This window comes from Bacillus cereus group sp. Bc061 (genome assembly GCF_027715825.1).
GTDB classification, from domain to species: domain Bacteria; phylum Bacillota; class Bacilli; order Bacillales; family Bacillaceae_G; genus Bacillus_A; species Bacillus_A paranthracis.
In genome coordinates this window covers 115,343-173,013 of sequence record NZ_JAQFTZ010000003.1, presented here as the reverse complement: position 1 = coordinate 173,013, position 57,671 = coordinate 115,343, and the positions used below count along the sequence as shown (strand labels likewise).

Here is a 57,671-nt window from a genome sequence, read left to right as displayed (position 1 = left end):
TATAAAGCTCGGCTAATAACAAGTTTCTGTATTTCGCTCGTTCCTTCATATATTTGCGTGATTTTCGCATCACGGAAAAATCTTTCTACTGGATAGTCCTTCGTATAACCGTATCCCCCAAATACTTGCACCGCTTCAATCGCAACTTCAACAGCTGTTTTAGAAGCGAATAATTTCGCAATAGATGCTTCCTTACCACATGGTAATCCTTGCGCTCTTAGCGATGCCGCCCTATATACGAGTAATCGCGCCGCTTCTACACTAGTTGCCATATCTGCAAGTTTGAAGCCAATCCCTTGCTGCGCCGCAATTGGCTTTCCGAATTGCTCACGTTCTTTCGCATAATCAATCGCACATGCAAGCGCCGCTTCAGCAATCCCTAATGCTTGCGCCCCAATCCCAATTCTTCCAACATCTAAATTCGCCATTGCTACCTTAAATCCTTGTCCTTCTTCACCAAGTAAATTCTCAGCCGGTACCTTCATATCCTCGAACGTAAGTTGTACAGTGCGAGAACCGAGCAGTCCCATTTTATGCTCATCTTTACCGATAATTAAGCCTGGTGTATCTTTCTCTACTATGAATGCAGAAATCCCACTCTTTCCTGCCTCTGGATTTGTAGAAGCGAATACAATATATGTACTTGCTTCACCACCATTTGTAATGAACACCTTCGATCCATTAATAATGTAATGATCGCCTTTCTTCACAGCTCTTGATTTCAAACTTCCTGCATCCGATCCTGCATTTGGTTCTGTTAATGCAAATGCACCTAAATATTCACCAGTCGCAAGTTTAGAAACGTATTTCTCTTTCTGTTCTTCTGTTCCGAAATATAAAATCGGGTTCATTCCAACTGACGTATGTACAGCTAAAATTACACCAACCGTTGCGCTTACCTTTGAAATTTCTTCAATTGCTAAAATGTAAGAAATAAAATCCATTTCTGCCCCGCCGTATTTTGCAGGCGCTGGAATTCCCATTAATCCAAGCTCACCCATCTTCTGCAAAATCTCTTTTGGAAACACCCCTTGTTCCATACTAGGAACAAAGGGAGCAATTTCCTTCTGTGCAAAATCTCGAACCATTTTTCTCATCATTTGTTGCTCTTCATTAAAACGAAAGTTCATATACTCCGCCTCCATTTGCTATAAATCCTTTTAATAATTTGGTAAGACCACTATTTTGTAACAAAGGGGGATTTATTCGTAAACGTAGAAACCACGACCTGTTTTACGTCCTAACCATCCTGCATTTACGTACTTACGCAGTAATGGACATGGGCGGTATTTACTATCACCTAAACCTTCATGCAACACTTCCATAATATATAAACACGTGTCTAAACCGATAAAATCAGCGAGCGTTAAAGGACCCATCGGGTGATTCATACCAAGTTTCATTACTTCATCAATCGCTTCTTTCGTCGCTACACCTTCATATAACGTATAAATTGCTTCGTTAATCATCGGTAATAAAATACGATTCGATACAAATCCTGGGAAATCATTTACTTCAACTGGTACTTTGCCAATTTTCTTCGTAATATCTTCAATTGTTTTGTATACCGCATCATCTGTAGCCAAACCACGAATAATTTCAACAAGTTTCATAACCGGAACCGGATTCATAAAGTGCATACCGATTACTTTTTCCGGACGTTTCGTTACCGCGGCAATTTCTGTAATTGGCAAAGATGACGTATTTGTCGCTAAAATTGCGTGTTCTGGAGCAATTTCATCTAAATTCGCAAAGATTTTCTTTTTAATATCCATTTTCTCGACAGCTGCTTCGATAATAAGATCTGCTTCCTTCACACAATCTAAATCAAGCGTTACTGCAAGACGGTTTAATGTCGCTTCCTTTTCTTCTTCCTTCATGCGCCCCTTTTCTACTTGGCGTGCTAAGTTTTTCGTAATAATAGCCAATCCTCTATCTAATTGCTCCTGTTTTAAATCTTGTACCTTCACATCGTATCCTGCCATTGCACATACTTGCGCAATTCCTGATCCCATTTGTCCTGCACCAATTACAACAATTTTTTGTACACCCATTTCTTCTTCCCCCTTAATTTTTAATAAACTATATATCTTCTAATCTTAATTAGTGAACTTCAATCATCACTGCATCGCCTTGACCGCCACCACTACAAATCGAAGCAATTCCAATTCCACCGCCGCGTTGCTTAAGTGCATGGATTAGTGTAACGATAATGCGCGCTCCGCTTGCTCCAATCGGATGTCCCATTGCTACTGCACCGCCATTTACATTCAATTTTTCTGGGTCAATTCCTGCGATTTCTGTACTTGCAATTGCTACTGCTGCAAATGCTTCATTAATCTCGAATAAATCGATGTCTTCAATTGTCTTACCTGTTTTTTCAAGCAATGCGTTAATTGCATAACCTGGCGTTCTCGGGAAATCTTTAGACTCCACTGCAATTGCTGTATGTGCCAAAATTGTCGCTAACGGCTTTCTTCCTTCTTGCTTCGCTCTGTCTTCGCTCATTAATACAAGTGCAGCACCACCATCGTTTAAGCCTGGTGCATTACCAGCTGTCACTGTCGCTGTTTTATCAAATACAGGTTTTAATTTTGCTAACTTTTCAATTGTTGTATCCGCGCGTGGCGCCTCATCCTTTGCAACGACAATAGGATCGCCTTTTCTTTGCGGAATCGTTACTGGCACGATTTCCTCTTCAAAACGTCCTTCATTATGTGCTGAAACCGCACGCTGGTGGCTACGATATGCCCATTCATCTTGCGCTTCGCGAGAAATTCCATCTTCCTTCGCAACTTCTCCGCCATAAACACCCATGTGTATACCTGAAAATGCGCATGTTAAACCGTCAGCAACGTTTAAATCAACGACTTCGTTGTTGCCCATTCTATATCCCCATCTTGCTCCTCGTAAAATGTAAGGACTGTTACTCATCGACTCCATACCACCAGCTACAATCAATGATTGATCGCCAGTACGAATAATTTGATCCGCTAACGTAACCGCACGAAGCCCCGATGCACAAACTTTATTCACTGTTTCCGTCTGCACTTCCCAAGGGATTCCAGCAGCCCTCGCCGCTTGGCGCGACGGAATTTGCCCCTGCCCACCTTGAATAACCGTTCCGAATATAACTTCCTCAACATCACTAGCAGAAACATTTGCTCTTTCAAGCGCCGCTTTAATTGCAATCCCTCCAAGTTCTGTTGCTTTTACATCTTTTAAAGATCCTCCAAATTTTCCAACTGGTGTTCTTGCAGCACTTAAAATAACTGTTTTACTCATGTTTCTTTCCCCCATTTCATTTTTTAACACTGAGCGCTCGCTCGGTATCCCTACGTTGAGAAGAGGTGCAATCATTGCACCTCTTTCTAAAGTTGTATGCATTCCTACAAACTAGATTGCTTCTTTCTTCTGTCCAATCACTGAGCGTTCTAAAATCTCTGTTACATCGAGAGTTTGAACTTTCTCTTCAACTTCTTTCGCTTTCGTCCCATCACTAATCATCGTTAAGCAATACGGACATCCTGTACCGATAATGGATGGCTGTACAGCTAATGCTTGTTCTGTACGAGCAACGTTAATGCGTGAACCTGTTGTTTCCTCCATCCACATTAAGCCACCACCTGCTCCACAGCACATTCCCGTTTCACGGTTACGTGCCATTTCTACAAGATTCACACCAGGAATCGCTTTCAAAATGTCACGCGGGGCTTCGTATACTTCGTTGTATCTTCCTAAGTAGCAGGAATCATGGTACGTAACTGTTTCCTCAATAGCGTGAACCGGTTTTAAGCGTCCTTCTTTCACCCACTGAGCTAACAGTTCTGTATGATGATAGACTTCTGCTTGCAAGCCAAAGTCCGGATACTCATTTTTAAATGTGTTATAAGCATGAGGGTCAATCGTAACGATTTTCTTCACTCCTGCTTTTTCAAATTCCTCGATATTTTTTGTCGCCATCTCTTGGAAGACAAATTCATTTCCAAGACGGCGCGGTGTATCTCCAGAGTTCTTTTCCTTATTACCGAGTATCGCAAATGAAATGCCTGCTTCGTTCATCAACTTCGCAAACGATATCGCAATCTTCTGACTACGATTATCATATGATCCCATTGAACCAACCCAGAATAAATATTCGAACTCCTCGCCAGCTTTCGATTTTTCTTTTACAGTTGGAACCGTTACTTCATCATCACCTTGGCGCCAAGTTTCACGCTCTTTACGGTTTAGACCCCACGGATTCCCTTGACGCTCGATGTTTGTCATCGCACGCTGTGCTTCCGCATCCATCTTTCCTTCTGTTAAAACCAGATAGCGGCGTAAATCAATAATTTTATCAACGTGCTCATTCATAACTGGACACTGATCCTCACAGTTACGACACGTTGTACAAGCCCAAATCTCTTCTTCTGTAATAACATCTCCAATTAAACTTGGATCGTAAGCGAGTGTTGCAGCCGCTGATTCTTGTTGCCCTTTCCCAGCTGCCATCATCGCTAACTGATTTCCTTGTGTATTATTAAAAGCAACTACTGGAACCCAAGGCGCTTTTGATGTTACTGCCGCTCCTTTATCAGTTAAATGATCGCGAAGTTTTAAAATTAAATCCATCGGCGATAACATTTTACCTGTTCCTGTTGCCGGACACATATTTGTACAACGACCACACTCTACGCAAGCGTATAAGTCAATAAGCTGATTTTGTCTAAAATCTTCGATTTTACCAACACCAAATGTTTCTTGTGTTTCATCTTCAAAGTCAATCTTTTCAAGTTTCCCTGGATTTGAAAGACGGCCGAAGAAAACGTTAGCTGGTCCCGCAATTAAATGCGCGTGTTTCGATTGTGGAACATAAACTAAAAATGTTAACAAAATTAGTAAATGCACCCACCAAGAGAAATAGAACACAGAAATGGCTACGGTTTCATTTATCCCTGAGAAAACGTAAGCGATTGCAGAAGCGATTGGCTCACTCCATGAAAGCTCCTCGCCATGCCATATAATTCCCATCCCATTACCAAGTAGCACAGAAATCATTAAGCCACCGATAAAGATAAGAACAAGGCCTGATTTGAAATTACGTTTTAAACGAACTAGCTTCTCAACATAACGTCGATGAAAAGCCCAAAAGACTGCAATTAAAATAACAAGTGTGACAATTTCCTGGAAGAATGTAAATGCAGGGTATAGTGGTCCAAGTGGAAGATGTGATCCTGGTGCGAGTCCTTTCCAAACGAAGTCAATTGCTCCAAATTGGACAAGAATAAATCCGTAAAAGAACATAACGTGAATAATGCCGCTCTTTTTATCTTTCAGCAGCTTTTTCTGACCGAAAACATTGACCTTAAGGAGATCCCAACGCTCTTTAAAACGACGGTCAAATTCAATCTTTTTTCCTAACTGTATGTAGGCCATCCTCGTTCGTATAAGATACACAAACAAATATCCCGCATAAGCAATAACAGCAATGGCAGCTAGCCAATTCATGATCAGTAAGCTATTCATTTTTATGCTACCCCTCTCTTTGTAAGCCCTCTTTCTTTTTTAGAATCTTCAAAAACATATAATTTTCTGAATTTTATCCCCTACCTTCATTATATAATGAGTGAGCATTCAGTCAACAGTTTTTTGTTATACAACAACATATTTTTTAATAAAGCTGTTTATTTCGGTGAAACTATAAAGTGAAACTTTAATCATTAGAAGTTATTTACTCCCTACTAATTATTAGCCCACAAATAACCGAATAAAATGAATGTTTGATTTATAAAAAACAAATGGTGAAAAGACCGTGAAGGAGGGAATTTACTCATGTTCTTCTTATCTCTCTTATTAATAGGTATTGCTCTCTGGATTGTAATTGATCTTTCTTATGGGAGAATTGTTCATTTAAGGCGTGTACGTTCTCGTTCTTTCCCTTTACGTCAAAGTGATTTTCACCTTTATACATACGGAAAAGATTTGTATGACGCTCTATTTACTGATATAAAACAGGCGAAACACCATGTGCACGTTTTGTTTTTCATTGTAAAAAACGATACAATCAGCCGGGAATTTTTAAAGTTACTTATTGATAAGGCAAAGGAAGGAATTGAAGTAAGACTTCTACTCGATCGATTGGGGGGCCATCATTTATCAAACGAGGCCGTTCGCTCCCTACAAAAACATGGTGTCTCTTTTTCATTTTGTCACAAAGTAAAGTTTCCTTTTCCTTTCTTTTCTGCAAATCAAAGAAACCATAGAAAAATTACAGTTATCGACGGGAAAATTGGTTACATTGGGGGATTTAATATTGGTGAAGAGTATTTGGGACATAATGAGCGGTTAGGATTATGGAGGGACTATCATTTACGTCTTACAGGCGAAGGAGTACAAGATTTACAAAAGCAATTTTTACATGACTGGTTTGATGATACAAACCAAAATTTATTGGACGCTTCTCTTTATTTTCCGAAACAGCAACCCGGTACTATCGAACATCAATTTATTCCAACTGATGGTGCCTATTTACAACATACTTTTTTACATTTAATTGAAGGTGCAAAAAAGGAACTCTTTATCGGTACACCCTATTTCATTCCTGGAAGAAAAATTATGAACGCATTATTAGAAGCACGAAAACGCGGGGTTCAAATCACGATTCTCGTTCCAGAAAAAGCGGATCACCCCCTTGTTCGAGAAGCAAAATTCCCATATTGCCGAAAGTTAATACAAGCTGGCTGTAATATTTACGCATTTCAACAAGGTTTTTTTCACGCTAAAGTTATTATAGTTGATGACTATATCTGTGATATCGGAACTGCAAACTTTGATATGAGAAGTTTATATATTAACCATGAAATCAACTGCCTTTTATATGATGAACATTTTATACAAACAGTAAAAAATAAATTCCACGAAGATCTAGAAAATGCGTCATTACTTTCCTTGAAAGATGTTAGTCCGAATTCTCTCATTAATAGAGGCAAAGAATGGATAGGAACAATACTTGCTTTCTTCCTATAGGAAAGATAATGCATAAAGGAGATGTATTCATTATGATTATGCGTTTCGGATATGTCTCACATGCAATGGCACTCTGGGACTGTTCTCCGGCTAAAACGATGACATTTACAAGCTTTCAAAAGCTTAGTAAACAAGAACGAGAAGATAAATTATACGATGTTACGCGGCAGAATCTTGAGCATACAATACGTATTCTTCATTACAATATAGCGCATGAAATTCCATTATATCGCTTATCTTCTTCCATCGTCCCACTTGCAACACATCCCGAAGTCGAGTTTGATTACATCGGATTGTTCACACCGCTTTGGCGTACAATTGGGGCATTAATTAAAGAACATAATTTACGAGTAAGTTTTCATCCGAATCAATTTACACTATTTACAAGCGACAAACCACACATTACGACTAACGCTATTACAGATATGACCTATCATTATAAAGTATTAGATGCAATAGGCATTGCAGATTCTTCTTATATTAACATCCATGTAGGTGGTGCCTACGGAAATAAAGAAAAAGCGGTTGAACGTTTCCATGACAACATAAAAAAACTTCCTGCACATATAAAGAGGCAAATGACACTTGAAAATGATGATAAAACATATACAACTGCTGAAACTTTATCTATTTGCCAAAAAGAAAAGATCCCATTCGTATTTGATTATCACCATCACATGGCAAATCTTTGCGAAGAACCGTTAGAAGAGTTACTTCCTGCAATTTTTGAAACTTGGTCACATACAAATATCGTTCCTAAAGTTCACATTTCCTCTCCTAAATCAAAAAAAGAATTTAGGGCTCACGCGGAATATATTGATTTAGAGTTTATTAAACCTTTCTTACACGTTGCAAAAAAAATCAATCATAATTTCGATATTATGATTGAAAGTAAACAGAAAGATTTAGCGATGCTGCAATTCATACATGAATTATCCTCTATAAGAGGGGTAAAAAGAATAAGTAGCTCAACATTACAATGGTAAATTGTAATGTTGAGCTATTTTTTTCAAAAAAAGTAATTTTTTTAGTAAAAAACACCCTATTTTATATGCTATGATTGGAATTAGCATTTTCCACCTGTGATTCAACTTTATTGAAACGGAGTCATAATATGATTAATCAAAAAAAATACGTACACTTTGTCACGATGTACATAATTATATTTTCTCTTTGGATATTTCTTATCCCTAAGGACTTAAATATAAAAGAAATTGGAATTCTCTTCTTATTTTTTTTCGCTACACTCTTTTCTTGCTATTGCCTATATAAAGCAATTAAGAAAATGAAGCGCGGTGACAAATTATTTTGGGTTTTAGTACTATGCACTTGCCTATGTGGATTGACAATGGAGATAACTCTATTTCTTCATTCACTTTCTATATATGACCAAGTCATATTCTCGTATAAGGCATTGCCCTTTTTTATCGTACAATATATTTTGCTCTTTTCTGGCTTTGCTATAAAGTTCATAAAACATTACTCTATTAGAGGACTAGCTCAATTTTCATTCGATAGCATCTTTATCGTTATTATGAATATTTATTTTACCTTAACTTTTATTTTGGACATTTCAAGCTTTCGTATGTTAACAACAGATACCTGGGTTTTAATTGGATATTTTATTGCACAATCATTAGTAATCTACGCCGTAATTAGTCTATATAGAAGAGAAGAATATTCTTCTAGCAGAATTTCATTAATTATTGGCTTTACTATTATACTCGTGTACGGATATATACACCTGTTTCAATTAAACGCAGGGATAAAACCTTCTTCTGAAGTCTCTTACTTAATACATACTGCTTCGATTTTATTAATTGGTTTGTCATCCATACTATATATTTTAGATAAACCAATACAGCATGAAACGAAAACAAAATATTATCGGTTTGATTATGTGCGCTTTATATTACCTTATTTTAGTATAATCATTACTTTTTCTTTTATTATCTTTCAACCTTGGGATGATAAGTTCATGTTGATCGGTCTAGTATTATCTCTTATCTTATTATTCTTACGACAACTTTATATGTGGAAAGATAATCAGGCACTAATCGATACATACGAGCAGTTGACTACACAACTAGAAGATAAAGTAGAAGAAGGTGCATCTGCTTTATCAAAAAGTGAACAACGTTATAAATCTTTATTCGAAGATCACCCGGATGCTGTTTTCTCTTTAAATATGTATGGTATTTTCCAGCAGTCTAATACAGCTTGCGAAAGCTTATTTACTGCCTACTATTGTGAAGTAGAAAGCTATTCCCTTTTACACTTTATTGACTCAAAAGACCATGATTTACTAAAGAAAGCTTTACAACTAACGAAAGAAGGTAGACCACAAACTTTAGAAGTTCGCACAAAGGAAAAAGAAGGTTACTACTATTACCTTCACATTACACTCATCCCTACTTTCATAAACAAGGAAGTTGTCGGGATGTTTGGCATAGCACGTGATATTACAACTTTATATGAAAAACAAAAACAAGTAGAACATTTAGCCTTTCATGATGCACTTACCGGATTACCAAATCGCCGTAAGTTTGAAAAAGATTTAAAAAACATTTTAAATACCGCTCAGGCTAGCGCAAATGATGTTGCCGTCATATTTCTTGATTTAGATCGATTCAAAAAAATTAACGATAGACTCGGTCATGACGTCGGAGACTTGTTATTAATTGAAGTAGCAAAACGATTACGCAGTTGCCTACGTTCAAAAGATGTCGTTGCTCGCCAAGGCGGAGATGAGTTTACAATTCTATTACCAGATATGTACTCAGAAAAAAGTGCGGCCTTTATAGCTGAACAGATTTTAAATATTTTAAACAAACCATTCTTCATTAAAGATGAAGAACTGTCTATTACACCAAGTATCGGAATTGCAATGTACCCTGATTGTGGAACTGATGTAACAGCATTAATGAAAAATGCTGATATGGCTATGTATCGCGCGAAAGCAAATGGAAAAAACCGATTTGTTTTCTTCTCAAAAGAAATGAGTATCGCTCAAAATGAGAGTAACTTCTTAGAAGGAGAACTTTCAAAAGCATTACAACAAAATGAATTTTTCCTTGAATACCAGCCACAAGTAAGCACAAAAACAAAACAAGTTATTGGTTTTGAAGCATTAATTCGTTGGAAACATCCAAAGCTCGGTATCGTATCCCCAGCCCAATTTATCCCTCTAGCAGAGGAAACTGGATTCATTATTGAACTTGGAAATTGGATTTTACGTACTGCTTGCTTAGAAGCGAAAAGATGGCATAATCAAGGTTTCTCTCACTTAAAAGTCGGTGTAAATTTATCTGTAGTTCAATTTAATCATGCAGATTTAATCCCAACTATTTCAAAAGTTTTAGAAGAAACAGAGTTACAACCAGAAGCACTAGATATCGAAATTACAGAAAGTATCGCCATTAACCAAAATCAATCTGTAGTTGCAAAACTAGAACAACTTCAAAATCTCGGTATTCAAATTTCAATTGATGACTTTGGAACTGGTTATAGTTCTTTAGCTTATTTAACAAAATATCCAATTAACACATTAAAAATTGCTCGAGAATTTATTTGCGGAATTACAACTAGTCCTTTAGAGGAAGCGATTATTTCTTCCATTATTACACTATCAAAAGAACTAAATTTAGAAGTTATCGCAGAAGGTGTAGAAACCGAAGAACAATGGAAGTTTTTATATGAGCAAAACTGTGACCACATTCAAGGATTCTTTATTAGCAAGCCCGTTTCTAGTAAAGACGTTTGGAGGTTACTCCACAAAAAAACAACCGTCTAAGTAAGACGGTTGTTTTTTTAATATTCAAAAGGTAGGTCCGAAGCTAATTGTACCTCTTGATCATTATGAGAAATTACTTGGCTTTTCTCTAAAGCTGTATCTGTTAATGAAATACCCCATGCCATTGCTAACGTTAATAAACTACCAATAAGTAATTTTTTCATATTCCATCACCCACATTTTTTCTTTTAATATATCATGAAAGTTTATCCATGCCGTATGCAATTATGCATATCCATTTTTTAGGGTTATTCATTCATTGATTTTATTTACGATTGCCTCTTTATATGCATGCATTTCTAATATATCAAAAAAGAAACTTGCTTTCTTATATGTATCTTCAATCTCTGCCTCATCATACTCCAACCTTTCTAGACATTCACCTCTTTGATAGTACAGCTGCCCAATTAATGCCATACTATTAATTCGGCAAGATATTTCAATCGCCTTATTCACTTGATATAAGGCTTGTTCATATTGATTATCTAAGTATAGTGCTTTTGCATGATTATATCTTACCTTCACGTCGAATTCTTCATTATCATGCAATGACTCTAATTGTTTCAATATACCTTCAAATAACTCAATACTCTTCTTAAAATAGCCATTTTCAGCATAAATATTTGCGATTGCATTTTCTATATAGAGGTTTTGGTATACATCTATTCCAGCTAGTTGTTGGTTTAACAATTTTTTCAATTCTAAAATACAATATTCGTAATCAATTTTCTTCAACATGTAAGCTGCTACATGATATTGCCATTGAAGAAACTGCTGGAATTCGGGATGATATTCTTCCTTTTTCAGCTCATTCCATACTCTATTATAAATCTCTTTATATTTTTTTTGCTTACATAGCGTAATGACTTGATCTTTAAACTGCTTTTTTCTCTCAATATCTGAATAAATGAGTACCTCATAAAAATGAATAATGGGAACTTGTAACTTTGCTGCAATACCTTGCAATATATCCATACTTGGGTATACTGCGCCTGATTCAATTCGGCTCACTTCCGATTGATGACATATGTTCTCGGATAACTGTTTTTGTGTTAATCCCCGCATTACCCTAATTTTCTTAATTTCACTTCCTAATTTTTCTGCGTGCATACTTACTCACCATCCCATTATAACAATATAATTTGTTAAGTTGTCATACCACTACAATAATGTGAGTTCGACAATTTTTGACATGAAATAATGCATAATATATATAAAATTCGGCAAATTCTTCATACAATTCGTCTCACATATAATAATAGATTAGTAGTTTTATAAATAAATTATAGAAGATTCGTCCGTGCCTTCGTTACATTCGGTCTTCTTTTTCCTTTATTAGCAGTAGCAGAAGTTATTCACACCCAAGAATTAGACAGAAATGAAGTAAAATTTGAAATTACTTAGCCTAATTTAACGCTTAAAAAATTACACAACCTCAAAATGATACGAAAAAAACATACTGAAAAAGTATTTAAAAGGTGAGATAAATGAGGCAGAAGCTCAACAAAAGTGAATGACAACTGAAATGAATATCGATTCCCAACCTACAAATAAAGCAACAAAAGAAAATCAAACCGAAGCTCGCCTTGCACAAACATATAAAAACTATAAAGTATATGGCCAAGATCTCATTGTAAAAGTAGATAAAAATGGAGTAATCACAACTATTAGTGGTAAAGTTGTCCAAAACTTAGATCAACAACCTAATCTTACTATAACAAATTTTTTGTCGAAAAATGAAGTAAAATCTAAATTACACGATATACTTCAAATCCTGAGCGATGCGACTGTGACGAAACTCTCTATTGAAATACTTGTTTATAAGAAAAAAGAAGTTTACCATTCATAGGTAAACTTCTTTTCATATCCATCCCTTTTCTTCCGCAATTGTAATTGCCTCAATTCTATTTTTCGCATCAAGCTTCGTTAATACTTCAGAAATATAATTACGTACTGTACCTGGCGAAAGATAAAGTGCCTTTGCGATTTCATTTGCCGTCTTTCCCTCTTTCGCAAGTAGCAATACTTCTTTTTCACGATCTGATAACGGATTTTGCTCCTGCCATAAGCCGAACATTAAATCTTGAGAAATCTCTCGTTTACCTTTCATTACGTTGCGAATCGATGCAGCTAAATCCTCGCTTGGGCTATCTTTTAATAAATATCCGTGCACACCAGCTTTCATTGCTCGTTCAAAATATCCAGGACGCGCAAATGTCGTTAAAATCATTACCTTGCACGCTGAATTTTCTTTCTTTAACGTTTCCGCAACATCTAATCCACTTTGAATTGGCATTTCAATATCCATAATGCTTACATCAGGCTTTAACGATTCAATTAGTTTTAGCGCCTCTTCCCCGTTTGCAGCCTGCCCAATTACTTCAATATCATCTTCTAGATCGAGTAGGGCTCCTAACGCACCACGAAGCATTCGCTGATCTTCTGCAATAATAATTCGAATCATGCCTTCACCTCATCTTTTCCTGTTCTAATAACAACTGGAACTTTTACTGTTAATAGTGTTCCTGGATTAATCGTACCCAGTTCAACAAATCCATCAATAAGAGCGATTCGCTCCTTCATACCACGAATACCATTCCCATCGTGATTTTGATCCGCTAAACCAATTCCGTTATCTTCTACTATCAAAATCAATTCACCTTGTAATTCTCGTACAGAAACTATGCACCGCGTCGCCTTACTATGCTTTACAACATTCGTAACAGCTTCACGTAAACACATTCCTAAAATATTTTGTTCAATGGGTGATAGCGAACTTGCACTCGTTTCTTGTTTGATCTCTAATTCAATATTAGCAGCTTGTAAGATCGCTTTTATTTGCTCAAGCTCTTCTTCTACCGTAATCATGCGCATATCAGAAATTAATTCCCTTAGCTGTTTTAAAGCAGTTCGAGATGTTTGTGTAATCTCCTTCGCTTCCGTACTTGCGCGCTCTGGATTTTTGACGATTAGCTTTTCAACAAGCTGACTTTTCAACGTAATAAGAGATAGCGTATGCCCGAGCGTGTCATGAAGATCCCTTGCAATACGCTGCCTCTCTTCACGTTTTACTAAGTCCTTAATTTGCTCATTCGCTTCGTTTAATTGATTTCTTAACATCTTTTTCTGGTTAAAATTGCGCATACCAAATGGTGTAAGAAGCATTAAAATAAACATCGGAACGATATTTACTAAACTTGTCGGTGTTAGTTGATTCATATTTATAAATACAAATACTCCAAGCATTACAACTAACAAACATAGTAATATCCGAAATACTTTCTTACTTGGTGCAAACCCCATTGCACTTGCTGTGAAAAAGCCAAAGAATATCATGAAGGGATTATAAAATAAAGCAAATAAAAGCGTAAGTATCATTTGAATACAAGCCCACAAAATGAACGTCTTCTGAACAAAATAAAGTTGACGGTATGTGATCATGAAAACTATCAACATACCGCTTCCTATTACAAGCTTCCATCCCGATACTTGTGTTAAATTATAAATTGGAAATAACAAATAAACGAGCCACATATACGGAAAGAATCCCATATGTTTCGGAAAAATCTCAATCCTCTTCTTCTCTGTCATTTATACCGCTTCCTGTCTTTTTCTTATATATATTGATACTACAACAAATATAAGGAAATAACCTCCTAGTACGGCGATATTTTCCCATCCAATTGATTTTCCAGCTACAATGTCCCACGCACCACTTCCGAAATGATATGTCGGTGTCCATTCACCAATTGTTCTCAATATTTTTGGAAATACTTCAATCGGCATCCATAGCCCACCAATTACAGCTAAGCTCATATTTAAAATATTCGCTAAGCCAGCAGCTGCATCAGCCTTCTTAATAGAACCTATTACTGTTCCTAATGCTAAAAATGGTGTTACCCCTAACAATAACCATAATCCAGCACCAATCCACTGCCCTACCGTTAACTCCACATGATTAATTAATATCCTTGCAATAAAGATAACTAATATTGAAAAAGCATTTACTACTGTTTGAGCAATGATCTTTGCTGTTAAATATGCACCTTCTGGAAGTGGCGTAATTTTTAAAAGATGTGTCCATCCCTGCCCTTTTTCTTGAGAAATTCTTACACCGAAACTAAACAACGCAGTCCCTACAATACTGAAAGTTGCCATTGAAATTAAATAATGCGCCTTCCATGCATCACCGTTTTGCGGTACTTGAATAACGTTTGTGAAAATGTAATAAAACATAACTGGCATTAATAATGAGAAAAAGATAAATAATTTATTACGGAATGTACGTAAAATTTCTATTTTGCATTGCATCCATAGTGCTTTCATGCTATTTCTCCCTTCTGATTTGCGACAAACTGTTCAAATGCTTCATCAAGCCTTCCACGTTCAACGGAAACGTCTGTTACAGGTAAATTCTTTTTATAAATTGCTTGTAAAGTTGCATCGGTATCCTCAGTTGTTAAGATGAAACGCCCTTCATTTGACTGTACTTCTGTTACATTCGGCAACTCCTTTAGTACACTCTTAGGAATTTTTTCTTTCGAATAAAACGAAATCGTTTTTCGAGAAATCGTTGCTTTCATCTCATCTGGTGTACCGTCTGCGATAATCTTTCCATTCGCAAACAGTAAAATACGATTTGCCAATACATCTGCTTCTTCTAAATAGTGCGTCGTTAAAATAATTGTTTTCCCTTCACTTGCTAACTTTCGAATCGTTTCCCAAAACGTTCTTCGAGACGTAATATCCATTCCAACTGTCGGCTCATCTAAAAATAACAAGTCTGGATTTCCTGCAAGTGCGAGTGCAAAGTTTAACCTTCTCTTTTGACCTCCTGATAATTTCTCACATCTTTGCTTTCGCTCCGATTCTAAATTTGATAACTGTAGTAACGTTTCTTTCGCTACCGGATTCGTATAATAGCTACGGAATAACTCAATTGCTTCTTCCACTGTAATGCTATCAATGACACTTACTTCTTGTAACATCGCACCGAGGCTATTACGAACATCTCTATGCTTTGGACTCTTTCCGAATATAGAAACCGTTCCTTCCGTTGGATCCTTTAATCCAAGCATCATCGACATCGTCGTCGTTTTCCCTGCACCATTCGGTCCAAGCAATGCTACGATTTCTCCTTTATTCACATGAAATGAAACGTTATTTACTGCTTTTTTATGTTTAAATGTTTTAGAAACACTATTTACTTCAATAATCTTTTCCATCTCTCCACCCCCGCTGTTTCTTATATTTACATTGTATTCCTTGGAAAACTTAGGAAACAGTATGATGCGTCATGACATCGATATGACAATTGTCATGTATTCTTTATGAGAGGAATCAATCCACCATACTGCAAGCGAGTAGCAGGACGAAAATAAACATGATACAATCGGGTAAGATATATATTCGAGGAAGGACAGTGGTTTTCATGATTATTCGTAATGAACAAGATTTAGAAGGCTTACGAAAAATCGGCCGCATCGTTGCGCTTGCACGTGAAGAAATGAAAAAAGAAGCGAAGCCAGGTATGACAACGAAAGAGCTTGATTTGATTGGCAAAAAAGTATTAGATGAGCATGGTGCTATTTCTGCGCCTGAAAAAGAATATGATTTCCCTGGCGTAACTTGCATCAGTGTAAATGAAGAAGTTGCTCACGGTATTCCAGGTGATCGTGTATTAAAAGAAGGCGACCTTGTAAATGTCGACGTATCTGCAGCACTTGATGGTTATTATGCAGATACAGGTATTTCATTTGTACTTGGAGAAGATGAAGCAAAAGAAAAGCTTTGCCAAGCAGCTGTTGATGCCTTTTGGGCAGCAATGAAAAAGGTGAAAGCTGGTTCAAAACAAAACCAAATTGGTCGTGCCGTTTCAAACTTTGCACATAAAAATGGATACAATGTTATTCAAAATTTAACTGGTCACGGTATTGGTCTTAGCTTACATGAAGCACCAAACCACATTTTAAGCTATTTTGATCCAATGGATAATGCGCTTCTAAAAGACGGTCTTGTTATCGCTGTAGAGCCATTCATTTCTATGAAAGCTGATCACATTATCGAACGTGGCGATGATGGTTGGACATTCGTTACACCTGATAAAAGCCTTGTTGCACAATGTGAACATACAGTTGTCGTAACACGTGGCGAACCGATTATTTTAACAGAAGTATAAAAAAGAACCGCTTCTTACTAAGAAGCGGTTCTTTTTACATACTTTTTTGAAAAGAAGCAATACGGTTGAACTCTTTTTCATTTACGTATATAATTTTTAACGAAGGTTTGATGATTATCTCTTATAGAAGATAATCAAGGGAGTACCTTCTTTTTTTATTTAACAGCATCGATTAAAGTAATGCGTTCTATTTATTATAAGACGCTGTCTTCACTTTAATCTACGAATTGTATACTCCTTTAGATAGTACATATTTTCTTCATTCTGACCAAATTCAAGCTACATGTTATCACTACCTCAATACGAAAGAACTTTTTACAATGAGATACATTATTTTGGTTAGTATGTATCGTAAAACTCACCTTTATAACGATTCTTTACACATTGCAAGAATACAAATCCTTATAAAATAGTTTAAGCATTTCACTGCATATTTTTTGTATGTACCTATTTTATAAAGAACCACATAACAACTCGCATTCTATAAAGGTCTGATATCATTCCTTATCAGCACTTCATTCGACATTTTTTGTCGAAATTTGTATATTAACTCCCTATATTATTAAAATATACATTTGTTTTACGTTACAAGACATCAATATGAACACTTTTTCTATAAGGGTATACGTAGTAAAGGAGGCATCACATAAAGCACATTGATCTATGACAAATAATCTCTTCATAAAGCATTGTTATGCAATAGAAGGATTCATAAAGGAGGCACAATGAAAAAACTTTTCAATATATGTTTAATTGTATTCGTACTATTTTCGCAACTTGCTAGTTTTCCAGACAATCAAGTAAAAGCAGAAACCTTAGCAGGGAATTCATTATTTGACACTGTTGAAATGAAAGATGCAACAAATCATATTATTGACGAAGCATTAAATCCTAAAAACTTAATAAAAGTAGGATCAACCATTCACCTAGAATATGCTTGGTCAATAAAAGATCAACAAACAGACTCAGCAGTGCTCCAAATACCTAACGCATTAAAAGTAAAAAGTGACCAACAGGGAAATCTGATGACAGAGCAACAAATTATTGGTCAATATTTTGTTAAAGCAAACGATAACAAAATGAAACTAGTATTTAACGACCAAGTAAAAGATTCCAAAGGTGCTAACGGAAAAATCAGTATTGATGCAGTATTCAATCCAGATTTAAAATCTGGTGCAAAATCTGTTCAACTCTCTTTCCCTTTAGGTGCAACAGCTAAGCCTATTTCAGTTCCTGTTCAAGTAGATAACCCGGCTTCACCTACTACGGATAAGGATACTGCTCAACAACCTGCAGAAGAGCAAAAAGATGGTGATGCTCAACAACCTGCAAAAGAGCAAAAGAATGGCGATACTCAACAACCTGCGGAAGAGCAAAAGAACGGTGATGCTCAGCAACCTACGGGAGAGCAAAAGAACGACGATGCTCAGCAACCTACGGAAGAGCAAAAAAACGGTGATGCTCAACAACCTACGGAAGAGCAAAAAAACGGTGATGCTCAGCAACCTACGGAAGAGCAAAAGAACGGCAATGCTCAACAACCTACGGAAGAGCAAAAAAATGGTGATAACACAACAGAACAGCCTGTTGATAATCCAGACCCATCACCTAAGCAAATTACAGAAAATATTTTAACAGGTGTCACACTAACGGACAAAGACGGTAAGCCATTCAATGATACGGATAATCGTCCAAGTCCAGATTCTATTACTAAAATTGATTTTACATGGGAAATTTTAGAGTCCCTAAACGTCAAAAAAGGTGATTACTACACTTTCCAACTCCCAGAATACTTTATTGTCCACAATACCATTACAGAAGATTTAATAGATGGTGAAGGACATACGATTGGATCATTCGTTGTTACGCCTGATGGCAAAGTAACGATGACTTTTAACGAATATGTTGAAGATCATCCTAATATAGCTGGAGATTTAAATATTCGTACGGAGTTTAATGAAGTAAAAATTACAGGGACTACCGAAAAACAAATTCCATTCCCTATTAAAGAAAAAGACGTTATTATTGAGCTTGATTTCAAGCCTAAAGTAACAAAATCTATAGATAAAAAAGGTGTACCTGATAGACCAATTAATACGAATCAAATTAATTGGAAAGTAGAAATGAACAAGACAAAAGATAAGCTTACAAATGCCGTCTTTGAAGATGACATTCCAAATGGGGCTAGTCTCAACGAAGATTCTATTAAGGTCTACTATTTGGAAGTAGATATTAACGGGAAAACAACTCGTGGTGCAGAAGTTCCTAAAGAAGAATATGAACTTACTTCATCCTCTAATAAATTAAATATCGCTTTCAAAAAAGAAACGAATAAAGCATATGAAATTGAATATGCAACAAAGATTACAGATGAAAGTGTTACTAGTTTCAAAAACAACGCAAAAGTATCCAGTGATAATCAAGGTAGTGTAGCTGCGAATGCCACTGTAACTGTTTCACGCGGTACACATCTTGAGAAAACTAGTAAGTACAATCCAAAAACACAAACAATCGAATGGACAATCACTTATAACGGTGATCAGAGAGATATTAAAAAAGCTGATGCGCTTTTAAAAGATGTTTTGGATAAATCTCATAAAGTTGATAAAAATTCTATCGTGGTAAAAAATGCTTCTTATGATGATGCAGGAAAACTTGTTACAGGTGACAACGCCACAAACTTTACTGTAAAAGAAACTGATGAGGGATTTGATTTACAGTTTAATGAAGATATTAATAGTGCCTATGTGATTACTTATACATCGAAAGCTACGAATGATGTCATAAAAGATGGCGAAATCGAAAATAAAATTATTGCAGATGGTAAATGGAATCAAACAAACAAAGTTACGTTAAAACAACAAAATATCATAAAGAAACATAATAAAAAAGATACAGATTACAATAAGAAAACAACAACATGGACAATTATTGTAAATGATAACAACTACGTGTTAAACGATGCTGTTATCAAGGATACGTTTGACTATGGTGGCTTAATGTTACAAAAAGATAGTTTCAAAATTACAGACGGCTCGAGAACGCTTGATCCAAATTTTGATTACACACTTGATGTAACAGATAAGGGATTTGAAGTGAAACTAACTGGTGATTATAAGTCTAATATGGATAAAACTTTAACTATCACATACACAACAGACTTTAATTATGAAAATTTATCCAAAGAGAATGATAATAAATCATTCAAAAATACAGCAAATTTATCATGGATAGACATAAATAATAAAAAGAACAACAGTTCATCTGATGATACATTTGATCCTGATTACTACACAAAAGGAAACGGATTTAAATACGGTTCTTACAATGCCCAAACGAAAGAAATTAAATGGGACATAGGGTTTAACTATAATAATAGACCGATTAAGGATCCTTCTATCGTTGATATATTAAGAGATAACCAAAAATTAATACCGGAATCTATTGAAGTTCGACATATGAAATTAACTGGTGGTGCACATGGATTTGAAGTAGGCGATCCTGTTCCTCCTAGCGAATATACGATAGAAAATCCAACAAAAGATAACAACAATACATTAACGGTTCATTTTAAAAACGAAATTAATTCTGCATATTATATTAGCTTTAAAACTTCACTTGCAGGTGAACAAATTAATAAGCGCTACGATAATTATGCCGATTTAAAAGATGGATCGAAAACTGTTACTACTATCCATGGTGCATTTGAGATCAAAAACGGTGGTAGCGGTGTTACGAAAACAGCAAAACAAAATGACAAGTATATTGATTGGAGTGTTTCCATTAATCCGAGTCAATCAACTATTGAAAATGCTGTCGTAACAGACGAACCAACAAACAATCAAATTCTTGATGAAAAGTCCTTCCACCTATACCCAACAACAGTAGCTGTGGATGGCACTTTAACAAAAGACACAACAAATGAATTAAAAGAAGGAACAGACTATAAACTCAAAATAACAACAGACAACGATACAGGAAAACAACAATTTAAAGTTGAATTCCTTCATACCATTGATCAAGCTTATATTTTAGAATACCGCTCACTCATTAATGCAGACCATAATGAACGAGTAAGTAATAAAGCGACGATTACTGGTCATCGCTTAACATTAGAGAAAGTGGAAGATGTTAAGTTTGTTGAAGTTAAAGTATCTTCTGGATCTGGGGGTGGTTCTGCTAATAAAGGACGCGGAAGCCTTCAAATTATAAAGGTTGATGACAAAGATCAAACAGTAAGATTAGCTGGAGCAGAATTTACTTTATATGATCAAACAGGTACAACCGCTATTCGACCAATTACAACAGGTGATGACGGTGTCGCTAAGTTTAACAACTTACGACGTGATAAATATTTAATTAAAGAAACGAAAGCACCTAAAGGTTATGTAATTAGTAACGAATTACGAAAAGGTATACTTGTCGAGCTAGGTTCTGAAGAAATTACAAAATATACTCTTACAAATAAACAGTTTGTTGGGAAAGTAGTACTTACAAAAACTGATGCTACGAGTAGAGAGAGACTTGAACATGCTGTTTTCTCTTTACTGGATCAAAACAAACAGGTTATTCCTGAACATAAAGAATTAATAACAAATGATAAAGGACAAATTACTGTAGATCATTTAAAACCAGGAACTTACTACTTACAAGAAACAAAGGCTCCTGAGCATTATAAATTAGATGATCGACTGATTGAGGTTAAAATCGCGGAAGATCAAACAACAGTAATAAACCGCACTGCAACAAACAGCTTGATTCCAGGTTCGGCCATTTTAACAAAAGTCGATAAAGATGGAAAAACTTTAGCAGGTGCGGAGTTCAGTGTACGGGACCGAAAAAACAAAATAATCCCCGGCTATGGAAAATTAACGACAAATGATCAGGGACAAATCGAAGCAACAAATTTACGTCCTGGAGACTATCAATTTGTTGAAGAAAAGGCTCCTAAAGATTACGACATAGATAAAACACCAATTGAGTTTACAATTGTAAAAAGTCAACAGAAGGCAGTTACTGTTACTGCGACAAATCACCTCATTAAAGGTGGCGTCACTTTAACAAAAACTGATGATATCGATGGTACAGCTCTTGCAGGTGCTATATTTAAAATTGTCGATGCTAACGATGAAAAGAAAGTCATTCGCGAAAATGTAACAACTGGTGCGGGTGGTAAAGTAACTGTTAAAGACTTAGAGCCTGGTACGTATAAATTTATTGAAACAGAAGCTCCTAAGGATTATGTGTTAAATACAAATCCTATCGAGTTTACAATCGATAAAAGCCAACAGTCATTTGCTATTGTTACGGCAACTAACAGTTTAAAAACAGGAGAAGTTGAATTATTAAAAGTTGATGAATTCGGTGATAAAAAACCTCTAAAAGGTGCCGTATTTAAAATTGTTGATGTAAATAATAATGATGTTCGTACTGACCTAACTACAGATGCTGATGGAAAAACAAAAGCTGATAAGCTACGTCCTGGTACGTATAAATTTATTGAAACAGCTGCTCCTGAACATTACGTTTTACGAGCAGAACCTATTGAATTTACAATCGATAGAAGTCAGAAAGAAACTCTACTTGTGAAAGCTGAAAATGCTTTAAAACCAGGAGATGTTGAATTAACGAAAGTTGATGATATCGATGGTACAGCTCTTGAAGGTGCTGTATTTAAAATTGTTGATGCTAATGATGAAAAGAAAGTCATTCGCGAAAATATAAAAACTGGTGCGGATGGTAAAGCTATCGCTACTGGCTTACGCCCTGGCGATTATAAATTTATCGAAATAACAGCACCGAAGTATTACGATAAAAATACAAATCCAATCAAGTTCACAATTACAGAAAGTCAAACAACTTCGGCTACTGTTACTGCTAAAAACAGCTTAACAAAAGGCGGTATTGAATTAACAAAAGTGAATGCTGCAGATGAAAAGGAAACACTTGAAGATGCGGTATTTAAAATTGTTAATAGAGATACAAATGAAGATGTTCGTGCGGAACTTGTTACGAATAGTGAAGGAAAGTTAGTTGTAGACGACTTACGTCCTGGTAACTATAAACTTATCGAAACAAAGGCCCCAACTTATTACGATGTAAATGTAGAACCAATTGAATTTACAATCGAAAAAGGACAACAAAAACTTCTTCCACTTACATTTAAAAATAGTTTAACGAAAGGAAAAGTTAAACTTATTAAAGAAGATGATGTGGAAAGTAGTATCGCTCTTGCTGGAGCAGTGTTCACATTACAAGACGCAACTGGCAAAGAAATTGCGAAAGATTTAAAAACAAATGATTACGGAGTACTAGTTATTCCTGATTTAGCACCAGGAGATTATCAATTTATTGAAACATCAGCTCCTGAACATTATAAATTAGATCAAACACCTATTAAGTTCACAATTAAAAAAGGTAGCAAGGATGATCTTCCAGTCCCTGTCACTGTAACAAATAGTTTACTTACAGGTGGCGTTACTTTAACAAAAGTTGATGACATTGATGGCGTTACTCTTGAAGGCGCAGAATTTATCATTGTTGATGCTCATGATACGAAAAAGGTAGTTCGTAAAGGATTAACTACCGATGAACATGGTAAAGTTTCTGCTTCTGATTTACGTCCAGGTGACTATCAATTTATTGAAGTAAAAGCTCCAAAAGACTATGACTTAAGACAAGATCCTATTCCATTCACTATTGGAAAAAGTCAAAAAGAAAATATTAGCGTTACCGCTACTAACAGCTTAACGAAGGGTGGCGTCATTTTAACCAAAATCGATGACATCGATCGTACAATGCTGAAAGGTGCAATCTTTAAAATTGTTGATATGAATGGTAACGACGTTCGCACAAACCTTGGCACAGATAAAAATGGAAAAATTTCCGTTTCTGATTTACGTCCTGGAGACTATCAGTTCATTGAAACAACGGCTCCTGAGCACTATGTATTAGACGAAACACCGATTCCATTTACAATTGAAAGAAGTCAAACGAAAAAAATTACTGTTACGGGTAAAAACACGTTGAAAAAAGGTAGCGTGGAATTAACAAAGATTGATGATATCGATACAAACACTAAACTTGCTAATGCTGTATTTGATTTATTAGATGCAGACGGACAGCTAGTTGAAAAAGGTTTAAAAACAAATAATGAAGGGAAAATTGTTGTTGAAAACCTACGTCCTGGCACGTATCAATTCGTTGAGACAATCGCTCCTGAACATTACGATTTAAATAAAAAACCGATCAAATTTACAATTAAGAAAAGCCAAACTGAAACGCTTCATGTTACGGCTAAAAACGCTCTAACAAAAGGTGGCGTTGAACTTTCTAAAGTAGATGACATCGATGATACTAAACTTGAAGGTGCTGTATTTAACATTGTTGATATGAACGGTACTGTAATTCATAAAGATCTTGTTACAAATAATAAAGGAAAAATCGAAATCGATGACCTACGTCCGGGTGATTATCAATTCATCGAAGCGAAAGCACCTAAGCATTACGTTTTAGATGAAACGCCAATCCATTTCACTATTGAAAAAGGACAGAAGAAAGCTATTTCTTTAACTGCTAAAAATAGCTTACAACAAGGTAGTATTGAACTACTTAAAGTAGATGATCTAAACGATCAAATGAAACTTTCTGATGCGGTATTTAATTTACTAGACCAAAACGGAAAAGTGCTTAAAACAGATTTAAAAACAAATAATGAAGGAAAGATCGTTGTTGAAAATTTACGTCCTGGTACGTATCAATTTGTCGAAACAACCGCTCCGAAACATTATGATTTAGACAAAAAGCCAATTGTAGTTACAGTTGAAAAAAGCCAAAAAGATATTGCTACTGTTACTATGAAAAATAGTTTAACAAAAGGCGGAGTTAAACTTTCTAAAGTAGATGACGTCGATGGTACTACTCTTGAAGGCGCAGTATTTAACATTGTTGATATGAATGGTACGGTAATTCATAAAGACCTTGTTACAAATAGTAAAGGAAAAATTGAAATTAACGACCTACGTCCAGGTGATTATCAATTCATCGAGACAAAGGCTCCAAAACATTACGATTTAAATAAAGAACCAATTCCTTTCACTATCGAAAAAGGACAAGCTGAACCGATTTCTGTTACTGCTAAAAATAGTTTAACAAAAGGTGCTGTAGAACTTTCTAAAATGGATGATATCGACGGTACAGCTCTTGAAGGTGCGGTATTTAAAATTGTTGATATGAACGGCAATGCCGTTCGCACTGGCATTACGACAGATGCGAAAGGAAAAGTTTCTATTCCTGATTTACATCCGGGAGACTATCAATTTATTGAAACAACAGCTCCTAAGCACTATAAACTAGATGCTACACCGATTAAATTTACAATTGAGAAAAGCCAAGCAGAGAAGTTACAAATCACTGCTAAGAACAGCTTAATTGAAGGTGCTGTAGAGTTAATTAAAGTGGATGATATAAATCCAGATACAAAACTTTCCGATGCAGTATTTAACATCATTGATGCGAAAGGGAAAATTGTTCGCACGAATTTAACTACTGATAAAGACGGGAAAGTTTCTGCTTCTAATTTAAGACCAGGAGATTATCAATTCGTGGAAACGAAAGCTCCGAAACATTATGATTTAAATCAAACACCGATTCCTTTCACTATCGAGAAAAGCCAAACAACTCACGTTTCTGTTACTGCTAAAAATGGCTTAACTAAGGGTGGCGTTGAATTAACGAAAGTTGACTCTTTAGATGTGAAAGAAACACTAGAAGGTGCGGTATTTAAAATTACTGATATGAACGGTAATGATATTCGTACGAATTTAGTTACCAATAAAGACGGAAAAATCATCGCTAAAGACTTACAACCTGGAGACTATCAATTTATTGAAACGAAAGCTCCTGAAGGCTATCAATTAGATGCATCACCAATAAGCTTTACAATTGAAAAAGCCCAAGCTGCACCACTACAAATTACAGTTTCAAATAAAAAGATTGAATCTTCATCAGGTGGAGATAATGAATCAATTACTCCTCCGAATAAAGAAGAGAAACCAGGTAAGGAAACTTCCGAAGAACTAGAAAAAGGAAATCCTGAAACACCTGGTACAGAAACTTCTGAAGAACTAGAAAAGGGAAACCCTGAAGCACACGGTAAAGGAACTTCCGAAGAACTAGAAAAAGGTAACTCTGAAACACAAATAAACAAACAGCAAGATGACCAAAATAAGCGGAAAGAACTTCCAAATACAGGTCACAAAAAAGATTCTACTCAAACAGTAGGTATCTTACTTCTACTAGCTGGTTTGTTAAGTATTTTAGCTACAAAACGCAAAAAATATTATTAATAGTTTTTCACACCCAATCAAGTGAACATTTGATTGGGTGTTTTTTTATACAAAAAAGGACGATACATAGAGTATCGTCCTTTTAACGGGGTGAGGCTGTCCAAAAGTACGGAAAACCTTTGAACAGCCTCGTATTTTCATATGGATGCCTTACATATATCACTGATGATAATTATGAAATGCGGAAACATATTTATCATCACATGATTCAAACACGAGAAAAGAAACCCTACAGTGGATTCTTTTCTCTACATAATCTAAAGTTTGGGTACACTAGATTCATGCAATGTAGGAGCTTTCCAAATAGAAAGCGAACCTTCGTTTAAAATGATAGCATACATATCTCCATCAAAAATATGCAAATATGCATATAGCGTTTTTTATTTCTCAATGTCAGAATATTGAAAAATAATAAAGATAAGGGTAAAATGAAGTCGTTATCCGTCTTCTTTTGTCAGTCAGAGAGAATAGAAGAATAGGAGAGGAAAAAATGAAAAAATCTTTGAAACAAAAAATAGTAAGCTCTTTGCTTGCTGTATCACTCGCTGTTAGCTTAGCTCCGATTGGACAAGCCAAAGCTGATTCCACTTCAGAAATCACACAGACTTCATCTATTACAAAACAAGTTGATGCAAGCCGCGCTATCGAACACATCCGTTTCTTATCCGAAACAATTGGTCCTCGACCTGGCGGGACAAAATCAGAAGAATGGGCTTCTCGCTACGTCGGTATGCAGCTTAAATCAATGGGCTACGAAGTAGAATATCAACCATTCCAAGTGCCGGATCAATACGTTGGATTTATTGAATCACCATTATCCACAAAGCGTAATTGGCAAGCTGGTGCTGCCCCTAACGCACTAATTTCTACAGAATCTGTTACGGCTCCTCTTATCTTTGTTCAAGGTGGGACAAAATTAGAGGATATCCCAAATGAAGTAAATGGAAAAATTGTTCTATTCGAAAGAGGAACAACAGTAGCTGACTATAATAAACAAGTTGAAAATGCCGTTAGCAAAGGAGCAAAAGGTGTTCTTTTATACAGTTTAATTGGTGGACGTGGAAACTACGGACAAACTTTCAATCCCCGCCTAACGAAAAAGCAATCTATCCCTGTCTTCGGTCTTGCTTATGCGCAAGGAAATGCATTTAAAGAAGAAATCGCTAAAAAAGGAACAACAATTCTTTCCCTAAAAGCGAGACATGAATCTAATTTAACATCATTAAACGTCATCGCTAAAAAGAAACCAAAAAACAGTACAGGTAATGAAAAAGCTGTCGTTGTAAGTTCACACTACGATAGTGTCGTTGGAGCACCTGGAGCAAATGATAATGCTTCTGGTACAGGATTAGTATTAGAATTAGCTCGTGCTTTTCAAAATGTAGAAACTGATAAAGAAATTCGTTTTATTGCTTTCGGTTCTGAAGAGACTGGCTTACTTGGCTCCGATTATTACGTTAATAGTTTATCCCAAAAAGAACGCGATCGAATTTTAGGTGTCTTTAACGCAGACATGGTCGCAACAAATTACGATAAAGCAAAGAATTTATATGCTATGACGCCTAACGGTTCTCCAAACCTTGTAACAGATGCAGCCTTGCAAGCAGGTAAACAGTTAAATAATGACCTTGTACTGCAAGGAAAATTCGGCTCTAGTGATCACGTACCATTTGCTGAAGTTGGGATTCCTGCCGCTCTATTTATTTGGATGGGTGTCGATAGTTGGAATCCATTAATCTATCATATCGAAAAGGTATATCACACACCTCAAGATAACGTATTTGAGAACATTTCACCTGAACGTATGAAAATGGCATTAGAGGTTATTGGAACAGGAGTTTATAATACACTTCAAAAACCTGTCGCTCAAACTGAACAAAAAGCTGCTTAGTCATTTAAAAGACCACCGATTTTTATCAGTGGTCTTTTATTGAGAAAAAATATATATGCATAAAAGCATATTTTCTCCTACTCATTATCGTATACAATATTAACTGTAACAAAAATGATTACAACAATTAAGGAGGCTTTTCTACTATGAAAAAAATAATTTTAGCCGGTGCATTAACTTTAGCAGGAATTACTGGTGCTACCGCGTTTATTCCTGAAACAAAGGCCGCTGCCGCTACTCAAGAACAAAGCTTTACAAAATTTTATTCTTTGCAAACTGGAAGTAGTTCTGAACAAGAACCTGTTTTCCTTCAAAAGGGACAAGAGTTAACAATTCAACCTAACAGCAAAACCCCTAGTTACAGTGTTTATGACTCAAATCATAACCTTATTGGACGTTATTCTGATGGCTACGGCCGAATTTTCACTGCAAAAACAGATGGGAATATGTACGTTCAATTTCATGCACCTTATGTTTACTATAGTCCTGTTAGCTTTTCGGTTACGTATACAATCCGATAAAATAAAGGGCCCTTCCCAAGGGCCTTTATTTTGTTTCCCAATTCACTTTTACAAAACCATCTTTCACCATTAAACCACTTATACTAAATACATACTTTTCATTCGCTTTCAATGTAGCTTTAAAAGTACCTTTTTTTGATTCACAGATTTCTTTTAACTCCCTTATACCTTCTCCTTTCCTTTCATACAAGCTAAAGCATAAATTCCCACGTTTTGCATCCGTCTCATAAGAAAATGTTACTTCTGTGTCTTTGGCATACTCAAGTTCAATACCTTTCCCAGCAATATCCCATGATGAGAATTTTGCCTCATAGCTTGTCTCTCCTTGTTGCTCACTCTCTAAATATATATCACCAGCTCTCCACATATCATCTAACGTTTGAAGAAAAGCAAAGCCGCTCAGTAATACAAACATCGCACTTGCAAATATGACAACTAATGTTATCTTTTGTTTTTTCACAGCATTCATCGTATGCTCTCCTTCTATTTCCTTGTTACTTCTTCGTATCATATATAACAAAACTCCAATAAAAAAAGGCAATCACAACATCGTGTGATTGCCTTTTACTAAAAGCGAAAATCGACTAGAATACTCGGTGGCTTCGCGCCTTCCCCCTCCTATTCTGAACGAGCCGCTTCCGCTTTTCTTTATGTCTAGCTCTGCCTCCTAGCCCCTTCCGTCTAAGAACCTTCCCCACGAGAAGATAAAATGCATCTTCTGTGGGAAAGAACCTTAGCCTTCGGGACTAAACAGTCGGCTCCGCTTTTCTTAATTACATTTTTTCTGGCGCAGATACTCCTACGATTGCTAATGCGTTTTGAAGTGTAGTGCGTACTGCTTTCATTAACTCGTAGCGAGCTTTACTTAATTCTAAGTTATCTTGGTTTAATACTTTTTCTGCATTGTAGAAGCTGTGTAATGTTGCTGCTAATTCAAATGCATAGTTTGTAATACGGTGTGGTAAACGTTTTTGTGCTGCATCCGCAACTACTGCCGGGAATTCACCAAGTTTTTTCAGTAACTCTACTTCTTTCTCAGAAGTAACAAGTTTGTAGTTCACGTCTCCGCCTGTAGCTAATCCTAATTCTTCACCTTGACGAAGGATACTGCATACGCGAGCGTGAGCGTATTGTGCATAGTATACTGGGTTTTCGTTAGATTTTGATACAGCTAAGTCCATATCGAAGTCTAAATGAGAATCACCGCTACGCATTGCGAAGAAGTAACGCATTGCGTCCACACCTACTTCTTCCATAAGCTCACGAAGTGTAACTGCTTTACCTGTACGCTTACTCATTTTCATTTTTTCACCATTTTGATACAGTTGTACCATTTGGATGATTTCTACTTCAAGTGTTTCTTTATCGTAACCTAGCGCTTGAATAGCAGCTTTCATACGTGGAATGTAACCGTGGTGGTCAGCACCCCAAATGTTGATTAACTTATCGAAACCACGCTCTAATTTATCACGGTGATACGCGATATCTGGCGTTAAGTACGTGTAAGAACCGTCGTTTTTAATTAATACACGGTTTTTATCATCACCGTAAGTCATTGAGCGGAACCAAGTTGCACCGTCTTCTTCAAAAATCTCGTCACGCTCTTTTAATACAGCAAGAGCTTGATCGATTTTTCCGTTTTTGTATAATGATGTTTCTGAGAACCATACATCAAATTTAACACGGAAACTTTCTAAGTCTTTTTGAAGTTTTGCTAACTCATATTTTAAACCGTACTCACGATAGAATTCATAGCTTTCTTTTTCATCAGCTTTCGCATAACGATCGCCAAACTCTTCTGCTAAACGTTTACCAATTGCAATGATGTCCGCACCATGATATCCGTCTTCTGGCATTTCTTTCTCTAAGCCTAAAGCTTGCATGTAACGAGCTTCAACAGAAAGAGCTAAGTTATGGATTTGGTTACCAGCATCATTAATGTAGTACTCACGAGATACATCATATCCTGCTTTTGCTAATAAGTTACATAACGTGTCACCTACTGCTGCACCACGTGCATGTCCTAAGTGAAGGTCACCTGTTGGATTCGCAGATACGAACTCAACTTGTACTTTTTCACCTTTACCAGTATTCGTTTCACCGTAAGCTTCACCAGCATTAACGATCGTTGGGATTAAGTCTGTTAAGTAGCTATTATCCATGTAGAAGTTAATGAAACCAGGACCTGCGATTTCAATCTTTTCAATAGAAGCTTTTGCTTTATCGAAGTTTGCAACTAATTCTTCTGCAATCATACGAGGTGCTTTTTTCGCAACACGTGCAAGTTGCATTGCCATATTTGTAGAGAAGTCACCATTTGTTTTATCTTTTGGAGATTCTAATACTACATTTGGAATCTGTTCTTCTGTCGCTAATTCTGCCTTTAATACAGCAGCTTGAATTTCTTCTTTAATCAATCCTTTTACTTGTTCTAAAGAATTCATTATTTTGCCTCCTTCAAATTAATCGTAATTGTATATCTGCCAGCTTCTTGTTCACTTAGAAGCAATGCGTACGTTAAGAAGAGTTGTCCTTTTTTCTTTTCATCCGACCATTTAAAAAGAACGTTATCAGTCTTTGTTTGCAATGCAAACGTACCAAGTTCACTCGTATACGTACCAGTTGTCCATTCACCTTTCACATGCGTCTGACGCATCGAAACAGCACCTGAACGCATAATGAGAACTTGTTCATCTTGAATTTTAATAATTGTTTTCACTTCGCCTTGTTCGTTCGGCTCTTGGAATGTTACATATGTACCTTGACCTTTTACATAGTATTGACCATTTGCTTCAAAAGCAACGGTTTCCTTCCTCGCCCCTTCACGGATTTCTGTTACGAAATGAACGTGTACCGGCAAGCCTGCAAGTTGTTTCTCCACGTCTTGCACACCTTTCAAATGTTATAGATATTAAATACTACTTATAATAAATCACTTTTCCTATCATATCAAAAAAAACCTCTGTCTGTCTGCTGAAAAATCAGGAAAACTCCATTTCAAAACATAATTCACTTTCACTTTATTTCATATGATAAAATATTTCTTAAATCTAAATATTCTTTCTTTTAAAGAGGTGAATGAAGTGCTACCAACAAAATTGAAAAAAGGTGATGAAATTAGAGTGATTTCACCATCTTGTAGTTTAAGTATTGTCTCAACTGAAAACAGGAAGCTTGCTGTAAAAAGGTTAACCGAAATGGGCTTTCACGTTACATTTTCAACATATGCTGATGAGATAGACAGATTTGCTTCCTCTTCTATTTCTTCACGCGTTCAAGACCTTCACGAAGCATTTAGAGACCCGAATGTAAAAGCCATTTTGACGACACTTGGCGGATACAATTCTAATGGCTTATTAAAACATCTCGATTACGATTTAATTCGAGAAAACCCGAAATTTTTCTGTGGCTATTCGGATATCACTGCACTAAATAATGCAATTTACACTAAAACAGGACTTGTTACATATTCAGGCCCCCATTTCTCTTCATTTGGAATGGAGAAAGGGCTCGAGTATACAACAGATTACTTTTTAAAATGCGTAACTTCTAATGAGCCGATTGAAGTCCTACCATCTGAAACATGGAGTGATGATTCTTGGTACATTGATCAGGAAAATCGAGAGTTTATTAAGAATGAAGGATACGTTTCGATTCACGAAGGAGAAGCTACGGGAGATATTATCGGTGGTAATATGAGCACATTGAACTTACTGCAAGGTACACCATATATGCCAGACTTAAAGGATAAAATTTTATTTCTTGAAGAGGATAGTTTAACTGGAAGAGCTACTCTTAAAACTTTTGATCGATATTTACATTCTCTTATGCAGCAGCAAGATTTTGAACATATAAAAGGCATCGTTATAGGAAAGATGCAAAAAGGCGCAGAATGCACGATAGAAGACATTCAAGAAATGATTGCTTCAAAGCCTGAACTTGCACATATCCCTATCATTGCAAATGCAAGTTTCGGTCATACAACCCCGATTTTCACTTTCCCAATTGGCGGACGTGCAACAATCATTTCTAGCAAAGAAAAGACATCTATCACTATTTTAACGCACTAAAAAGGGAGCGAATGAGTCGCTCCTTTTATCGTTTTTCTATTTTTTCCAACGCTTTTTGTGGAATTGATTCTTTCGGGATTTCAGCCCACCCTTTTCCTTGCATACCTTTTGCATAAATTTTTATAAATGCCCCCGTATGCAATTCACGGTTCATCATTCTTTTAATAACCTGTAACTTTCCGTCTTCTGTATACCCTTTAAAAGTATACAAGTATTCTCCGTCTTTTTTCTCACCTTTATCTATAACCGCATAATAATCTTGTATTTCTTTATTTGAAAAGAAGTTGTCTACAAAAGCATGTACACCTTCTGTTTTTGTGTTCAAATAATACGCTGTTCCACCTAGAATGATGGCGAATACAACTAAAACTTTAATTACCAATTTCATACATGCGCCTCCTGTTTGCACTTCTTTTTCCCTAGTCATATATCTATACTTGTATTATACGAAAAATGGCATACTATACTCTATCTAAAAGTCTTACACTTTCCTTACATTATTGTAAGGCATTTTCACCTTATAGCAATTTCCCAAGAAAAAATTTTTCCGTTTCATACACTTTTATATTATTATTGAATGATACAAATTTTTATTACAAAAATCAAAGGAGACAGTTTTCAAATGGCTATCTTGCAAGGTTTAGCACTATTACTTGTTGTACTTTGTCTATTTACACTTTTTAGTTACCGTGCTCCTTACGGCATGAAAGCAATGGGTGCTTTAGCTAATGCAGCAATCGCAAGTTTTCTTATTGAAGCATTTCATCGTTATATAGGTGGAGAAATGTTTCATAATGACTTTTTACAATCAGTAGGAGAAGCTTCCGGTAGTATGAGCGGTGTCGCAGCAGCGATTTTAGTCGCATTAGCAATCGGTGTTTCCCCCGTATATGCTGTTTTAATCGGTATCGCTACTAGTGGATTTGGTATTTTACCAGGATTTTTCGCTGGATACGTTTGTGCCTTCGTCGTAAAATTTCTCGAAAAGAAATTACCGGCTGGTGTAGAGTTTTTAGCAATTTTATTTATCGCTGCACCAATCTCACGCGGAATGGCAATGCTTATGGATCCGCTCGTTAACGCAACACTTGGTAAAATTGGTTCTATGATTTCAGTTGCAACTACAGAAAGCCCTATTATCATGGGTATTATGCTTGGTGGATTAATAACAGTTATTTCTACCTCTCCACTGAGTTCTATGGCACTCACTGCAATGCTTGGATTAACAGGTTTACCAATGGCAATTGGTAGTCTTGCCGTAGCAGCCTCAGCCCCAATGAACTTTATTTTCTTTAAACGACTAAAGATTTGTTCAAAGAAAGACACAATTGCTGTAGCAATCGAGCCTTTAACACAAGCCGATGTTGTTTCAGCAAATCCAATTCCAATTTATGCGACAAACTTCGTTGGCGGTGCACTTGCTGGTATTATTACATCTCTGTTCCAGCTCGTTAATAATGCACCAGGAACAGCATCACCAATCCCAGGACTTCTTGTTTTATTCGGATTTAATGACGTTGTAAAAGTAACAATTGCTGCTATATTATGTGGAATCGTTACCACGATTGTTGGATACATCGGATCAATTGTGTTCCGTAAATATCCAATTCGCTCTGCTGATGACATTCGCGGCATTACTTCGGAAGAGAAGGTTGCATAAGAAAAAGAGCTATTCCCGTTGTTTGGGAATAGCTCTTTTTTGTGTGTTGCGTGATAGTAAATACAATTATATCAGCGGTTTTTCAATTATATCGGCGCAACTCGAATTATATCGGCGATTTTTTAAATATATCAGCGTAACTCGAATTATATCAGCGGTTTTTTAAATATATCGACTTACCGACACATAACGACAAAATAAGAGCCCCCTAATCATAGGAGACTCTTATTTTATCTAGCTGCAGCGGCTAGAATAATCGGTGGCTTCGCTTCTTCCTTCGAGGCAAAAAACGCCTCTATGTCTGCAGCTCCATCCCCCTCACATTCTGGGCGAGCCGATTCCGCTTTTACTTTACCCAACCGAGCAGCATTTCCCGCACGAATTTGCTTGCTGCGACTGGTGTTTGATCACTATGGTCGTAGACAGGAGCTACTTCTACTAAGTCTGCTCCAACTACATTTATATTTGAATTTGCAATTGCTACGATGGAATCTAATAATTCTTTAGATGTGATACCACCAGCTTCTAACGTTCCTGTTCCTGGAGCGTGAGCTGGGTCTAATACATCAATGTCGATTGTGACATAGACTGGGCGTCCTGCAAGTTTCGGTAATACTTCTTTTAACGGTTCTAATACGTCAAATTTATATAAGTTCATACCTACTTCTTTCGCCCATTCAAATTCTTCCTTCATTCCAGAACGAATTCCGAAAGAATATACGTTTTCCGGACCAATTAAATCACACACTTTACGAATTGGTGTAGAGTGGGATAAAGGCTCCCCTTCATACGATTCACGTAAATCAGTATGAGCATCCATATGGATGATTGCTAAATCCGGATATTTTTTTGCCATTGCCTTAAAAATTGGCCAAGACACTAAGTGCTCACCGCCGAGACCTAGTGGAAACTTATCGGCATCTAAAAGTTTTGATACATATTCTTCAATCATGTCTAAGCTGCGCTGTGCGTTTCCGAATGGTAATGGGATATCACCCGCATCAAAATATTTTACCTCTTCTAGTTCACGATCTAAATACGGACTATATTCTTCAAGACCGATTGATACTTCACGAATACGTGCAGGGCCAAAACGAGATCCCGGACGGTAACTTACTGTCCAATCCATAGGCATCCCATAAATAACTACCTTCGACTCTTCAAAACTTGGATGACTTTTAATAAATACTTTACCTGAATAAGCTTCATCAAAACGCATATTCTTTTCCTCCTTATGTGGAACTTAAGGTATCCCAACCTTTCATTATTTCTCAAATTTGGAGCGAGTTGCTCCTCTTTCTCGATTTACCGGGTCTTCTATTTCATACAAAGAAGACAATTTTCTTTACAGAAGTGTAAATAGCTAGCATGTTCAAGTCTTCTGGACAAACACCTTAAATGAGCTATTTACACTTTATTTGTTCCGTGCGATTCTCTTACTTAATTAAATCGCCAACAAATTTCGGTAATGCGAATGCTGCATTGTGTAATTCTTTTGTGTAGTATTTCGTTTCGATTTCGTGGAAACGCTCTTCACTTACTTCTAATGGATCATGTTTTTTAGATCCGATCGTGAACGTCCAAAGACCGCTTGGGTAAGTTGGAATGTTCGCTGTGTATAAACGAGTAATTGGGAAAATCTCTTTTACATCTTTAAACACAGTTGTAATTAGTTCTGGCGTAAACCAAGGGTTGTCCGTTTGTGCAACGAAAATACCATCTTCTTTTAACGCTTTTGAAATTCCAGCGTAGAAGCCTTTTGTAAATAGGTTTACTGCTGGTCCTACTGGCTCAGTAGAATCTACCATAATTACGTCATATTCATTTTCGCTTTCTGCGATATGTAGGAAACCGTCTCCTACTTTTACTTCTACACGCTCATTATCTAATGCACCTGCAATTGATGGTAAGTACTGTTTAGAGTACTCAATTACTTTTCCATCGATTTCAACAAGAGTTGCTTTCTTTACGCTTGGGTGTTTTAACACTTCACGAATAACACCGCCATCGCCGCCACCTACAACTAATACGTTTTCAGGGTTTGGATGTGTAAATAAAGGTACGTGCGCTACCATTTCATGATAAACGAACTCATCTTTTTCTGTTGTCATAACCATGCCATCTAAAATAAGCATGTTTCCGAACTCTTCCGTTTCGACCATATCAAGTTTTTGGAATTCTGTTTGCTCCGTATGTAATGTGCGGTTAATACGCGCCGTAATCCCAAAATGTTTTGTTTGTTTTTCAGTGAACCATAGTTCCATCGTACAATCACGCCTTTCAATGCAAATTTATAATAGGGACATCATTAATGTCCCCTAACAAAAATAAAACAAAACATACAAAATGTATAGTTAAAAGTACAAAAATACCGAAAATATATTTTAGTCAGAGCGTTCTAACATATACATATAAAGAAAACCCTTTCTTAAGAAAGGGCTTTTCTCTCTACTTCTACCTGTTTTCGAATCGGAATTAAAATCATTACACAACCAACTAATACAACAATCCCACCTACTAAAAATGGACTTTGCGGTGAAACAGCGTGGCCGATAATCCCTGATAAAATGGGAGCAATTGCGCCACCTAACCAACGAACGAAGTTATAAACACCAGATGTAACAGATCTTTCATAAGGTGAAATATCCATTACATAACTTGTAAATAATGCATTATTTAATCCTGATGCTAATCCTGATAGAACAATTAATACAATTTGTAACCACATAATTTTCACGAAGAATAGTGCAATTAAGAACAGCGCAAATACGAGTAAACTGCCTTTCAACAATGTTTTCGGCTCATATTTCCCTTCTAGCTTATGTGCTAAAATTGCAGAACCATAAGCTAACGCGAGTCCCCATCCACAAAATACAAAACCTAATTGAATAGCAGATAAATGCATAATAAGTGGTGAATATGCTAACACAACGAAAAATCCGTAGTAGTATAACATTCCTGAAATGGCGCCTTGCATAAACGGCTTATACTTCACCAGGTTAAGTAATTCTCCTACGCCTGCCGCTTTACGCTTCACTTTTCGCTCTGGTTCTTTCACAAAGAAGAAAACTAAAATAAATGCTAAGAAAATTAAAATACTCGTCGCAAAAAATGGGTAACGCCAAGAATGTCCACCTAATATCCCGCCTAATAATGGTCCACCTGCCATTCCTAGACCGATAGCTGCTTCATATAACCCTACTGCTTCATGAACTTCTTTACTTAATGCAATCAATAAAGTCATCGCCGTTGCGAAGAACATCGCATTCCCTAATCCCCATCCAGCGCGGAAAAGAGATAACTGAGCAATCGTTTGCGATATACCGCATATAAACGCAAATACAGTCACGATCGCAAGACCGATTGTCATCATTCGTTTATCACCAAATCTCGATGCAAATATTCCAGCTGGTAACATCATAATTGCCATCGTCAAAATATACGCTGTAAATAACATCTCTACTTGCCAATGCGATGCACCAATCTTTTCAGCAATAATTGGCAAAATTGGATCGACTACCCCTATACCTGAAAAGGCAAGGAAAGTAGCCAACACTGTAATCAATCTCCCTAGTTTTTGTTTGCTCTCCATTTTGATTACTCTCCTTTTGTATTCTCTAAAAATGTCACTGCACGATGTAAGCTGTCTTCAAGTTCTCCCTTTACACGCTGCATTTGCTCCATTTTCTCGTCTAGCGTTTGCACTTGTTTTTCAAGCATCTCTTTAATTTCTTGAATCACTTCACGATCACGGGGATTCTCACTATTTCTTCTTTGCTCCATTCTTTCTTTTAACGATAAAAAATGTTGCATTTCTTGAAGCGTAATCCCTAACACTTCTTTCGCTTCCACAATTCTTTTAATTCTAGCGATATCTTCGTCTGTATACAGGCGAATGTTCCCCTCACTACGTTCTGGGGGATGAATTAAACCAATTTCCTCATAATAACGAAGTGTACGTTTTGTTAAACCAACTTGCTTTGTAACTTCATCAATCTTATACATGTTTATTCCTCCCTTCACTCGATTATTACATTTTACGTTAACGTTAACTTTTGTGCAACTGTTAGACTTTTGTAAATGTTTGTCATATTAAATTGTATTTTTTCAAAAGCAGTTTCATAATGAAAGAAAAGAAATGATAAGGAGAATTTCACATGAGTAAACCACTTATTTTCGCTCATCGCGGCGTAAAAGGAACACATCCAGAAAATACGATGATTGCCTTCCAAGAAGCTGAACGCATCGGCGCCCATGGCATTGAACTTGATGTCCACCTATCAAAAGATGGTGAACTTGTCGTAATTCACGATGAAACAGTCGATCGTACAACGAATGATGTAGGTCTTGTCTCTGAAAAAACGGTAAAAGAGTTACAAGCTTTAGATGCCGGCAGCCATAAAGATCCTTCTTTCCATGAAGCAAAAATCCCAACGTTACGCGAAGTATTCATTTGGTTATCTACAACAAAGTTACAGCTCAACATTGAGTTAAAGACAGATGTCATTCACTATCCAAACATTGAAGAAAAAGTTGTTGCTCTCGTTCGAGAATATCATCTTTCTAATCAAATTGTATTCTCTTCATTTAATCACGACTCTGTTTCATTATTAGCAGAAATTGCTCCTGAAATCCCAAGAGCAATTTTATATGATACACCACTTGCTGATCCTATCGCCGAAGCAAAAAATAGAGATGCAACTGGTTTACACCCAAACTTTCAACTACTAACAAAGGAATTTGTTCAACTCGCACAAAAACAAGGGTATGTTTTCCGCCCTTATACAATTAACGAATACAAAGATTTACAAACTATGATTGATTATGGCGTAGATGTCATTATTACCGATTGGCCAGCACGTGCATTTGAGCTCCTTTCTTAATTGAAGGAGCTCTTTATTTTCGAAATTTCATTGTTTAAAATAATCGAAAACCCTCAATACTAATACAATAATGTTTGTATGAATGAGGGGCTGAAAAAGATGGATCAAACTATGAATCCAAAACTTAAAAAATATAAACGTCTTTTCTTCACCGTAATGTTTTCTTCTGTTCTTTTTTTCGTTTTTTCCTTTTTTGTTATTATTATAGTTGCAAAAATTATGGGACCTCCTCCTGTCGCTGTCCCGCAAACAAGTGTCTTTTATGCTAATGATGACACTGTTATAGGACAAAGTAATGAGATGCAAAAACGATACAATGTATCTCTCAATGAAATTTCTCCTTACGTAAAAGAGGCAACACTTTCTATCGAAGATCAAAGATTCTACAAACATCATGGCTTTGATATGAAGCGTATCGCTGGTGCCATTGTTGCTGATTTAAAAGCGATGGCAAAAGTCCAAGGCGCTAGTACGATTACACAACAGTATGCCCGTAACCTATACTTAGATCATGATAAAACGTGGAAACGTAAACTATTAGAAGCAATGTACACAATCCGTCTTGAAGTGAATTATAATAAAAATCATATTTTAGAAGGATATTTAAATACAATTTATTACGGGCATGGTGCTTATGGAATCGAAGCTGCGTCCCGTCTATATTTTGATAAAACAGCAAAAGAATTAACATTAGCGGAAGCTAGTATGCTCGCGGGTATACCAAAAGGACCTAGTGTCTACTCTCCCTTTTTAAAAAAAGATCGTGCGAAAGAACGACAATCTCTTATATTAGATGAAATGGTAGAACAAGGCTATATTACGAAGAAACAAGCAGCTTCAGCAAAGAAAGAATCACTAACTTTCGCTTCATTAGATACGAAAAAAGTCGCAGAGGTTGCGCCTTATTTCCAAGATGCTGTACAAGCTTCTCTTCTTCGCGATGTCGGATTAGATGAGCAAGCCTTACAAAAAGGCGGCTTGCGTATTTATACAACGCTAGACCCAAAATTACAATCAGTTGCAGAACAAGCTGTAAAAGACCACATACCTGACACGACAAACATACAAACTGCGCTCGTCTCTATGAATCCAAAAACAGGTGAAGTAGCTGCCCTTGTTGGTGGAACTGATTATAATACAAGTCAATTTAACAGGGCTACACAGGCCGCTCGCCAGCCTGGATCTACATTTAAGCCATTTCTATATTATGCGGCATTAGAACGAGGATTCACCCCTGCTACGCGCTTAAAAAGCGAATACACCGTGTTCACTTTAGGTGACGGTGTTTCAAAGTATAAACCGAAAAACTATAAAGACTATTATGCAGACGATTTTGTAACAATGGCGCAAGCTCTTGCGGTCTCTGATAACATATATGCCGTGAAGACCAATTTATTTTTAGGCGAAGACATTCTTACAAAAACAGCGAAGCAATTCGGCATTAAAAGTGCATTAAAAGATGTCCCTTCCCTCGCGCTCGGTACATCTCCTGTAAAACCAATTGAAATGGTTAACGCTTATAGCATGTTCGCAAACGGGGGAAGAGAAGTAAAACCTATTTTCATTCGCCGCATTATGGATCATGAAGGAAATATTTTATACGATGCTCATTTGGAGAGTAAACAAGTTCTTGATAAGAGCAAAGCATTTGTGATGGAAGAAATGATGACAGGCATGTTTAATAAAAAACTAAGCAGTTATGCTGCTGTAACTGGTCAATCAATGTTATCTAAACTATCAAGAACCTATGCCGGAAAATCTGGTTCTACTGAAACAGATAGTTGGATGATTGGGTTTACCCCGCAACTCGTAACTGGCGTATGGGTTGGATATGATCAACCTAAATCAATTTCAAACGTAGCAGAACAAGGCTATGCGAAAAGAATATGGACTGATACGATGGAGAAAGGCTTAGATGGACAACCTAAAAAAGAGTTTAAACAACCAAGTGACGTCGTTGCAGTCGATATTAACCCTGAAAACGGGAAAATCGCTACAAAAAATTGCCCAATTTCAGTGAAAATGTATTTTGCAAAAGGTACAGAACCAACTGAATATTGTATGGATCACGTTGATGATAAAGAGGAATTTGAAAAGACAACTGAAGAAAAGAAAAAAACAAGTTGGTGGAAAAAATATCTTCCTTGGTAGAATATCAAGCTATTTCACTGAACGTGGAATAGCCTCCTAGTCGAATCGTCGATATATCTTCATACAACAAGCCAAAATAAAAAGGATGTCTCACTAGTTAACAATCGACTAGTGAGACATCCTTTTCTTTTATTCACTTAATAATGCACGGCGCAATTCTTCGCTAGACTCGTTCCAAATCGCTTCATTATGTTCTTTTAAGAATGTACCAAGTACTTTTTTAGATGATTCGTCCATATGTTCAACCATAATGTGACGCTTCAATGATTTATCCATTTTGTTTACGTGCTCTGGAAGTGACTTATATCCGCGGCGAATTTCACGGTCAACTGTCATTTCACAAGCTGTTACACCTGCGTAATACGCACCTGTTGCTGTTCTTTCAATCGTTACCCATACAAGCCAGTATGGTTTTCCGTTTGGAACTTCATCTTTATTTGTTAAAAACTTAATACCTTTTTCTACTGTACTACGTGCATGCATCGCACCGATATCAACAAATGCTGTTTTCTCTAGTACATCGACAAATACAGGTGAAATGTTTTCTAGACTTAATGCCCCAACGCCAAAACCACCATGTCCATCTGTTGAATCATTTTTCACGATATTAAAACCGATTTTTTTCTTTTTCTCTGTCATATGTAAATTCCTCCTCACTTAATGATTATAAAAGGCCAAAGATAGGCGCAATAATACTGTTTAAAAATGCAAATACGTATGGAATGACAACATTAAAAATAGGTTGGATTGTGTAATTGCTAAGCGGTGTAATAACTAGAATTAATAAAGCAATTGCCCCGTATTTTTCATACTGTGTCATTTTCGCACGAATATTTGTTGGTGCTAAATCCTCCACTACGCGATATCCATCAAGTGGCGGGATTGGTAATAAGTTAAAGACAAGTAAAACGATATTCAACATAATAAAAATCTGGAAAAATTGAGCTAGCGTATCTGCTACTGCAAATGGAATTGAGTCTAATACACCAAATGTTAATAAGCTATACCAAATAATTAAACCGATTGCGCTTAAAATTAAGTTACTAATCGGTCCTGCAATTGAAACTAATATACCTGCAAGACGAGGTCTTTTAAAGTTATATGGGTTAACAGGAACTGGTCTCGCCCAACCAAAACCAAGAATTAATACAGCAATCATCCCGATAGGATCTAAATGTGCCATCGGCGATAAAGTTAAGCGCCCTTGTCTCTTTGCTGTATCGTCTCCAAATTTATATGCTACATATGCATGCGCAAATTCATGCACTGATAATGCGATAATAATGGCCATTGCTACCAAAGGAATTTGGTGCAACGGGTATCTAAATAACTGATCCATGCTTCATCTCCTCTTCAATATGTCAAAAAAAGAAATTATTTGTTTTTTGATTGTTCTTCCACATAATCCGCTATAATAAGAGTGTAACTTACATAAAAGGAGCGATTATATATGCCATACGTAACAGTGAAAATGCTAGAAGGACGCACAGAGGAACAAAAGAAAGCTCTTGCTGAGAAAGTAACAGCAGCAGTAAGCGAAACAACTGGTGCTCCTGAAGAAAACATCGTTGTTTTCATCGAAGAAATGTCTAAAAACCATTATGCAGTTGGCGGAAAACGCTTAAGCGACAAATAATTTCAAGTTCTTTCATAAGAAGCAGCTTTTAGCTGCTTCTTATTTTTTGCCTTCGAGTAACTCGATGATTCTCTCTTTATATTTTCCTTTTCTTCCATCTTCATAGATTAAATCATGCGGGTAGAATAGCTTTTGATCCCTTCTCTTCTTACCAGTAATCGCCTCAACAATATCCGATTCACGTGAAAGCTCTCTAAGCTCTCCATTTGGCATAAGAAGTAAGATTGGCAGACGTTCTTCTTCTTCACCAGCACGGTAAAAGTCGTACGGTAAGTCTGATGTTGAATCAACTACTAAATAGTATTCTGGATCGAGTCCAATCTTTTTAAATAAGCTACTTAATTCCATCCAATTATCTAAACCGTGCTTATCTGTAAACTCTACATATTTAAATAGGTTTCGATTCATAAAACGACGGCATAAATCACTTAAAATTGGATCCTCTTCGTCCTGCCATACTTGGAAGTAATAATACATAACGTTCTCGTCTAACTTTAAATAATCCTCTACTGTTACTTCTTCTTCAAATAAAGAATAGAAATGAACCGGATGATTTTTAAATGTATAGTACTTCTCATGCAATGATTTTGCACGGTGTAAAATCTTCGTTAAAATAACTTCAGCACTTCGAGTTACTGGATGGAAATATACTTGCCAATACATTTGATAACGACTCATAATATAATGCTCAACAGCATGCATACCACTATTTTTAATAACTACTTGATTTCCGTACGGACGCATAACGCGCAGTATACGTTCCATATCAAAGTTTCCATACTTTACGCCAGTGAAATACGCATCTCTTAATAAATAGTCCATGCGATCTGCATCAATTTGACTGGAAATCATGCTAATCGCTAATTTATTAGTAGATGTTTTCGCAATTACATCGGCTACCTTTTGTGGGAAATCTTTATCCACACGACTTAATACACGATTAATTTCTGTATCTCCAACGATAATCTTTTGCGTAAATTTCTCATGGTCTAATGAAAATACTTTTTCAAACGAATGAGAAAACGGACCGTGACCGACATCATGAAGTAATGCCGCACATAAGCATAACAATCTATCTTCAGCATTCCAATTCGGTCTGCCATCAAACACATCATCAATCATACGACGAATAATTTCATATACACCTAACGAATGAGTAAAGCGACTATGCTCTGCACCGTGAAATGTAAAAAATGTCGTTCCAAGCTGCTTAATACGGCGCAAGCGTTGAAATTCTTTCGTTCCGATTAAATCCCAAATAACACGATCGCGCACGTGCACATATTTATGTACCGGGTCTTTAAACACTTTTGTTTCGCTGAGTTTGTCGTTTAAATATACCACTTTCCGACATCCCCCTTTCTTTACTGCATTCTTACTATATATTATAAACGAAATAGGAAACAGAAAGAAATGAAAGACTATATTAATTGCCCTTATATAAAGAAAAAATCACTTTTACCGGGGTAAAAGTGATCTCTTTTTATATATTATTTCCCTAAAACGAACTCAGCAACTTCATCTAAGATCATTTCTTTACCTAGTGGGAAGTAACCTTTGTTTAATTCTTCGTTTTTAATTGTAAATACGTGGTTGTTTTTAACAGCGTTCATATTTTTCCAAATTGATTCTTCTTGGAATTCTTTTAGGCGCTGAGAACCGTCACCAGTCGTAAATACGAATAAGTAATCTGGGTTGTAATCGATTAAAGCTTCTTTTTGTACTTGTACTAACGGTTTATCAGTTGGTGTACCTTTAACTGCTGGTAATTTTAAATCATTAAAGATTACACTACCGTAACCGTAGTCACCGTATACACGGAAAGCATTTGGATATGCAGCCATTTTCATGAATTTAGCATCGCCAGTTTTCGCAACGATTTTGTCATGTAATTTGCTTGCTTTTTCGTCATACTGTTTGAACCATTCTTTTGTTTCTTTCTCTTTACCGAAGATTTGACCTACTTCTTCGAATTTTGGACGCCATTGGTCTAATGGAGTTTTTAACATAACTGTTGGTGCAATTTTAGATAATTGATCATAAATCTTTTCTTGACGATTATTTACAAGAATTAAGTCTGGTTTTGCAGCAGCTACTGCTTCGATGTTAATTTTATCTCCCCAAGCAGAACCAACTGGTTTTACGTCTTTTAATTTCTTTTCAATATGTGCATCAATTTTTTCTTGAGATGTATTAGCAGTAATAATTGGTTTCATACCAAAGATTAATAATTCTTCTGTTGAACCACTAAGGTCAGCAATTTTCTTGGGATTTGCAGGGATTTTAATTTCCCCTTTTGCATGTTGTACAGTGCGCTCTTCAGTCTTCGCATCCTTCGCATCTGCTTTCTTCTCTTCTTTGTTAGAACAAGCTGCAAATAGTACAGAAGTAACAACTAGTACCATTGCTAATAACGCCATTTTAAAATTCTTCATGTTCCCACTCCTTCTAGCTGTATTTCTCTTATAAGTTACAGTGAACTATAAGAAACAAGGTCAACAATTAATAAATATATATTGATTAATTGTTGCTTATGCCCCCGTTCTAACGGGTGTTCAACTTCCTATTTACTAATAAGAAGCTCAACGTCCATTAGAAGCCCCCCTCTTTACGAGGGGGATTCTACTTATGCTTTTTTACGCAATTGATTACTAATCATCGCTAAATCATACGTTAAACAAATTGGCTTACAGTTTACTGGACATGGAACAATTTGAGCTTCAATCTCAAATACATTACGAAGTGTTTCACTCGTCATCACTTCATCTGGCGTTCCTTGTTTCATTAACTTACCAGCTTTTAATGCAATCATATGATCTGAGAAACGAGAAGCATGGTTTAAGTCATGGATAACCATAACAATCGTTCTACCTTCTTCTTCATTTAACTTTTTCAATAAGTTTAATACTTCTAATTGATGAGCCATATCTAAGTACGTTGTCGGTTCATCTAATACGAGTAATTCTGTCCCTTGTGCAAGAGCCATCGCAATCCATACGCGTTGACGTTGCCCACCTGATAATGCCTCTGCTGGACGATTTGCGAATTCTGTCATTCCCGTCACTTCAAGTGCCCAATGAATGTACCGATAATCCTCTTCTTTCAACGTTCCAAATCCTTTTTGATGAGGAAAGCGTCCATATGAAACGAGTTCAAATACAGTAAGGCCAGTTGGTACTTCTGCAGTCTGTGGTAAAATTGCCATTTTCTTTGCGATTTCTTTCGTTGGTTGTTTCTCGATTGCTTTTCCGTCAAGATAAACAGTACCTTTTTTTGCTTTCAAAATACGAGAAGCCGTTTTTAATAATGTGGACTTTCCACAACCATTTGGTCCAATAATTGTTGTAATTTTCCCTTCCGGAATTTCAACTGTTAATCCATCAATAATTAACCCTTCATTATAGCCAACAGATACCGCATCAACTGCTAAAGTTGCCATACAAAAAGCCTCCCTTTACTTTGTCCTCATAAGTAAGTATATAAAATACGGTGCACCAATTACAGAAATAACAAGACCGACCGGTATTTCTGAAGTTGGTAACACACTTCTTGAAATTACGTCTGCGAATAAAAGTAAAAACGTTCCTATTAGTGCAGCTGTAGGCAGCATAATTTGATGTTTCCCACCAACAAGGCGCCTCGCTAAATGGGGAGCCATTAAACCGATAAAACCAATTCCTCCGGCAACAGCGACAGATGCACCTGCTAAACAAACTGCAATAAATAATAATTTACGTCTTTCCTTTTCTACGTTTACACCAAGACCAACTGCTGTAGAGTCGCCTAGGTTCATTACATTTAGTATGTGTGCTTTACTAATAGCTAGTGGCAAGAAAATAACCATCCATGGAAGGACACTTAGCACGAACTTCCAATCTGTGCCCCAAAGACTTCCTGCTAACCAAATCGTAGCAAAGCGGAAATCGTTAGATGTCATCTTCATAGAAAAAATTAAACTAACAGCACCAAACCCGGCTGCAACAGCGATACCCACAAGTATCAATCGAGTAGATGAAACGCCGTCTTTCCATGCTAGTAAATAAATAATAACAGCTGCTAATATCGCTCCAACTAGTGCGAAGAACGGAAGAATGAATACAGATAAAAATGTACCAGTTCCTACTTTCCCGAAGAAAAAGTAGACAAAGATAACAACTGTTAATCCCGCTCCAGCGTTAATACCGATAATACCTGGATCAGCAAGTGGATTTCGTGATAACCCTTGCAAGATCGCACCTGACATAGCTAAAGCAGATCCAACTAATATAGCAATGACCATACGCGGCATACGGAATTCAAATAAAATAACAGACTGATCTTCAGCCCCGAGTCCAACCAATGACTTTAATACGTCCATTGGCGGTATTTTAAATGTCCCTGTATTTAAACTCACTAAAAATACAGTAACAATTAATCCTACTAAAATTGTTAAAACCGAAACATTCTTTTTTGTTAAGACACTTGTCCTCACATTTTTCCTCTCCCTTCGTTACGTGCTAAGTAGAGGAAGAATGGAACCCCAATTAGCGCTGTAATTGCTCCAATTGGCGTTTCAAACGGCGGATTAATAACGCGAGATAACATATCTGCACATTCAATTAACAGCCCGCCTAAGACCGCAGAACATGGAATAACCCATCTATAGTCTGAGCCTACAAGGAAACGAGTCATATGTGGGATGACAAGACCAACAAATCCAACCGATCCTGCCATAGAAACTGCCGAACCTGTTAACACAAGAACAAGTACTGTCCCGATAAATTTAATTAATGTCGTATTTTGACCAAGTCCAATCGCAATTTCTTCACCGAAGCTTAAAATTGTAATATACCTCGACATCATAATTGCAATGAAGAGACAAACTAGACCAATCGGTACTAACATATTAATACTTTCCCATTTCACTCCAGCAACTCCGCCTGCATTCCACATACTTACCTCTTGGGCAAGATTGAAATATAGCGCAATTCCAGATGAAATGGCCCCTAATAAAGCACTAATCGCAGCACCCGCTAAAGCTAATTTCACAGGCGTTAATCCACCTGGTGAAGAAGATCCAATTCCATATACAATGCTCGCTCCAAACGCAGCACCAATAAAAGATGCGATAACGAACATTAAATAAGGTGAATTAGGGAAGAATGCATACATAATTGCAATTCCAAACACAGCCCCATCTGTAATCCCCATTAACGATGGTGATGCAAGTGGATTTCGCGTCATACCTTGCATAATTGCTCCTGATACCGCTAAAAAGGCACCTGCTACTACGCCCCCTATTGCTCTAGGCATGCGAAGTTCTTGAATTACATTATGATGCGTAATAGAACCGTCAAACTGAAATACAGCTTGCCATACAGTCTTTAAACTAATATCTGCAGCACCAAACGAAATAGACAGTGCCATGCTTAAAGCTAACAAAATTGTACCTGCTACTAAAATAATAGAGGCAATGAGCGGCCTGCTCTTAATCTCTTTAACATTCACATCTTGCTGTTCTATACTCCTTGCGCTCGCTTCCATCCCTCAACCATCCTAACCAACAACATATGTTTAATTTAATGAAATGAAATTTATTCTCAAATAGCAATAAAAAAATTAAATGAATCGGCCCTTTTCTGATAATGATTCTCAGAATCAGACACCTTCTATTCTACCTATCGCTTCAAAAGACTGTCAACCATTATTTTGAAATACAAATTCATATAGGCCGAGACCTTAATAAATAGATAATGCCTATCTGTCATGAACTATTATCATCACCAGTTAAGCTTTCTCAGAATAGATTCTTCCTCTTATGGGCATAAAAAAAGAAGAGTAATCTGTTCACTCTTCTTTTCCTTACTTATTTAACTTTGCCTCAATTTTTACAATTAATTCGTCTTCTGTTGGCGCTGCAACTGGACGATTATTTACAAATGCGAATGATTTTTTACGGCCAGGGCCACAGTAAGACTGACATCCAACTTCAATCGTTGCACATGAATCTACTTTTTTTAGCTTTGGAATCAGCGTTTTAACGTTCGTTGCCTGACAATCATCACACACACGAAATTCGTTTCCCATTATATAACACTTCCTCTATTTTAAACTTTTCTCAAGTACATTTAAAAATAAACACTAAATGGTATTTTACCGCTCTTTGAAGCTCGTTGCAAGTTTCCTTTCGACGCTCTTTCCACATATAATGCTACATATGTATATGTTTTCCTACAGCAGCTTCCGTCATTCTTGGCAAAATTTATCCCGCTTTAATGGGCAGTAAGATCCCCACCTTAAAATTCAGCGAAAGCAAAGAAGTTAGGTAGGGGATGTAGAACCTCCCCACTGATGAAAGTTTCACTTTATACCTCTCATCGAAATCTACCATATTTTTAAAAGCTTTGTATAAAAGCTCACTTTTTTGCCCATTATAAAAATAGGAAGTTCATAAAAAGAAAGGGAGTTGAATCTATGAAAGTAAGACAAGATGCTTGGACGGATGAGGATGATTTATTACTTGCTGAAACTGTACTTCGTCACGTTCGAGAAGGAAGTACCCAATTAAATGCATTTGAAGAAGTAGGAGACAGATTAAATCGTACATCGGCTGCCTGTGGTTTCCGTTGGAATGCTGTTGTTCGCTATAGCTATGAACAAGCTCTTCAACTAGCAAAAAAACATCGTAAAGATAAAATGCGTGCTGCAAGTGGTGAACAAGCGAAAAAACGTTTACTTTATACACCACCAGCTTCAGATTCGATAACTAATTATGAAGAGTTCGTACAAGAGGAATCAATTGTACAATATAAAGAAGCTACTCCATATCAAGAAACTACCGTTCCTACTGCAAAAGGCTCTATGACAATGCAAGATGTTATTTATTTTTTACAAACAGTCGGATCTTCAAATATAAAAGTGACAGCTCTTGAAAACGAGAATACGAGATTGAAACAAGAAATTAAATCACAAATCCTTCGAAATGAAGAACTAGAAAAGAAACTGGAAAAATTAGAAAAACAATCTCATACTGTACAAGAAGATTACGAAACACTTATGAACATTATGAACCGCGCTCGTAAGTTGGCAGTCATGGATGAAGAAGAACGTTCTCAAACATCTTTCCGAATGGATCGAAATGGTAATTTAGAAAAAATTGCAGAGTAAAAAGGATGCATTACATGCATCCTTTTTGTTATTTCACTTCAACCATATGTGCTTCTTCTACTTTAGAATCCCTCTTTATATCTGGGAAAATCTTTTCCTTTGGATTCTCTTTAAAGGATGCTAAACCAATTGTTTTTACCGGTTCACTTATTTTTGCATATTCTGCATCACTAACAACTGCATACATATCTGTATATTTACGCGCATCACCAATTACTACATTGCCTTCGTACTTCATTTTCTTTCCATCAATTACTACATCTTTTTGTTCCTCTTTAGCAAATACAATTCCAGCTTCATCAGAAATGGCCGGCAATGCTTTAATAGGTTCTACATCTTCTTTCACTACTTTTTTCAGCATGTTTTCCTTTACCATCTTCTCAGCCGTTGTTTTATTCATGATTAAAACCTTTTTCTCATTAACAGTACCTAGTTTAGCTTCAAATTTATTTTGAGATTCAATTTTATCTTTATATTGATCCATTGTTTGTTGAACGCCTGTTTCATCTCCGTACATAACAACACCCGTTGCTTGTGGTGCAATCATATCCATAATAGAACAGCCACTAAATACAGCAGCTGACATAATCGCTACGATTCCTAATTTAACATTTTTCATTTGTATGCCTCCTAAAATCAATAATTACATCTCTTAGTTTAGCCATCTTAGATCATTTAACCAATTCGCTTTCCTTACAACAACCTTACAATTCAGTAAGGTTTTCTCTTAAAAACTACTTTCATTATTTTTTGCTATAATAGAGATTGTCATTTTAAAGATAAGGGGTTAGTTATATGAGCAATTCCCGTTCCATTTTATCTCAGCCAGAGTGGCGTATTGTAGATCAGTCTAGTTTAGGACCAACATTCCATGCACTTCAATCATTCGCAATGGATGATACATTATGCACAAGCATTGGAAAGGGCGAATCAGCTGCAACAATGCGCTCTTGGGTTCATCACAATACAATTGTTCTTGGCATTCAAGATTCACGCCTACCACACTTAGAAGAAGGTATTTCCTTTTTAAAAGAAAACGACTTCAATGTTATCGTTCGTAATTCTGGCGGGCTTGCAGTCGTACTTGATGAAGGTGTGTTAAACGTATCACTTTTATTCCAAGAGACGGAAAAAGGTATCGATATTGATCTTGGATACGATACAATGTGGCATTTAATTCAGGAAATGTTAAAGGATTACGATGTTACAATTGAGGCAAAAGAAATCGTTGGTTCTTACTGCCCTGGTAGCTACGATTTAAGTATTCGCGACCAAAAATTTGCTGGTATTTCACAGCGCCGTATTCGCGGTGGTGTCGCTGTCCAAATTTATCTCTGTGCTACAGGAAGTGGCTCTGAACGTGCCGCACTTGTTCGTGATTTCTACAACCTAGCCATTCAAGGAGAAGAAACACGCTTTACTTATCCTGAAATTGTACCGAGTACGATGGCTTCACTTTCAGAATTACTTGGCGAAACCATTACAGTACAAGATTTAATGATGCGCCTTTTAAAAACATTGCAGCAATTCGCTCCAAAGTTAACACCATCTCAATTAACAATAGATGAAATACCTTTATATGAGACGAATTTACAACGTATTATTGATCGTAACAATAAAGCACTTGGCTTAGAAAAATAAAGACCGTCGCTATTTTAGCGACGGTCTTTATTTCAATTCGTTATAGAATTAAAGTGCTTGAGCTGCTGTAATTAAAGCTAACTTGTACACTTCTTCTTCGTTACATCCACGAGATAGGTCGTTTACAGGCATGTTTAAACCTTGTAAGATTGGTCCTACCGCTTCGAAGTTACCTAAACGTTGAGCGATTTTGTAGCCGATATTACCAGCTTCTAAGCTTGGGAATACGAATACGTTAGCATCACCTTTAATTGTAGAACCTGGAGCTTTTTTCTCAGCTACAGATGGTACGAATGCAGCATCGAATTGGAATTCTCCATCTAGAGCTAATTCTGGAGCCATTTCTTTTGCAATGCGAGTTGCTTCTACAACTTTTTCTGTTTCTGGAGATTTCGCAGAACCTTTTGTAGAGAAGCTTAACATAGCAACGCGTGGATCAATGCCGAATAGTTCAGCAGTTTTCGCACTTTCAATACCAATTTCAGCTAAATCTTGGCTATTTGGTGCAATGTTAATTGCACAATCAGCGAATACATATTTCTCTTCTTCACGTACCATGATGAATACGCCAGAAGTTTTTGTAACGCCTGGTTTTGTTTTAATGATTTGAAGTGCTGGACGAACTGTATCAGCTGTAGAGTGAGCTGCACCACTTACTAAACCGTGTGCTTTGCCCATGTATACAAGCATTGTACCGAAGTAGTTTTCGTCTTTAAGGATTTTGCGAGCGTCTTCTTCAGTTGCTTTACCTTTACGGCGTTCAACGAAAGATGCTACCATTGCATCCATTTCTTCGTATGTAGCTGGATCGTAAATATCAACGCCTGCTAATGTTAAATTCATGCTAGCAGCTTTTGCGCTAATTTCTTCTTTATTACCAACTAAGATTGGTTTTACTAACTCTTCTTTTGCTAAACGCTCTGCAGCGCCTAAAATTCTTTCATCAGTTCCTTCAGGAAGTACGATAGAAATGCCTTTTCCTTGAACTTTTTCTTTTACTGTTGTAAATAAGTTGCTCACGAATAAACCCTCCTACATATGTTAAAAAACTCTATCTTTAAGAATACTTCTTTTCCTCTATATTTTAAACTTATAGCTCCCAAAAAATAGATAAAATAAAAATGATTATATTTTCATAAAATTCAGCCGTTAAATTCACCTTGCTTAAACACTTAAATGTGACAATTTTATGCGCCAAGGTTTTATATAGATGATTTTAAAACTATATATGCTATAGTTAACGTGTAAAACTATCATTAACTGAGGTGAATAGAATGAGTGAAGCAACAACAACGTTAGATGGCTGGTATTGTTTACATGATTTACGTTCTATTGATTGGGCTGCATGGAAAACATTATCTAGCGACGAACGCGGACAAGCTGTGTCTGAATTTTTAAATGTCGTTGAAAAATGGAACGACGTAGCTGCTGCAAAAAAGGGCAGTCACGCAATGTATACAGTTGTTGGCCAAAAAGCTGATATTATGCTTATGATTTTACGTCCAACAATGGAAGAGTTAAATGAAATTGAAACAGAATTGAATAAAACAACTTTAGCTGAATATATGGTTCCTGCATACTCTTACGTATCTGTTGTTGAACTAAGCAACTACCTTCCAGCTGATGAAGATCCATACCAAAATCCACAAATCTTAGCTCGCTTATATCCTGAGTTACCGAAAGCAAATCATATTTGCTTCTATCCAATGGACAAGCGTCGACAAGGTGATGACAACTGGTACATGCTTCCAATGGAGGAACGTAAGAAAATGATGTACAGTCATAGTAAAATTGGTCGCCAGTATGCAGGTAAAGTACGCCAAGTTATTTCAGGATCTGTTGGATTCGACGATTTTGAGTGGGGCGTAACATTATTCGCTGACGATGTTCTTCAATTTAAAAAGCTTATATATGAAATGCGCTTCGATGAAGTAAGTGCTCGTTATGGTGAATTCGGAACATTTTTCGTCGGAAACATTTTACCAGACGAAAAGGTAGAGAAATTTTTACACATATAAATCGTGAAAAAGGAACGAAATTCGTTCCTTTTTTTATTCCCCTCTATATTTCTCCTCAAAAAACTTCTTTTTTCCGCAAATTTGAACAAAAATCGACAAATCCTTTTAAATACCTTACAAAATTGTAACCTTTCTATATCCAAATTTATGCTAAAATGGTACGAGCTATATGCTAATAACGATGCGAAGGTGATAATGTATATGAAGAAAATCTTTTCTATTTTACTAGTGTTTCTATTGTCAATTTCTTCCTTAGGAGTAACAACATCCCATGCGGAAGAAAAAATACACATTGAGGCAGCTGCTGCACTTCTATTTGATGCAGATACAGGAAAAATACTGCATGAACAAAATCCAGATGAATTACTAGCTATCGCTAGTATGTCAAAATTAATTGTTGTTTATGCCGTGTTAGAAGCAATTAAAGAAGGAAAAATCACTTGGGATACAAAGGTAAATATTTCCGATTACGCTTATGAAGTTTCACGTAATAATGAATTCTCTAACGTGCCGTTCGAAAAAGGACGTCAATATACTGTAAGAGAACTATATCATTCTATCGTTATCTTCTCTGCAAACGGATCTAGTATTGCCTTAGCAGAACTTCTTGCAGGAAGTGAGAAAAACTTCTTAAATCTTGCAAATGAACATGCAAAAAAACTAGGGTTAAAGAAATATAAATTTGTAAACGCTACTGGTTTAAATAACGCTGACTTAAAAGGAAAACATCCTGAGGGTACTGATCCAAATGCAGAAAACTCTATGTCAGCTCGCGATATGGGTATACTTTCAAAAGCAATGATTACAAAGTATCCAGAAATGCTAGAGGATACAAAACAAAGATTTAGAAACTTCCCAGATAATCATCCGAAACCAATTCGTATGGAAAACTGGAACTGGATGTTACCAGGAGCTGCTTTCGCTTATGAAGGTACTGATGGTTTAAAAACCGGAAGTTCTGATACAGCTGGATACGGATTTACTATTACTGCTAAACGTGGTGATGTACGTCTTATTTCGGTTATTATTAAAACAAAATCAATGGACGAGCGCTTCACAGAATCTCGTGAGTTAATCGAATACGGGTTTAATAACTTCGAAAAACAAAAACTAAAGGTCGATAAAAACAATACACTCTCTGTAGTACAAGGGAAAGAAAATCAAGTAACTGTTGCACCGGAAAAAGAAATAACCGTAATTGCAAAAAAAGGTAGCAAAGACCCTTATAAAATTGGAACTGAAGTAGATAAATCTCTTGCTGAAGATGGTCATTTAATTGCTCCTATTAAGAAAGATGCAAAAGTAGGATCGATTACTTTAGAATCAACCGATAAATATGGTTTCTTAGACGGTAGTAAAAGTATGAAAGTTACTGCAAAAACGACAGAAGAAGTTGAAAAAGCAAATTGGTTTGTATTAACAATGCGCTCTATCGGTGATTTCTTCTCAAACTTATGGTCTAAAGTTTTTTAATAAAAAAGCTGGCTCACGCTAGCTTTTTTTATTTTCCACTCTCCATGTAAAACTTTGTTTGGTTGTCATATCTGAGTCCTTTTTCTCATACGTATGAACTAGTAATTGTTACACACTTCATCTAGACATAAACCTCTTTCCACAAGGTATTCCAAAAAGAGAGGTGACACATAATGGGCGTTATCGCGTATAACGAAGAAGATGTAAAGTTATTAGCTAGACTGATGCGTGCTGAAGCTGAAGGTGAAGGACAACAGGGGATGTTAATGGTCGGAAACGTTGGAGTAAATCGTGTCCGCGGGAATTGTTTAGACTTTAAAAATATTCGTAATTTACGTCAAATGGTGTATCAAAATCCTGGTGGTTTTGAGGCAACTCAAAAAGGTTATTTTTATCAACGTGCAAGGGAACAAGATATCGCATTAGCAAGGCGAACGATTCAAGGACAACGTTTTTGGCCTGCAAATTTTGCCTTATGGTTTTTTAGGCCTGAAGGTGCATGTCCACCAACTTGGTATAATCAGCAAAACTCTGGTCGCTTCAAAAAGCACTGCTTCTTCCAGCCAAATGCTGGGGATTGCCCTAGCATATATTAAGGAATGAAAACAAGGAGGGATTTTTGAATGGCACAGCAACAAAATCCGTATTACGGAACAGGTTTCTATCAACCATCTGGAACTTACGTACAACCGCAACAAATGACCCCACAGCAACAGCAACAGCAGCAAGCAATGCAACAACAAGCTGCGCAAGCTCAATATGCTGTTTCTCAAGGCATGTTACCTCTAGAACAGTCATATATTGAAAATATTCTTCGCTTGAACAAGGGCAAGCAAGCCACAGTTGTAATGACTTATGAGCGTGGTAGTTCACTCGGTACACAATCCTATACGGGTATTATCGAAGCGGCTGGTCGTGATCACATCGTAATTAGTGAGCCACAATCAGGGAAACGTTATTTATTATTAATGATTTACTTAGATTATGTAGAATTCCCAGAAGAAATTACGTATTTGCCTAGTCAACAAGCAACTTATGCTCCAAGACCATAAAAAAAGCTGGCGTATGCCAGCTTTTGTTTTTTATAATCCTTTTACAACTGCAGTTCCAACTAAGATCCATGCCACAATAAACGCTACACCACCAAGAGGTGTAATTGGACCAAAGAACTTAATACCTGTTGTACTTAATGCATACAGACTACCCGAGAACATAATGATCCCAGCTACCATAAGCCAACCAGCAGTAGTTAAGAGTGATGATTGAATTTTATCCATCAATAAAGCAACTACAAATAGTCCACCTGCATGAAACATTTGATATGTAACACCTGTTTTCCAAACCTCTAACATTTTTGCAGAAACTTTATTTTCTAAACCGTGTGCTCCGAAAGCCCCTAACGCAACAGATAGCCCCGCTGCAACACAACCTAGTAAAAAGAAAATTTTCATCTTAATTCCCCTTTTTTACTTTTATCATAAGCAATTTTTTCATATAAGCCAAACGATTTATCCTCTAAAAATCAAATAAAGAATTACCGTTTGCATCACTTTCTTTTATATATACTGGCTCATTAGAAACCGGTGCAATTGGTTGCATCGTGATTGGTTGTGATCCAATTATTTGTGATTGAACTTGTGGCTCTCTATACGTAGAAGATTCAACTTGCTCATCTAATAATAAATCACATAAAGCACGCACAACTAATACATGTTCTTTTGATTTTTGTCCTTCACTACTTTTTGCCTTTGCAATTTCATTCGCCATTTTATTTAAAATCTTATCGCTTGATATTTGCATCCCTTATCACCTCGTACTTTGTAGTTCTTTCTCAAATTGTCCCAGCTTCTCTACTGAACCAAATACTATTATCATATCATGTTCTTGCAACTTTTCCTGCCCCGTTGGATTATGTATAACATTCCCATTTCTCAAAATCGCTAAAATTGTTACATCAAATTGATTTCTAACATCACTCTCTAATAATGATTTATTAGCTAAAATAGAGCCCTTACCTACTGCAATTTCTTCAATTACAAATGACTGCTCCACGCCATACAGTACTGTATCAATATAATGAACTGTTAACGGATTCGCAATACCTTTTGCAATATGAATCCCTGCCATACTAGATGGATTAATCACCTTATTTGCACCAGCCCTCTTTAATTTGTCTTCGGTTTCTGGTTTTTCTGCTCTTGCCACAATTTTAATTGCATCGTTTAATCCTCTTGCAGTTAACGTAATAAATACAT

Annotated in this window: 50 protein-coding genes (2 of these 50 running past the window's edge); 19 read left to right on the top strand and 31 right to left on the bottom strand. The window is 36.5% G+C overall.

Going from position 1 to position 57,671, the window contains the following annotated elements:
• From PDQ40_RS15115 to PDQ40_RS15100, 4 genes are all read right to left on the bottom strand, one after another.
• Positions 1–1,130, bottom strand: partial view of an acyl-CoA dehydrogenase gene (locus tag PDQ40_RS15115; RefSeq protein WP_001011168.1) — the 5' portion only. Its footprint begins 1 nt before the window's first position; only the first 1,130 of its 1,131 coding nucleotides appear in the window; the start codon lies at positions 1,128–1,130; only part of the stop codon is in view: it crosses the left edge, with 2 bases visible at positions 1–2.
• 72 nt (positions 1,131–1,202) lie between these two features.
• The gene (locus PDQ40_RS15110; protein WP_000538858.1) at positions 1,203–2,054 is read right to left on the bottom strand and encodes a 3-hydroxybutyryl-CoA dehydrogenase; all 852 of its coding nucleotides are present in this window, start codon (positions 2,052–2,054) and stop codon (positions 1,203–1,205) included.
• A 49-nt stretch (positions 2,055–2,103) separates the two neighbouring features.
• A complete protein-coding gene (locus tag PDQ40_RS15105) occupies positions 2,104–3,387 on the bottom strand; it encodes an acetyl-CoA C-acetyltransferase (protein ID WP_001998670.1) in 1,284 nt (427 codons plus the stop codon).
• A gap of 9 nt (positions 3,388–3,396) precedes the next feature.
• Positions 3,397–5,508 carry a heterodisulfide reductase-related iron-sulfur binding cluster gene (locus tag PDQ40_RS15100; protein WP_001086790.1) on the bottom strand — a complete coding sequence of 704 codons (2,112 nt, stop codon included), beginning with the start codon at positions 5,506–5,508 and terminating at the stop codon, positions 3,397–3,399.
• 306 nt (positions 5,509–5,814) lie between these two features.
• Here PDQ40_RS15100 and cls point away from each other — a divergent pair, with 306 nt between their 5' ends.
• The 3 genes from cls (at position 5,815) to PDQ40_RS15085 (ending at position 10,801) form a co-directional block, all read left to right on the top strand.
• Positions 5,815–7,008: a cardiolipin synthase gene (gene cls / locus PDQ40_RS15095; protein WP_000465816.1), complete on the top strand. Its 1,194-nt coding sequence runs from the start codon at positions 5,815–5,817 to the stop codon at positions 7,006–7,008.
• 32 nt (positions 7,009–7,040) lie between these two features.
• Positions 7,041–7,994: a UV DNA damage repair endonuclease UvsE gene (gene uvsE / locus PDQ40_RS15090; protein ID WP_000605890.1), complete on the top strand. Its 954-nt coding sequence runs from the start codon at positions 7,041–7,043 to the stop codon at positions 7,992–7,994.
• A gap of 128 nt (positions 7,995–8,122) precedes the next feature.
• A complete protein-coding gene (locus tag PDQ40_RS15085) occupies positions 8,123–10,801 on the top strand; it encodes a DUF4084 domain-containing protein (RefSeq protein WP_002163455.1) in 2,679 nt (892 codons plus the stop codon).
• 17 nt (positions 10,802–10,818) lie between these two features.
• Here the strand turns inward: PDQ40_RS15085 and papR are convergent, their stop codons facing one another.
• Positions 10,819–10,965 (bottom strand): quorum-sensing peptide PapR, encoded by a 147-nt coding sequence (papR, locus tag PDQ40_RS15080; RefSeq protein ID WP_000734741.1) that lies wholly within the window; start codon positions 10,963–10,965, stop codon positions 10,819–10,821.
• 88 nt (positions 10,966–11,053) lie between these two features.
• Complete coding sequence (gene plcR / locus PDQ40_RS15075) at positions 11,054–11,911, bottom strand: transcriptional regulator PlcR (protein WP_000542921.1); 858 nt, start codon at positions 11,909–11,911, stop codon at positions 11,054–11,056.
• 415 nt (positions 11,912–12,326) lie between these two features.
• Here plcR and PDQ40_RS15070 point away from each other — a divergent pair, with 415 nt between their 5' ends.
• Positions 12,327–12,650 carry a bacillolysin gene (locus tag PDQ40_RS15070; protein WP_033671088.1) on the top strand — a complete coding sequence of 108 codons (324 nt, stop codon included), beginning with the start codon at positions 12,327–12,329 and terminating at the stop codon, positions 12,648–12,650.
• Between the two features lie 12 nt (positions 12,651–12,662).
• On the opposite strand, the gene PDQ40_RS15065 is transcribed toward PDQ40_RS15070, so the two are convergent.
• From PDQ40_RS15065 to PDQ40_RS15050, 4 genes are read right to left on the bottom strand one after another with little or no spacing between them, the layout of a single operon-like run.
• The gene (locus PDQ40_RS15065) at positions 12,663–13,265 is read right to left on the bottom strand and encodes a response regulator transcription factor (protein ID WP_000619261.1); all 603 of its coding nucleotides are present in this window, start codon (positions 13,263–13,265) and stop codon (positions 12,663–12,665) included.
• Positions 13,262–14,392 carry a sensor histidine kinase gene (locus PDQ40_RS15060; RefSeq protein WP_270691481.1) on the bottom strand — a complete coding sequence of 377 codons (1,131 nt, stop codon included), beginning with the start codon at positions 14,390–14,392 and terminating at the stop codon, positions 13,262–13,264. Before PDQ40_RS15060 ends, PDQ40_RS15065 begins: the two co-directional genes overlap by 4 nt.
• Positions 14,393–15,127 carry an ABC transporter permease gene (locus PDQ40_RS15055; RefSeq protein ID WP_270691480.1) on the bottom strand — a complete coding sequence of 245 codons (735 nt, stop codon included), beginning with the start codon at positions 15,125–15,127 and terminating at the stop codon, positions 14,393–14,395.
• Positions 15,124–16,026, bottom strand: coding sequence for an ABC transporter ATP-binding protein (locus tag PDQ40_RS15050; protein WP_000411152.1), 903 nt, complete (start codon positions 16,024–16,026; stop codon positions 15,124–15,126). Before PDQ40_RS15050 ends, PDQ40_RS15055 begins: the two co-directional genes overlap by 4 nt.
• Before the next feature lie 158 nt (positions 16,027–16,184).
• Between PDQ40_RS15050 and map the strand changes: the two genes are divergently transcribed.
• The 4 genes from map (at position 16,185) to PDQ40_RS15030 (ending at position 28,738) form a co-directional block, all read left to right on the top strand.
• Complete coding sequence (gene map / locus PDQ40_RS15045; protein WP_002081265.1) at positions 16,185–16,979, top strand: type I methionyl aminopeptidase; 795 nt, start codon at positions 16,185–16,187, stop codon at positions 16,977–16,979.
• 725 nt (positions 16,980–17,704) lie between these two features.
• The gene (locus tag PDQ40_RS15040; RefSeq protein WP_270691479.1) at positions 17,705–26,326 is read left to right on the top strand and encodes a SpaA isopeptide-forming pilin-related protein; all 8,622 of its coding nucleotides are present in this window, start codon (positions 17,705–17,707) and stop codon (positions 26,324–26,326) included.
• Positions 26,327–26,816: 490 nt separating this feature from the next.
• Positions 26,817–28,217 (top strand): M28 family metallopeptidase, encoded by a 1,401-nt coding sequence (locus tag PDQ40_RS15035; RefSeq protein WP_000749145.1) that lies wholly within the window; start codon positions 26,817–26,819, stop codon positions 28,215–28,217.
• A gap of 146 nt (positions 28,218–28,363) precedes the next feature.
• On the top strand, positions 28,364–28,738 hold the full coding sequence (locus PDQ40_RS15030; RefSeq protein WP_000720474.1) for a hypothetical protein: 375 nt from the start codon (positions 28,364–28,366) through the stop codon (positions 28,736–28,738).
• Positions 28,739–28,763: 25 nt separating this feature from the next.
• Here the strand turns inward: PDQ40_RS15030 and PDQ40_RS15025 are convergent, their stop codons facing one another.
• From PDQ40_RS15025 to PDQ40_RS15015, 3 genes are all read right to left on the bottom strand, one after another.
• A complete protein-coding gene (locus PDQ40_RS15025; protein ID WP_101218618.1) occupies positions 28,764–29,279 on the bottom strand; it encodes an anti-sigma factor in 516 nt (171 codons plus the stop codon).
• Positions 29,280–29,511: 232 nt separating this feature from the next.
• A complete protein-coding gene (gene argS / locus PDQ40_RS15020) occupies positions 29,512–31,182 on the bottom strand; it encodes an arginine--tRNA ligase (protein ID WP_001086449.1) in 1,671 nt (556 codons plus the stop codon).
• Positions 31,182–31,619 carry a DUF1934 domain-containing protein gene (locus PDQ40_RS15015; protein WP_000414867.1) on the bottom strand — a complete coding sequence of 146 codons (438 nt, stop codon included), beginning with the start codon at positions 31,617–31,619 and terminating at the stop codon, positions 31,182–31,184. Before PDQ40_RS15015 ends, argS begins: the two co-directional genes overlap by 1 nt.
• Before the next feature lie 202 nt (positions 31,620–31,821).
• Between PDQ40_RS15015 and PDQ40_RS15010 the strand changes: the two genes are divergently transcribed.
• On the top strand, positions 31,822–32,808 hold the full coding sequence (locus PDQ40_RS15010) for a S66 family peptidase (protein WP_270691478.1): 987 nt from the start codon (positions 31,822–31,824) through the stop codon (positions 32,806–32,808).
• 25 nt (positions 32,809–32,833) lie between these two features.
• Here PDQ40_RS15010 and PDQ40_RS15005 read toward each other — a convergent pair whose 3' ends face one another.
• Positions 32,834–33,196, bottom strand: coding sequence for a YxeA family protein (locus tag PDQ40_RS15005; RefSeq protein WP_000779936.1), 363 nt, complete (start codon positions 33,194–33,196; stop codon positions 32,834–32,836).
• Between the two features lie 234 nt (positions 33,197–33,430).
• Here PDQ40_RS15005 and PDQ40_RS15000 point away from each other — a divergent pair, with 234 nt between their 5' ends.
• Positions 33,431–34,468 carry a PTS sugar transporter subunit IIC gene (locus PDQ40_RS15000; RefSeq protein WP_000996317.1) on the top strand — a complete coding sequence of 346 codons (1,038 nt, stop codon included), beginning with the start codon at positions 33,431–33,433 and terminating at the stop codon, positions 34,466–34,468.
• Between the two features lie 346 nt (positions 34,469–34,814).
• Here PDQ40_RS15000 and speB read toward each other — a convergent pair whose 3' ends face one another.
• The 4 genes from speB to PDQ40_RS14980 form a co-directional block, all read right to left on the bottom strand.
• Positions 34,815–35,687, bottom strand: coding sequence for an agmatinase (gene speB / locus PDQ40_RS14995; protein WP_001209831.1), 873 nt, complete (start codon positions 35,685–35,687; stop codon positions 34,815–34,817).
• 217 nt (positions 35,688–35,904) lie between these two features.
• Positions 35,905–36,732 carry a polyamine aminopropyltransferase gene (gene speE, locus PDQ40_RS14990; protein WP_000424696.1) on the bottom strand — a complete coding sequence of 276 codons (828 nt, stop codon included), beginning with the start codon at positions 36,730–36,732 and terminating at the stop codon, positions 35,905–35,907.
• A 164-nt stretch (positions 36,733–36,896) separates the two neighbouring features.
• Entirely contained in the window at positions 36,897–38,060 is a 1,164-nt protein-coding gene (locus tag PDQ40_RS14985) for an MFS transporter (protein WP_000444218.1), read from the bottom strand.
• Positions 38,061–38,065: 5 nt separating this feature from the next.
• Positions 38,066–38,473: a MerR family transcriptional regulator gene (locus tag PDQ40_RS14980; RefSeq protein ID WP_000276568.1), complete on the bottom strand. Its 408-nt coding sequence runs from the start codon at positions 38,471–38,473 to the stop codon at positions 38,066–38,068.
• A gap of 152 nt (positions 38,474–38,625) precedes the next feature.
• On the opposite strand from PDQ40_RS14980, the gene PDQ40_RS14975 reads away from it, so the two are divergent.
• Together PDQ40_RS14975 and PDQ40_RS14970 are read left to right on the top strand one after the other, a co-directional pair.
• Complete coding sequence (locus PDQ40_RS14975) at positions 38,626–39,351, top strand: glycerophosphodiester phosphodiesterase (protein WP_270691477.1); 726 nt, start codon at positions 38,626–38,628, stop codon at positions 39,349–39,351.
• A gap of 99 nt (positions 39,352–39,450) precedes the next feature.
• Positions 39,451–41,502 (top strand): transglycosylase domain-containing protein, encoded by a 2,052-nt coding sequence (locus tag PDQ40_RS14970; RefSeq protein ID WP_270691476.1) that lies wholly within the window; start codon positions 39,451–39,453, stop codon positions 41,500–41,502.
• Positions 41,503–41,631: 129 nt separating this feature from the next.
• Here PDQ40_RS14970 and PDQ40_RS14965 read toward each other — a convergent pair whose 3' ends face one another.
• Positions 41,632–42,141, bottom strand: a complete 510-nt coding sequence (locus PDQ40_RS14965) for a YwhD family protein (protein WP_000136688.1) — start codon at positions 42,139–42,141, stop codon at positions 41,632–41,634.
• Positions 42,142–42,166: 25 nt separating this feature from the next.
• The gene (locus PDQ40_RS14960; protein ID WP_000372461.1) at positions 42,167–42,841 is read right to left on the bottom strand and encodes a site-2 protease family protein; all 675 of its coding nucleotides are present in this window, start codon (positions 42,839–42,841) and stop codon (positions 42,167–42,169) included.
• Positions 42,842–42,952: 111 nt separating this feature from the next.
• On the opposite strand from PDQ40_RS14960, the gene PDQ40_RS14955 reads away from it, so the two are divergent.
• Positions 42,953–43,138: a 2-hydroxymuconate tautomerase gene (locus tag PDQ40_RS14955; protein ID WP_001147171.1), complete on the top strand. Its 186-nt coding sequence runs from the start codon at positions 42,953–42,955 to the stop codon at positions 43,136–43,138.
• Positions 43,139–43,177: 39 nt separating this feature from the next.
• Here the strand turns inward: PDQ40_RS14955 and PDQ40_RS14950 are convergent, their stop codons facing one another.
• From PDQ40_RS14950 to PDQ40_RS14925, 6 genes are all read right to left on the bottom strand, one after another.
• Complete coding sequence (locus PDQ40_RS14950) at positions 43,178–44,482, bottom strand: HD domain-containing protein (RefSeq protein ID WP_000262739.1); 1,305 nt, start codon at positions 44,480–44,482, stop codon at positions 43,178–43,180.
• Positions 44,483–44,628: 146 nt separating this feature from the next.
• Positions 44,629–45,573: an ABC transporter substrate-binding protein gene (locus tag PDQ40_RS14945; protein WP_000787743.1), complete on the bottom strand. Its 945-nt coding sequence runs from the start codon at positions 45,571–45,573 to the stop codon at positions 44,629–44,631.
• Positions 45,574–45,764: 191 nt separating this feature from the next.
• On the bottom strand, positions 45,765–46,577 hold the full coding sequence (locus PDQ40_RS14940) for an ABC transporter ATP-binding protein (RefSeq protein ID WP_000212060.1): 813 nt from the start codon (positions 46,575–46,577) through the stop codon (positions 45,765–45,767).
• A 15-nt stretch (positions 46,578–46,592) separates the two neighbouring features.
• Positions 46,593–47,609, bottom strand: a complete 1,017-nt coding sequence (locus tag PDQ40_RS14935; protein ID WP_001260776.1) for a FecCD family ABC transporter permease — start codon at positions 47,607–47,609, stop codon at positions 46,593–46,595.
• Positions 47,606–48,661, bottom strand: a complete 1,056-nt coding sequence (locus PDQ40_RS14930; protein ID WP_000388276.1) for a FecCD family ABC transporter permease — start codon at positions 48,659–48,661, stop codon at positions 47,606–47,608. The genes PDQ40_RS14935 and PDQ40_RS14930 overlap by 4 nt, the downstream gene beginning before the upstream one ends.
• Before the next feature lie 318 nt (positions 48,662–48,979).
• Entirely contained in the window at positions 48,980–49,204 is a 225-nt protein-coding gene (locus PDQ40_RS14925; RefSeq protein ID WP_000526077.1) for a DUF1450 domain-containing protein, read from the bottom strand.
• 387 nt (positions 49,205–49,591) lie between these two features.
• Between PDQ40_RS14925 and PDQ40_RS14920 the strand changes: the two genes are divergently transcribed.
• On the top strand, positions 49,592–50,284 hold the full coding sequence (locus PDQ40_RS14920; protein WP_000868375.1) for an RsfA family transcriptional regulator: 693 nt from the start codon (positions 49,592–49,594) through the stop codon (positions 50,282–50,284).
• Positions 50,285–50,312: 28 nt separating this feature from the next.
• Here the strand turns inward: PDQ40_RS14920 and PDQ40_RS14915 are convergent, their stop codons facing one another.
• Positions 50,313–50,903, bottom strand: coding sequence for a lipoprotein BA_5634 family protein (locus PDQ40_RS14915; RefSeq protein ID WP_000800129.1), 591 nt, complete (start codon positions 50,901–50,903; stop codon positions 50,313–50,315).
• A gap of 176 nt (positions 50,904–51,079) precedes the next feature.
• Between PDQ40_RS14915 and PDQ40_RS14910 the strand changes: the two genes are divergently transcribed.
• On the top strand, positions 51,080–51,925 hold the full coding sequence (locus PDQ40_RS14910; RefSeq protein ID WP_000071927.1) for a lipoate--protein ligase family protein: 846 nt from the start codon (positions 51,080–51,082) through the stop codon (positions 51,923–51,925).
• Between the two features lie 48 nt (positions 51,926–51,973).
• On the opposite strand, the gene pta is transcribed toward PDQ40_RS14910, so the two are convergent.
• Positions 51,974–52,945 carry a phosphate acetyltransferase gene (gene pta, locus PDQ40_RS14905; RefSeq protein WP_000067214.1) on the bottom strand — a complete coding sequence of 324 codons (972 nt, stop codon included), beginning with the start codon at positions 52,943–52,945 and terminating at the stop codon, positions 51,974–51,976.
• Between the two features lie 254 nt (positions 52,946–53,199).
• Here pta and hemQ point away from each other — a divergent pair, with 254 nt between their 5' ends.
• The 4 genes from hemQ (at position 53,200) to gerQ (ending at position 56,468) form a co-directional block, all read left to right on the top strand.
• The gene (hemQ, locus tag PDQ40_RS14900) at positions 53,200–53,943 is read left to right on the top strand and encodes a hydrogen peroxide-dependent heme synthase (RefSeq protein WP_001287585.1); all 744 of its coding nucleotides are present in this window, start codon (positions 53,200–53,202) and stop codon (positions 53,941–53,943) included.
• Positions 53,944–54,138: 195 nt separating this feature from the next.
• Positions 54,139–55,416, top strand: a complete 1,278-nt coding sequence (locus tag PDQ40_RS14895; protein ID WP_270691498.1) for a serine hydrolase — start codon at positions 54,139–54,141, stop codon at positions 55,414–55,416.
• Between the two features lie 173 nt (positions 55,417–55,589).
• Positions 55,590–56,012 carry a cell wall hydrolase CwlJ gene (cwlJ, locus tag PDQ40_RS14890; protein WP_000538165.1) on the top strand — a complete coding sequence of 141 codons (423 nt, stop codon included), beginning with the start codon at positions 55,590–55,592 and terminating at the stop codon, positions 56,010–56,012.
• Positions 56,013–56,039: 27 nt separating this feature from the next.
• Positions 56,040–56,468, top strand: a complete 429-nt coding sequence (gene gerQ, locus PDQ40_RS14885; protein ID WP_000068648.1) for a spore coat protein GerQ — start codon at positions 56,040–56,042, stop codon at positions 56,466–56,468.
• A 30-nt stretch (positions 56,469–56,498) separates the two neighbouring features.
• On the opposite strand, the gene PDQ40_RS14880 is transcribed toward gerQ, so the two are convergent.
• The 3 genes from PDQ40_RS14880 to PDQ40_RS14870 form a co-directional block, all read right to left on the bottom strand.
• A complete protein-coding gene (locus tag PDQ40_RS14880; protein WP_074543770.1) occupies positions 56,499–56,867 on the bottom strand; it encodes a DUF423 domain-containing protein in 369 nt (122 codons plus the stop codon).
• A 64-nt stretch (positions 56,868–56,931) separates the two neighbouring features.
• Positions 56,932–57,216 carry a YwdI family protein gene (locus PDQ40_RS14875; protein WP_001167357.1) on the bottom strand — a complete coding sequence of 95 codons (285 nt, stop codon included), beginning with the start codon at positions 57,214–57,216 and terminating at the stop codon, positions 56,932–56,934.
• Positions 57,217–57,222: 6 nt separating this feature from the next.
• Positions 57,223–57,671: the end of a potassium channel family protein gene (locus PDQ40_RS14870; RefSeq protein ID WP_000993997.1), read on the bottom strand. The gene runs 544 nt beyond the window's last position; only the last 449 of its 993 coding nucleotides appear in the window; its start codon lies beyond the right edge, outside the window; it ends in the stop codon at positions 57,223–57,225.

What these genes read in the sequence shown, in the direction of transcription:
- plcR (WP_000542921.1), bottom strand. Translation starts at nt 11,911, where the DNA reads ATGCACGCAGAAAAATTAGGAAGTGAAATTAAGAAAATTAGGGTAATG.
- PDQ40_RS14925 (WP_000526077.1), bottom strand. Translation starts at nt 49,204, where the DNA reads ATGGGAAACGAATTTCGTGTGTGTGATGATTGTCAGGCAACGAACGTT.
- PDQ40_RS14965 (WP_000136688.1), bottom strand. Translation starts at nt 42,141, where the DNA reads ATGACAGAGAAAAAGAAAAAAATCGGTTTTAATATCGTGAAAAATGAT.
- PDQ40_RS14875 (WP_001167357.1), bottom strand. Translation starts at nt 57,216, where the DNA reads ATGCAAATATCAAGCGATAAGATTTTAAATAAAATGGCGAATGAAATT.
- uvsE (WP_000605890.1), top strand. Translation starts at nt 7,041, where the DNA reads ATGATTATGCGTTTCGGATATGTCTCACATGCAATGGCACTCTGGGAC.
- speE (WP_000424696.1), bottom strand. Translation starts at nt 36,732, where the DNA reads ATGGAACTATGGTTCACTGAAAAACAAACAAAACATTTTGGGATTACG.
- cwlJ (WP_000538165.1), top strand. Translation starts at nt 55,590, where the DNA reads ATGGGCGTTATCGCGTATAACGAAGAAGATGTAAAGTTATTAGCTAGA.
- PDQ40_RS14930 (WP_000388276.1), bottom strand. Translation starts at nt 48,661, where the DNA reads ATGGAAGCGAGCGCAAGGAGTATAGAACAGCAAGATGTGAATGTTAAA.
- PDQ40_RS15000 (WP_000996317.1), top strand. Translation starts at nt 33,431, where the DNA reads ATGGCTATCTTGCAAGGTTTAGCACTATTACTTGTTGTACTTTGTCTA.
- PDQ40_RS15065 (WP_000619261.1), bottom strand. Translation starts at nt 13,265, where the DNA reads ATGATTCGAATTATTATTGCAGAAGATCAGCGAATGCTTCGTGGTGCG.
- PDQ40_RS15050 (WP_000411152.1), bottom strand. Translation starts at nt 16,026, where the DNA reads ATGGAAAAGATTATTGAAGTAAATAGTGTTTCTAAAACATTTAAACAT.
- PDQ40_RS15070 (WP_033671088.1), top strand. Translation starts at nt 12,327, where the DNA reads ATGAATATCGATTCCCAACCTACAAATAAAGCAACAAAAGAAAATCAA.
- PDQ40_RS14910 (WP_000071927.1), top strand. Translation starts at nt 51,080, where the DNA reads ATGAGCAATTCCCGTTCCATTTTATCTCAGCCAGAGTGGCGTATTGTA.
- speB (WP_001209831.1), bottom strand. Translation starts at nt 35,687, where the DNA reads ATGCGTTTTGATGAAGCTTATTCAGGTAAAGTATTTATTAAAAGTCAT.
- PDQ40_RS15100 (WP_001086790.1), bottom strand. Translation starts at nt 5,508, where the DNA reads ATGAATAGCTTACTGATCATGAATTGGCTAGCTGCCATTGCTGTTATT.
- hemQ (WP_001287585.1), top strand. Translation starts at nt 53,200, where the DNA reads ATGAGTGAAGCAACAACAACGTTAGATGGCTGGTATTGTTTACATGAT.
- cls (WP_000465816.1), top strand. Translation starts at nt 5,815, where the DNA reads ATGTTCTTCTTATCTCTCTTATTAATAGGTATTGCTCTCTGGATTGTA.
- PDQ40_RS14940 (WP_000212060.1), bottom strand. Translation starts at nt 46,577, where the DNA reads ATGGCAACTTTAGCAGTTGATGCGGTATCTGTTGGCTATAATGAAGGG.
- gerQ (WP_000068648.1), top strand. Translation starts at nt 56,040, where the DNA reads ATGGCACAGCAACAAAATCCGTATTACGGAACAGGTTTCTATCAACCA.
- map (WP_002081265.1), top strand. Translation starts at nt 16,185, where the DNA reads ATGATACAATCGGGTAAGATATATATTCGAGGAAGGACAGTGGTTTTC.
- PDQ40_RS15060 (WP_270691481.1), bottom strand. Translation starts at nt 14,392, where the DNA reads ATGACAGAGAAGAAGAGGATTGAGATTTTTCCGAAACATATGGGATTC.
- PDQ40_RS15035 (WP_000749145.1), top strand. Translation starts at nt 26,817, where the DNA reads ATGAAAAAATCTTTGAAACAAAAAATAGTAAGCTCTTTGCTTGCTGTA.
- PDQ40_RS14980 (WP_000276568.1), bottom strand. Translation starts at nt 38,473, where the DNA reads ATGTATAAGATTGATGAAGTTACAAAGCAAGTTGGTTTAACAAAACGT.
- PDQ40_RS15040 (WP_270691479.1), top strand. Translation starts at nt 17,705, where the DNA reads ATGAAAAAACTTTTCAATATATGTTTAATTGTATTCGTACTATTTTCG.
- PDQ40_RS14970 (WP_270691476.1), top strand. Translation starts at nt 39,451, where the DNA reads ATGGATCAAACTATGAATCCAAAACTTAAAAAATATAAACGTCTTTTC.
- PDQ40_RS14945 (WP_000787743.1), bottom strand. Translation starts at nt 45,573, where the DNA reads ATGAAGAATTTTAAAATGGCGTTATTAGCAATGGTACTAGTTGTTACT.
- PDQ40_RS14985 (WP_000444218.1), bottom strand. Translation starts at nt 38,060, where the DNA reads ATGGAGAGCAAACAAAAACTAGGGAGATTGATTACAGTGTTGGCTACT.
- PDQ40_RS14895 (WP_270691498.1), top strand. Translation starts at nt 54,139, where the DNA reads ATGTATATGAAGAAAATCTTTTCTATTTTACTAGTGTTTCTATTGTCA.
- papR (WP_000734741.1), bottom strand. Translation starts at nt 10,965, where the DNA reads ATGAAAAAATTACTTATTGGTAGTTTATTAACGTTAGCAATGGCATGG.
- PDQ40_RS15055 (WP_270691480.1), bottom strand. Translation starts at nt 15,127, where the DNA reads ATGAAAGCACTATGGATGCAATGCAAAATAGAAATTTTACGTACATTC.
- PDQ40_RS14880 (WP_074543770.1), bottom strand. Translation starts at nt 56,867, where the DNA reads ATGAAAATTTTCTTTTTACTAGGTTGTGTTGCAGCGGGGCTATCTGTT.
- PDQ40_RS14955 (WP_001147171.1), top strand. Translation starts at nt 42,953, where the DNA reads ATGCCATACGTAACAGTGAAAATGCTAGAAGGACGCACAGAGGAACAA.
- PDQ40_RS14915 (WP_000800129.1), bottom strand. Translation starts at nt 50,903, where the DNA reads ATGAAAAATGTTAAATTAGGAATCGTAGCGATTATGTCAGCTGCTGTA.
- PDQ40_RS15105 (WP_001998670.1), bottom strand. Translation starts at nt 3,387, where the DNA reads ATGCATACAACTTTAGAAAGAGGTGCAATGATTGCACCTCTTCTCAAC.
- PDQ40_RS14920 (WP_000868375.1), top strand. Translation starts at nt 49,592, where the DNA reads ATGAAAGTAAGACAAGATGCTTGGACGGATGAGGATGATTTATTACTT.
- PDQ40_RS15110 (WP_000538858.1), bottom strand. Translation starts at nt 2,054, where the DNA reads ATGGGTGTACAAAAAATTGTTGTAATTGGTGCAGGACAAATGGGATCA.
- PDQ40_RS14975 (WP_270691477.1), top strand. Translation starts at nt 38,626, where the DNA reads ATGAGTAAACCACTTATTTTCGCTCATCGCGGCGTAAAAGGAACACAT.
- PDQ40_RS14960 (WP_000372461.1), bottom strand. Translation starts at nt 42,841, where the DNA reads ATGGATCAGTTATTTAGATACCCGTTGCACCAAATTCCTTTGGTAGCA.
- PDQ40_RS15030 (WP_000720474.1), top strand. Translation starts at nt 28,364, where the DNA reads ATGAAAAAAATAATTTTAGCCGGTGCATTAACTTTAGCAGGAATTACT.
- argS (WP_001086449.1), bottom strand. Translation starts at nt 31,182, where the DNA reads ATGAATTCTTTAGAACAAGTAAAAGGATTGATTAAAGAAGAAATTCAA.
- PDQ40_RS15005 (WP_000779936.1), bottom strand. Translation starts at nt 33,196, where the DNA reads ATGAAATTGGTAATTAAAGTTTTAGTTGTATTCGCCATCATTCTAGGT.
- PDQ40_RS15085 (WP_002163455.1), top strand. Translation starts at nt 8,123, where the DNA reads ATGATTAATCAAAAAAAATACGTACACTTTGTCACGATGTACATAATT.